Genomic DNA, 56,696 nt, shown 5'->3' with positions numbered 1-56,696 from the left:
TCACCGCCCCGGAGCGCGCCGCGAGCATGCAGCGCACCCCGTCGACCCACCCGTCCTGGCTCTTGGGGGTCCCGAGCTTCGAGCCGGACATCGCCGCGCGGGCGGCCCTCTCCGCGTCCGACTCGTCGCACTTCCCCTGCCCCGGGCGCCTCCTCTGCGTCCTCGCCGGGGAGAGCGCCTCGCGCACGGGCATCCCCAGCGACGCGAGGTGCCTGGTGAGGCCCGCCCCGTAGGACGACGTCCCCTCCATCGCGACGCAGGCCGGCTCCCCGGCCGCCGCGATCGCCCCGGCGAGCGCCTCGTATCCCGCCGCGTCGGCGGGGAACCGGCGGGACAGGACCCTGCGGCCCCTCCAGTCCAGGACGCACAGCCAGTGCGAGTCGGCGTGGGTGTCGACCCCGCAGAAGACCGGCCCGCGGGCGCCGGGTGTCGATTCGGTTCTCATGTCTCGCTCCGTTCTTTCCGTGCTCGCCTGGACCGGGCAGACGGCACACTGACGGGGCGCGATAGAATGCGGTTGTTCGGGTCCGCGGTATCGCTCCATGCTCCTATTAGGTCATGCGGCGGTCTCGGCTCGCCGCGGCCCGCGCGGGACATGTCAGGAAACGAGGGCAGCCCTGTGGGCGCCAGCGGAATGTGGGGTCACCGCGCGGTCCGCATCTGATGGTGTCGACGTCAATGGTATACGGGTGCATCATCGACGTCTTCAATACAGAAGATATCAGTGCGGAATGTTTTAGGAGGTAGCCCAAACAGCCCCGGCTGGGTCCTGTGTAGTCACCCTTTAGGCGGAACTCTCCTAATTATTTGGATGAGTCGTTTACTTACTTGTACTGTTACCGTCATCCCGCTGTTGTTGGGGTATGCTTTGTTCGTATGTAAACGTATGACATGTTGATGGGGGAGGGTGCTATGGCTCGCGAGAGTGCTCGTTCTAAGGATACGGCTAAGCCTGGCATCAAGGAAGTTGCGGCGGTGGCGGGGGTTTCGCCTACTACGGTATCTCGTGTGCTTAATAATCGTGGCTATATTAGCCAAGAGACCCGCGATAAGGTCCATGCCGCGATGAAGCGCATCAACTATACGCCCAACGATATCGCTCGTGCCATGCTCAACGGTCGCCTGAATCTTATCGGTATGATCGTCCCCTATGTCAGCAGTCCGTTTCATGCCCAAGTGGTTCAAGTCATTGAGCATACCCTGGCCGAAAACGGTTTTAAGATGCTGCTGTGCAATAGCGCCAATCGACCCGAGCTTGAGCGCTCTTATATCGACATGCTTCGACGCAATATGGTTGATGGCGTCATCGTCAACTCGCTTAATATCGGTGCCGAGGCGTATGCCGAGATGGGCTTGAGTCTGGTTGGTATCGACTGCGACCTTGGCGAAGCCTCTGTTCAGATTGCGAGCGACAGCTATAGCATCGGCGAACTTGCCACGCGTCGCCTGATCGATGACGGATGTTCACGCATCCTGTGCCTGCGCAGCAATAGCCGCATGCGCATGCCTGCCAATAAGCGTACCGATGCCTACCTCGATGTTGTTGAGCAGGCCGGTTTGCCCGCGCTTGTCCGTGAGGTCGAGTTCGTTAAGCCCGACGACGAAAAGAGTGCGGTCGTTGCGAAGATCCTCGATGAGAACCCCGATATTGACGGCATCTTTGCGGGAGACGACACGATGGCGGCTATCTGTCTTAACGTGATGAAGCAGCGCGGCTTGAGCGCTCCGGGCGATATTAAGGTCGTGGGCGCGGATGGTGCCCGCCGCACTATGACGTTTATGCCTGACTTAACAACCGTTCGCCAAGATATCGATCGCATCGGAGAGCTCGCGGCGCAATCCATCATTGCTCTTATTAACGGCGAAAAGCCCGAATCGAATATCAAGCTCCCCGTTGAACTCATTGAGGGTAAAACCGCGTAGTTCATCCCGTGCCAAAAGAATTCCTCAAACACCTCTGATGACCGTTCGCCGGCATATGTCAACCGTTTGCCGACGACTGGAACTGCGAAAAGACGTATTGGTGTGAAAACGTTTGACATATGAAAACGATTGACATATCTTGCAGTTGTACCGAGTTAGTATCTCGTGAGAAAGGAAGTCTCGGATGCACAAGGTGTATTACCAGCCTGAGGGAATTTGGGTAGGCGACATCATGCCGTACGGCGAGGACGGCACGTTCTATCTCTATCATCAGCGTGACACGCGAAACCCCGGACCTTTCGGAGAGCCGTTTGGCTGGGCACTCGCGACAACCAAGGACTTCGTCAATTACAAAGACTTTGGCGAGAGCCTTGAGCGTGGCGGCGACGAGGAAGTCGACCAGTATGTTTATGCCGGCACGGTGTTTAAGGTGGGCGACAAGTACCATGCGCTCTACACTGGTTGCAATCGCGATAAGGTCAAGGCACGCTTGATGAAGCAGGTTCTTCTTCACGCAACGAGTGACGACGCCGTCAAGTGGGAGAAGAACATCGCCGAGACGCTGCTTCCGCCCCAGGAGGGTTACGATGACCGCAACTGGCGCGATCCCTTTGTGCTTTGGGATGAGGAGAACGAAGAGTACATGCTCATCCTCGGCACGCGTGTGGGCGAGGACAAGCGTCTGATGACCGGTCGTCTGGTCAAGTTCACCTCCAAGGACCTGGATACCTGGGAGTTCCAGGGCGACTGGTGGAATCCGGGCCTGTACACCATGTTCGAGATGCCTGATCTCTTTAAGATGGGCGACTGGTGGTATCTGGTGTTCTCCGAGTACAGTGATGGCAACAAGACCCGTTACCGCATGTCTCGCTCTATCAACGGTCCTTGGATCACTCCTGCGGACGATTCCTTCGATGGCCGCGCGTACTATGCCGCGCGTACCGCATTTGACGGCGAGCGCCGCGTTCTCTTTGGTTGGGTTCCTACGCGTGACGAGGGCGGTGACCCCAGCTCTTACCTGTGGGGTGGCACCTTTATGCCTCTCGAGATCGTTCAGCGTGTTGACGGAACGCTCGGCACCAAGCTTCCTGACAGCATGCTTGGCGCCTTTGGCGAGGCTAAGGCAGTCGAGGCCTTTGAGCTCTCCTGCGAGTCGGGCAAGGTCGAGCAGGTGCTCGCCGCGGATGCCGGTTCCACCTATATGCTCGATGCCGACATCGAGCTCGCCGGTGACGCTGCCGGCTTCTCGGTGAAGCTTGCCGAGGACGCCGAGTCCGGTCTTGCCTATGAGTTCCGCGCCAACCTGCGTGAGGGCAAGCTCGAGTTTACGGCGGCCCCCCAGTATCCGTGGTTCCAGGTCAACAACATGGGCCTCGAGCGTCCGTTGTTCTTTAAGGGCGAGGGCACTCATCATGTGCGCCTGGTCGTTGACGACGATATCGCGACCATCTTTGTCGATGATGTTGCGCTTAACGCTCGATTCTGCAATAAGCAGGGCCAGGGTGTGGCGCTGACGGTCACCGACGGTACGCTTAAGTGCGCAAATGCAACGATCGCGTCTCTGTAATGGCATCAAAACGTCTTATGATTTCGTAAAGGAATGGAGAGGAACATGGACTACAAAGTAGTGTCTCAGCAAGTCGTCGATAACGTCGGCGGTCTGGAGAACATCGAGGGCGCCACGCATTGCGTTACGCGTCTGCGTCTGGTGCTCAAGGATACGAGCAAGTACAACAAGGCCGAGCTCGAGAACATCGATGGCGTCAAGGGCGTGCTGTACAACAGCGGCCAGCTCATGATCATCTTCGGTACCGGTACCGTCAACAAGGTTTACGATGAGTTTATGGCTCTGACGGGCGTTAAGGAGATTAGCGCTTCCGAGGTCAAGGGCGCCGAGGCGGACAAGAAGGGCAAGTTCTTCTCGGTCCTCAAGGTATTCTCGGACATCTTTATCCCCATCATTCCCGCTTTCGTCGGCGCTGCTATCATCATCGGCCTTAAGTCGCTGATTGTTGCCAACGGCCTCTTTGGCATGGAGGGCAGCCTCGCCGATCACAGCGAGTTCCTCAAGAACCTCGCAAGCTTCTTTGCCATTATCGCCACCACCTTCGACTACCTACCTGTCCTGGTTATGTACAGCGCGGTCAAGCGTTTTGGCGGTAACCCGATCCTGGGCATCCTCGTCGGTATCGTCATGGTTCACCCGAGCCTTATGAACCGTAACACGTTCGTTATGGACCCGACGGGTGCTGAGTACTGGAACTTCGGTCCGCTCTCCATTCCCATGGTTGCTTTCCAGGGCGGCGTGTTCCCTGCAATCCTGACTGCCTGGTTTATGGCCAAGGTCGAGAAGATTGCCCAGAAGTACATCCCCGAGGTCGTTTCGTTCGTCTTTGTCCCGACCGTTACCCTGATTCTTGCTAACGTCGCCCTGTTCACCGTGTTCGGCCCGCTCGGCAACCTGATCGGCGACGTCCTCGCCGGCGTAATCGATATCCTGTACAACAGGATGGGCGTCTTCGGTGCCTTTGTCTTTGCCGCATTCCTGCAGCCGCTCGTCGTTACCGGTACGCATCAGTTCATCCAGGGTATCGAGGCAAACCTCGTTGCCACGACTGGCTTCAACTACATCCAGGCAATCTGGTCGGTTTCCATCATCGCCCAGGGCGGCGGCGCCATCGGCATGTACCTCATTCACAAGAAGCATTCCAAAGAGCGCAACATCTGCATGTCGTCCTTTATCCCGACGCTGGTCGGTATCTCCGAGCCCGCAATCTTTGCTGCAAACATGCGCTACTCGATCATCCCGTTCATCTGCGCTTGCATCGGTGCAGGCTGCGGCGGTGCCTTCGTGAAGCTCTTTGAGGTGCGCGCCATCGGTCAGGGTCTGACCGGCGTGCTTGGCCTGCTCATCGTTACGCCCGAGACGCTCGTGTGGTATGTGGCTGGCAATCTCATCGCCTTCATCGTGCCGATCGTCTTGATCTTTGCCTACAACAAGGCAAAGGGCGTGCCGACCACCGATGAAGAGGGCGCTGGCGCTGGCTTCGACGTTAGCTTCTAGTTGAGCCGTTCAGCGTAATGTGCGGATAAGTCCATTTGGGGAAGGGCGTTCGGCTCGTGTGAGTCGAGCGTCCTTTCCCATAGACGAGAAAGTCAACGGCGATGTTTAATCAAAAAAATAAGGTGACATGCGCGGACTATGAGCAGTGGCGTGCCGGACAGGATGAGACGGTGGCTCGCATCGCATCCGACCCCGATAGGCTTTTGTTCCATGTGGAGCCTGAGCTTGGCTGGCTCAACGACCCCAATGGTTTGGTTCAGATTGGTGATACGTATCACATCTATCATCAATACGATCCGTTCGATGCTGCGCATGGCGGTCCAGTGCTTTGGAACCATCTGACGACAAAGGATTTTGTGACGTACGAGAATCACGGCCCCGTGCTGTTCCCCGATTCCGATTTGGATTCGAGTGGAGCGTATTCTGGTTCTGCCTTTGTACGTGATGGCAAGATTCACTACTTCTATACCGGCAACGTTAAACATTTTGACCGTGATGATTACGACTACGTGTTGACGGGCCGTGAGCAAAACCAAATTCATATGGTTGCCGAGAATCCCGACGAATTGGGCGAGAAGCGCATAGCTGTTGGGCCGGTCGATTACCCCGACGATATCGGTACGCACGTGCGCGACCCCAAGATCCTTGAACACGACGGTATCTACTACATGGTTCTCGGCGCTCGTACGAAAGACGATCGCGGGTGCGTGCTTGTCTATACCTCGCGTGATCTAGAGGACTGGGGCTATGCGACGCGCATTGAGCTGGGCGAGAAGTTTGGCTTTATGTGGGAGTGTCCTGATCTGTTTGAGCTCGATGGCGAGCTTATTCTCGTTTGCTGTCCGCAGGGCGTGCCCGCCGATGGCTGGCGTTACCGCAATCCGCATCAGTGCGTGTGGTTCTCCATCGAGGCCGATTGGGGGGCGCCGAGCTTTAAGATCGTCGGCCAGGGCATGCCTCCGATGGTTGATGCCGGTTTTGATTTCTATGCCCCGCAGTCCTTTGAGGACGTTGCGCGTCGGCGTTTGATGATCGGATGGTCGGGTTGCCCCGATGCGAAGGCGGAAAGCCCGACGGTGGCGCGCGGGTGGCAGTGCGCGTTGACGGTGCCGAGAGAGTTGAGCATGCGCGGCGGCAAGCTCTGCCAGCAACCGGCGCACGAGATTGAGAGAATGCGCGGCAATTGCGTTCGTGCTGTAGGCGGTGAAACCGTTGAGGAGCCGGGTCGCCTGTTTGATCTTGTGGTTTCCTGTGAGGGAGCCAAGATGGTCGAGCTCGAAATCCGCAAGGGTGTCTTTGTACGCTATACGGACGGGATGCTTACCCTCGACATGGGTGACGAAGGCTATGGGCGCAACCAGAGGTCGATCGAGCTCAGCGAGCTTCGCGATTTGCGCGTGCTTTCGGACACTACGATGGTCGAGATTTTTGCCAACGGTGGCGAGGCAGCACTTACGAGCCGTACCTATTCGTCGGCGGTTCCGGCGATGGCGCTGCACGCCGAGGGTGCGGCGTCGATGGATTTCTACCGCCTCGCTCATTAACCGTGCATGGAGCACGATTGGACTTGTTGGGCGGAATGTGTCGCAGTTGCCGCGGCCAGCTACCGCTTATCGCGTATAGCGACCGTTTGCGGAATAAGTAACACTCCTTAATAAACCGTGTAGAATCTCAGATAAGCACGGAGTTTTCCAGGGAGACGCTGTCCTTTGTTGTGTGCAAGGGACGGCGTCTCTTTGGCGCTTGGAGGCCGTTCTGCAGCAGGACGGTGGACGTGCGTCATATATTAAAAAACCAACGTCGAGATGGGTCGTGATAAGAATGGGCAAGTACGTAATCGTGGTTGAATCTGGTTCGGATGTGACGCCAGAGCTCTGCGAACGCTACGGCATCGTGCGCGTGCCCATGCATGTCACGATTGGCGACGAGACCGTCGAGGATGGCTCGATTGATCCGCTCGAGATTTACTCGCGCTGTAACGAGTTTGGCGTGATGCCCAAGACCAGTGGCTGTTCGCCAGCGGATTTTGCGCATGTGTACGACCGCATCCATGCCGAGCAACCCGACGCGACTATTTTGCATCTTGCATATTCCGAGGCCACGACCTGTTCGCATCAGTCCTCTAAGATTGCGGCCCAGGGGCGCGACTACGTGTTCTCCATGGACACACGCTTTGTCTCGGTGGGCCAGTCGCTCGTTGTCGTCGAGACCGCCAAATACATCGAGGCTCACCCCGATGTCACCGTCGACGAGATCTTTGCATTTACGAACTCCGTCATGGACCGCGTACTGTTGGGCTTTGTTCCTACCGACCTTGCCTTCCTTAAGGCAGGTGGCCGCTTGTCCAACGTCGCGTTCCTAGGCGCCCATCTGCTCAAGATTAAGCCCTGCATTGAGGTGACGGGCGGCAAGTTCGTGGCGACCAAGAAGTTCCGCGGTTCTATGCTTAAGTGCGCCCGTGCCTTTATTGATCACATGGTAGAGAAGGGCGAGATCGACTACTCGCATATTGGCCTGGCGTATTCGGTGGGTCTTTCCGAGGAGTTGCGCGACGACATGGAAGTCTATGCACACGATCTTGGCTTTAAGGACGTTACCTGGACTCAGGTCGGCGGCGTCATTTCGAGCCACTGCGGCCCGACTGCTTTCGGCGCGGTGCTCACGCTTAAGGCGTAAAGGCCTCAGACGAGCGTTCTTCAGTCTGACATCTCGAAGTAGACCCCAGCCATGGTGATGGGGGATAGATTAAAACGTGCCATTCTAGCCCGAGACGTTTAAATGCAAACGCATAGGCTAGAATGGCTCTGGCATTTTAATTGGTTGCATCCAAGGAGAGGCAAGGTAGCGCGAATGGCAGAAATGACGCTTGAGGGTGTGGACGCTCGTCCCGAGGACTCTGCGTTTGCCCTTGGCCGCGTGCATTCAATCGAGACGATGGGAACGGTCGACGGACCCGGCATTCGCTTTGTGGTGTTTGTCCAGGGCTGTCCCATGCGCTGCGCGTATTGTCACAATCCCGATACCTGGTCTGTTAACGGCGGCACCATGGTGACCGTCGAACACCTGATGGATGAGTTCCAGAGCAACCACGAGTTCTATCGCAGCGGCGGAATTACGGTGTCCGGCGGCGAGCCGCTCCTACAGCCTGAGTTTTTGGCCGACCTGTTCCGTGCAATGCACAACAACCCCGATGGCCGCGTGCATACCTGCTTGGATAGCTGCGGCTATGCGTTCGATCCCGCGCATCCCGAGAAGTTCGATGCCGTACTCAACGAGACCGATATGGTGCTGCTCGATATTAAGCATGCCGACCCGGTCGAGCATAAAAAGCTGACCGGTTGCGATCCCGCACGCATCTTGGCGTTTGGCGATGAGCTCGCGCGTCGCAAGATTAAGGTCGTTATCCGCCACGTGGTGGTACCGGGCATTACCGACACGGTGGAGGAGTGCGAGAAGCTTGGTTGCCTGATCGCTCCATGGCACAACGTGGTGGGCCTGGAAATGCTGCCGTATCACACGATGGGTGTCGTCAAGTACGAGCAACTGGGCATTCCCTATAAGCTCGAGGGCGTGCCCCAGATGGATACCGCGTGCATGCCCGAGCTGCGCAATGCCGTCATGACGGGCATGAAAAAGCGCCGCGCGGAACTCAAAAACGCCATCGGCTAGCGTGCCATTTTCGCTCCCCAAGGGCACTCATTGGGGACAGACTTAAATGAGTGCCCCTGGGCACCTAGTTGATTGCTAAAGAGCCCCCGTCCTTAAAAGACTGCTCTCTGGGTTGCGGTGAGATGCGCAACAGAATCGTGCCATTTGGATAAAAACGCTTGTGGTTTCTTTAAAGACACCTTAAACGCCGCTGAATATCTTTGGAAAGAAATGCCTGCTCGGTATCATACTGCTCGTATATAAACGGTGGCAGTCAGGAGACCACGTGCGAAACATCGCATCGCGGGACGAGTATGTGCCGCAGCATGGCAGCAGATATAAGACGAAGGGCACGTCTTCGCGTGGCCTTGCCGGCGCTCGCATCCGCGTGAGGAAGATTGCCGCCATTGGGATGCTAACGTCGGCGGTTATTATCCTCGGAATTACCGTTAAAACCTACGCCTCGGAGCGAACGGTGCGCCCAGATGCGTCAACGGTACAGCTGCAAAACGAGAAGGTTTCAAAGTCCAAAGCGTCGGCAGATCAAGCTCTGTCGACGGCAGATCTCAAGACGAGACTTTCGAAGGCGGACTTCAACGATATCCCTTCGGGTGATACCGTTCGGACCTTCTCGTTGGTGGATAACAAGACTCCTGCCTTGGAGGATGAGAGCCTTGCCTCGCTCCAGGATGCCCTGTGTCGGGCGCAGGAGCTGGGCGACGTGGGTGTAGTGTTCTACGACCTATCGAGTGGTAGGGGCGTGACGTATAACGCCGATGTCGAGGTGTATGGAGCGAGCAGCTACAAAGCGCTGTATGCGCTCTATATTTGCGAGACGTTGGTCGAATCGGGGCGGGTGTCGCTCGATGGGCCTTTAGCCACGTATGGTGGTTGCAGCATGGGCTGGCAGACGGTGCGCGACCTTATCGAGAATGCCGTCGCCAACTCAGACAACGATTCGTTTATCGCGTTACGCGCGGCGTTTGACCATGATGGCTATGAGGATCGGATTGCCAATCTGGGTGTTGATGACGAAACGGCACTGAATCCGATGAGTGATTTTCCGACCTACTGCCCGCGCACTTCTGCGAGGTTATGGCGCGAGATGAGCGAGTATCTGAGCATGGATACCGAGACTTCACAGTGGTTGTCGGGCCTTCTGGCATCAACATCGCGCTCGTTTATTCGCGATGGCATTGCGGACGAGCAGGTTTTGGTGCGCAACAAGGCAGGCTGGATTAGCGAGGATGGTTACTATTCGACATGCGATGCAGGCCTCATCGACATCGATGGCCGTACCTATGTCATGAGCGTCATGACATCGATGCCATGGAGTGACCGTTCGAGCGAGGTTACGGCCGCGATTGCAAAGGCTCTGTTTGATACGCGAGCTGCACTGGCTTAGCGTGTTCGTTTGGCGAGGTCAAACAAAATGCTGGTACCATACCTTGGTTGAGAATTTCGTATAGGTTTGGGGAATGGTATGGCTACCATCGCGATTATCGGTGCGCTCGAAAAAGAGATCATGCAGATTAAGGAAGAGCTGAGCGACGTTTGCGAGGCACGGGAGGCAGGCTTGACCGTTGTGAGCGGTGAGCTCGACGGCCTGACAGTTGTCGCCACAACGGCGGGCATGGGCACGGTGAACGCCGCCGCTGCAACACAGCACCTCATTAGCAAGTATGCTCCGCAGGCTGTTGTGTTTTCGGGCATTGCGGGCGGTTTGAACCCCAAGCTCCATATCGACGACGTGGTCATTGGCAAACGCCTACGCTATCTGGATACCGATACCGCGCTTATCGCCGAGTCCGCACCGGGGCTCGAGGAGTTTGGCTCGACGCCCGCGCTGGTCGATATTGCCGCCGACGTGCTTGCTGAGCGTGGGTTTGTTGACGCTTCGAAAAATGCAGTCGCTTCGAACGAGGGCACCAAGCAGTTCCTGGTCGGCACGATTGCCACGGGTAACCGCTTTGTGACGGGCGCCACCATGCGCAACGACGCTATCGAGGCGACGCATGCCGATTGTGTCGGCATGGAGGGCGCGGCAATTGCCCATGTCGCAACCAAAAATGGTGTCGATTGCCTGGTGTTGCGCGCTATCAGCGATAATTGTGACGAGGCGTACGATGCAATTTGCGAGCGAGAGTTCGATCTGTTCGAGTACGCGCGTGTCGCAAGTGACATTACGCTCGATATCGTCCGCCGCATTGCCGCTGCGCAATAGCGCGTCTATTTGTAAGAACCTACGACCAAGGAGTGTCCATGGCCGATTCCATTAACTACCAGCTTGCCAAGTTCGTCGCCAGCTATGGCAAGGTTTCGCAGATTCCCGAGTCCACCTGCCCCGAGGTGAGCTTTGTCGGCCGCTCCAACGTGGGCAAGTCGTCGATTATGAACAAGCTATTTGGCCGCAAGAACCTAGTCAAGGTTTCCAGTACGCCGGGCAAGACGAGCAACATCAACTTCTTTGAGGCCGATGACGTGCATTTCGTGGACCTGCCGGGTTACGGTTTCGCCCGTCGCTCCAAGGCCGAGCGCGACCGCTGGGCCGAGCTTATCGGCGACTTTTTCGACTCCGAGCGCAGCTTTAACTTGGTGGTCTCGCTGGTGGACATTCGTCACGACCCCAGCAAGCTCGACCACGACATGATCGACTACCTACAGGGCAACGAGTTCAACTTTATCGTTTGCCTCACCAAAGCCGACAAGCTCAGCCGCACCCAGCAGGCCCGCCAGGCAGCAGCCATCAAAAAGCAGCTCAACGTCCCGGCCGAGAACGTGATCATCACAAGCTCCCAGACCGGCACCGGCATCGATGAGCTTAAGCGCCGCATTGCCGCGGCCTGCCTTTAGTCAGGCCGCGGCCCCTCAAAAGCTCCCATCTAGATCACCTCAGTGATAGTTATTGGTAAACTATCACTGAGGTGATATTTTTGGAGGTCGATATGGAGCTTTGGCACGGGTCGGACGTTGTTGTCGATCATCCATCGTTGGATAAATGCAGGCAATTCAATGACTATGGGCGCGGGTTTTATTGCACACCGCATGAGGAAATGGCAATGGAGTGGGCATGTCGGACCGAGTCTGATGGCATTGCCAATCGATATGAGCTTGATTTAGATGGCCTTGCGATTTTGGATTTGGAATCAGGTGAGTTCTCGATTCTCAACTGGCTTGCAATTCTGGCGAATAACAGAGAGTTTAATGTTTCAACGCCAGTAGCACGCGAGGGGCTTCGTTATCTGCTGGATAACTGCCTGATTGATATTTCTCCCTATGACGTTATTCGAGGCTATCGTGCAGACGATTCCTATTTCTCGTTTGCAAGACAGTTTGTCAACGGCATGATCTCGCTCAGGCAATTGCAGCGCATTATGTTTTTGGGGGATTTGGGCATTCAATATGCGCTTATGAGTGAGCGTGCATTCTCGGCGATTAAGTTCCGCGATTGGAAGCAGGCCTCGGGAGCTGAGTTTTATCCCAAACGATTTGAGCGAGAACAGAACGCTCGACGAAAGTACCTGGATACGGTAAACGGATTTGACTCTGATGGTGTCGACATTAGGGATTTGATGGCAGGAAGGGTTGATTTAAATGATCCAAGAGTTAACGGATTGTGGGCCGAGTAGGACATACCCCGTCTACTACCTTGAGGATGCAATGAACAACCTCGGCGACTGCTTTGACTATGCCGTTAACGATTATGGGGCAGAAGGATCGGAAGTTGCTGAACTCTTTTGCCTGAGCGGCGTAGCTCGCGAGTTCGAACGCGGCAACGCATGGGTAGTGTCGGGAAAATCGGGCGTTGAGCTGTTCGCGCTTATCGCCGAAAGGTCGGGCTATCAATCAAGGCCGATGCCAAATCGAACCTACCGATTCGAAAAGACACCGGAATATTGGACAGGCTGGATATTGGCATACCTTCAGTGGCGCCTAGGAGAGTCTTTCGAAGATTTGCTGCATGTCGTTCCATTCGATGTGCTACGCAGCCTGTACTACCCCTGGCACGAAGCCTCGGAGGAACGCGTGGCTCGTCTCGTCTGCGATATGGCGAAGAAAGCGTCCAGGCAAACCAAACTTGCGTTAGCAAGAAAGAGGCTCAAGAAAACCCAACAAGACCTGGCATACGAATCGGGTGTGTCACTCCGCTCAATCCAAATGTACGAGCAGCGCCAGAGAAACATCAATGAAGCTTCGGTTACAAGCGTAAGAGCCATAGCAAAAGCCCTCCACTGCAACATCGAGGACCTCCTAGAACCAGTCTTCGAATACAAAGAAACCAGCGCCGCCTAAACCAAGCACACAGCCGATGCCCGCCTCTAGGAAGTGCTCCAGCCTAGCAAGAGCCCCTACCAATAAAAAGCCAAACTATCAGCCCGGCGCCTTTCCAGAGCGTAGGTCCCTGTAGCCGCTGCCGGCGAAGTTAACATAGGGGAGGCCAGGGGGCTTTGCCCCCAAATCTTTCCGCAGGACGGCAGGACCCCCGCCGCACGAAGTGCGCAGCGGGGGTCCTGCCATGTCCGAGGACGATTTGGGGGCAAAGCCCCCTGGCCTCCCCGGCGAGTATACGGGACGGCGACTACAGGTATTCGATCTGGGCGCCTTCCGTGTCGCACGTCAGAATGTGCGTGTCACACTTGGGGAACTGCTCACGCAGCTTGACCTGCAGGAACTTTGCCACGATGGTGTCGTCGGTCACAGCCATGAGGGTCGAGCCCGAGCCGCTAATCCAGATGGTCTTAGCGCCGCCGTTAAGGCAGGTGTCGCGCACGGCGTTGTAGTCGGGGATCAGGCGGCGACGATAGGGCTCCTGGATGCGGTCGTCGTTGGCGGCGGCAATCAGGTCCAGGTCACCAGTCTCCAAGCCGCGCGTCATGCCGGCGATGCGGCCCATCTGCCACACGGCGGTGGAGAGTGGAATCTCCTGCGGCACGACCTTGCGTGCCTCGCTCGTGTGCACCTCGTAAGGTGGAATCACGGTAATAAAACGCAAACGATCGCTCACCTCGTAGCGCAGGCACTGGGGGAGCGAATCGGTCGGCGTAAAGGAGCAGACGGCGCCGCCCAGGATAGCGGGGGCGACGTTATCGGGATGGCCCTCGACCTCGGTGGCGATGCGGACGAGCTCGGCGCGGTCGACGGTATGGCCCGTCAACGCGGCGGCAGCCATGATGCCGGCGACGACGCAGGTGGAGCTGGAGCCCAGGCCGCGGGCGACGGGCACGTCGGTCTGGATGTCGATGGCAACGGGAAAAGCCGGCTCGCCCCATGCGGCCAGCGCATCGACAAAGCTCACATAGACCAGGTTGTTCTCGTTTTGGAACTCTTCGGGGCAGCCCGTGATGGTGAGCTTGTCGGCGCGCTCAAAGGTAAAGTGCGAGTAGAGGCTGACGGCCATGCCGAGGGTATCGTAGCCAATGCCCAAGTTGGCGCTTGTTGCTGGGACGGTGATCTTGATCATGTGAGTCCTCCTGGCGTGCCTGGCTGTTTAGTTCGCTGCTCGGGCAGTCCTGCGCAAGACGGAAAGCACATTAAGTGCTTTCCTTTGCGTGCGGAACTCGCGACGAACTAAACAGCCAGGCACGCTATGCACGTTCGTCATCATCCCGGTAGGTATCTGATAAAAGAAGGTGCGCCGGCTTTCGCCGGCGCCTTATAAGGGGTTTAGTTGGTTGCTATCTTTTTTGCAGCCTGCTCTACGTAGCTGGCCATCTCATCGACGTCGCAGACGTCTTCGAAGCGGACGGGCTTGGACTCGAGCTCGGCGAGCTGTGCCGGGGCGACCGTGTTGGTTGCCTGCTCGAGCACGTGCATGGCCTCAAAGTCGTCCTCGGGAACGTCGAGCCCCAGGGCGTCGCAGCAGGCGCGCGGGAACTTGTAGGGGCTGGCGGTCGAAAGCAGCACACGGGCCTTGGCGCCCTCGGCGGGAGCGACCTTTTCAAAGACGTGATAGCCGCAAGCAGTGTGCGGGTCGATTACGTAGCCGTTCGCATCCCAGCAGCTCTTGATGGCAGCGCGGACTTCGTCTTCGCTGGCCCAACCGCAGCCAAAGACGCTCTGAATCTTTGCCAGCAGGTCGGCGGGAACCTCGTAGCGACCAGTCTGTGCCAGCTGCTCCATAAGGCCGGCAACGAGTTCGCAGTCGCCATCGGACAGGAAGTACAGCATGCGCTCCAGGTTAGAGCTGATGAGGATATCCATCGACGGCGAGATGGTGGTGAAGAACGGACGGTTGCGGTCGTAGACGCCGGTGGTCAGGAAGTCGGCGAGCACGTTGTTCTTGTCGCTGGCCACGACGAGTTTGGCGACGGGCAGACCCATGCGCTTGGCGTAGTAGCCGGCCAAGATATCGCCAAAGTTGCCGGTGGGCACACAGAACTCCACGGCGTCGCCGGCCTCGATGGCGCCGGCGCGCAGCAACTGCGCATAGGCGGCAAAGTAGTAGACGACCTGCGGTACCAGACGGCCGACATTGATGGAGTTGGCGCTCGAAAGCACCGTGCCAGCAGCCTCCAGGCGCTCGGCAAGCTCCTTATCGGCAAAGATGCGCTTGACGGCACTCTGGGCATCGTCGAAGTTGCCGCGGATGCCGCAGACGGCGACGTTATCGCCCTCCTGTGTGGACATCTGCAGGTTCTGGACGCGGCTGACCTTGCCCTCGGGATAAAAGACGGTGATGCCCGTGCCCGGAGCGTCGGCAAAACCGGCGAGCGCAGCCTTGCCCGTGTCGCCCGACGTGGCGGTGACGATCATGATGCGCTCGGCGCCGCCGTCCTTGGCGGAAGTGCGGGCCATCAGACGGGGGAGCATCTGCAGGGCGACGTCCTTGAAGGCGCTTGTAGGGCCGCCAAAGAGTTCCATCACATAGGTCTGAGGGGCGTCAACACCCGGCGCAGCGTCGAGTTTGACGAGCGGCGTAACCTCTTCACTCGCGAACGTGCCGCGGTATGCCTCGTCGACACACGCCGAAATTTCTTCGGCCGTGTAATCATTCAGTAACATTCCCAACACATCTTGAGCGATTTCAAAGTACGATTTAGCTGCAAGCGAGCTGATATCGACCTGCTGGGTGCCGAGCTCGTCCGAGACAAACAAACCCCCGTCGGGAGCGATGCCGGTACGGATTGCCACCTTACTTGAGCACGATAAAGTGCGTCCTCGTGTACTATGATAAGTTCCCATATAACACTGCTCCTCGGATGCCTTGGTCCCAATCGGTGAAACCATGGTATCAGAGCACGCAAAATAGGTTCGCAGAGGCTTTTAGAAAGGTAACCTCCACGCCATGATAAAAATTGCCAAGTTTGGCGGCTCGTCGGTCGCCGACGCCGAACACTTCAAGAAGATCAAGGCCATCGTCGATGCCGACCCTGCCCGCCGTTTTGTGGTGGTTTCTGCCTGCGGTCGCCGCTTTAAGGGCGACACCAAGGTGACCGACCTGCTCTACCTGGTTAACGCGCACGTTAAGTATCACGTGTCGTGCGAGGAGTTGCTCGAGGACATTGGCCAGCGCTATTTTGATATTGCTGACGAGCTGGAGCTTACCTATCCCATCCGCGAGGAGTTCGCGGCCTTTGCCGAGCGCGCCCGCTCGGGCGGTTACTCCACCGAGGAGCTCGTGAGCCGCGGTGAGTACTTCACCGCTCGCCTGATGGCCGAGTACCTGGGCCTGCCGTTCCTGGATGCCGCGACGGTCGTTGCGTTCCATCACGACGGTACGCTCAGCATGAACCGCACCTCCGAGCTGGTGCAGGAGTACGGTCAGCAGGGCGGCTTTGTTATGCCCGGTTTCTACGGCGCGACGCGTGAGGGCCAGATCAAGCTGCTCGATCGTGGCGGCGGCGATATCTCGGGCTCGATCTTGGCTAAGTGCCTGGGCGCCGATCTGTACGAGAACTGGACCGACGTCTCGGGCTTCTATTCTGCCGATCCGCGTATCGTTCCCGAGGCTCAGCCCATTGCGCGCGTTACCTATGAGGAGCTGCGCGAGCTTTCGTACATGGGCGCAAGCGTCCTGCACGAGGAGGCCGTGTTCCCCGTGCGCGAGGCGGGTATTCCGCTGGTCATCAAGAACACCAATGCGCCGCAGGACCCCGGCACCATCATTAGCGAGACGGCTGATGAGGGCGAGGCGGAGCCCATCATTACCGGTGTGACCGGCAAGCGCGGTTTTGTCGCCATCAACGTTGCCCGCGACCGCACCAAACCCCGTGTCGGTTTTATGCGCCGCGCGCTTTCGGTCTTCGAGCGCTATGACGTTTCCGTCGAGCACATGCCCACCGGTGTCGACCGCTTTGGCGCCGTGGTGCAGGAGCAGGACGTGCACGATTCGCTGTACTCGCTCGTGGGAGACATTCAGCAGGAGGTCGAGCCGCTCGAGATCGAGGTTGTCGAGGGCCTGGCGCTTATCGCTACCGTTGGCCGCAACCTGCGCGGTCGTGCTGGCATCTCTGGCCACCTGTTTGGCATGCTTGGCCAGGCGGGCGTGAGTGTGCGTATGATTTCGCAGAGCTGTGACGAGATCAATATCATCATCGGTGTGGAGGAGAAGGACTTTGATCTGGCGATTCAGACCATTTACCGCGCCTTCTCCGACGAGAACGGCATTGTGAAGGTCTCCGATCTGGAGGCTCCCGCGCCGGTCGATCCCGCTCTGGTCGCGCTCCACAAGTAGCTGCTATCCCAGTAGATTTTTGGACTTGCCTCAAAAATCTATGGCGGGGCGTTTCGTTTCGGTTTCGTTTCGACGGGGCGGGTTTCGTGCCCGCCCCGTTCTTGTATACACTGGCAACAATAATCGGCCTGCTTGGCGTGCGGGCAAAAGCCACAACCTTTAAAGGGGGAAGCATGAAACAGTACACGGTTGCTATTTTGGGCGCGACGGGAGCCGTGGGCACCCAGATGCTCGAGTGCCTCAACGAGCAGGAGTTCCCGGTTGGCAAGCTCAAGCTGCTGGCGAGCGCGCGTTCTGCGGGCAAGACCGTCGAGTTCCGCGGCGAGCAGATCGTGATCGAAGAGGCTTGTCCCGAGGCCTTTGAGGGCTGTGACATTGTGCTTGGAGCTGCCGGCGACGACATCGCGAAGGAGCTACTGCCCGAGGCCGTCAAGCGCGGCGCCGTCGTGGTCGACAACAGCCATGCCTTCCGCATGGATCCCGAGGTGCCGCTGGTTGTGCCCGAGATCAATGCCGACGACATCAAGTGGCATCACGGCCTTATCGCCAACCCCAACTGCGCGACCATTATCGGCCTGGTTCCCACCTGGCCGCTGCATCAGCTCGCTGGCGTGAAGCGCATGATCGTCTCGACGTACCAGGCGGCTTCGGGTGCTGGCGCCCCCGGTATGGCCGAGCTCGAGGCTCAGCTGGCCGCCCTGGGTCGTGGCGAGGAGATTCCCGAGCCGCGCGCGTTTGCCGCCCAGCTCGCGAGCAACCTGATTCCGCAGATTGGCGGCGTCAAGGAGGAGGGCTTTACCTCCGAGGAGATGAAGTTGCAAAACGAGGGCCGCAAGATCATGCATCTGCCCGAGCTGCGCGTGAACTGCACCTGTGTGCGCGTGCCCGTGCTGCGCTCTCATTCCGAGAGCATTACGCTTGAGTTTGAGCGTGATATTACGGCCGAGGAGGCCCGTGTTGCGCTGGCTGCCGCTCCGGGCGTGAAGCTGGTTGACGACATGGGCGCCGAGGATGCGCACGAGCGCTTCCCCATGCCGATGGATACGTCCGACCAGGACCTGATCTGGGTCGGCCGCGTGCGCCGCGACATCTCGAACCCCGAGGCCGCGCGCGGTATCACCTTCTGGTGCTGCGGCGACCAAATCCGTAAGGGCGCGGCAACCAACGCCGTCCAAATCGCTAAGCTGCTCTGCGAGTAGTGTGACCTGTCCGGCGGGGGCCGGGCTTAGTTTTCAGAACGTCCTCGACCATGTGTGGCGCCTTGTCCTGCTCCTTCGGAGCCGCGGACAAGGCGCCACACTGGTCTGCGGAGTGTTCTGAAAACTAAGCCCGGCCCCCGCCTGCGGTGACGCTGCTGCAAGCGGCCTGCGATGGGGCCGTTGTTGGCTGGGGTCGCTGGGCTGATGGGAGCACGTGGCTGTTGCGGGCCCTGGTCCCAGCGGCGGCCTCGGCGCTTTGCGCCTGCCGCCTTGGGGGACTGTGGGGCGCGGCCGGCAGCTGCGGCGCGTTCGCGCCTGCTGCCTAGGGTGACTTTGGGGTCGATTGGGGTTGTCTGCACAATTCGCGGTATTATGTTGCGGAGTTTTGAAAGGAGCCGCTGGTGGTCACGACGACGTTTGCTTCGCCTTTGGGCGAAATCTTGCTTGCCGCTGATGGCCGCGGTCTGACGGGACTTTGGTTTGAGGGGCAGGAGCATTTTGGCTCCACGCTTCTCCGGGAAGACTCCGAACATGTTGAAGGCGCCGATGCGGTTTCTGGTGCTGGCGGCATGTCGTCGGTAAGTCCCGCAAATGGTGCGGCGTCTTCGGTGCTTGAGCGTTCCTGGGCTTGGCTGAATGCTTATTTTGCGGGGCAGGAGCCTCGGTTTACGCCGCCGTTGCATATGATTGGTACGGCGTTTCAGCGCGAGGTTTGGTTTGAGCTGCTTTCTATCCCGCGTGGCGAGGTCGCTACGTATGGCGAGATCGCCCAGCATGTTGCGGCTCGACATCGTGCACCGGGAAACGAAGCACCCGTTGTGTCTCCCCGTGCCGTGGGGGCCGCGGTCGCGCGTAATCCCATTTCGATCATTGTGCCGTGCCATCGTGTGGTTGCCGCCGACGGCTCGCTTAACGGATATGCCGGCGGACTTGATCGCAAAGAGTGGCTGCTTCGGCTTGAGGGCGCGTACGAAGAGTAGTGCCCGAACACTTTGCATGGCGAAGGCGCCGCGAAGGGACGAGTCGCTGTCCCTTCGCGCCTGGCATGCGTCAAAGCGCTCGACACGTGCGCCTTAAGTTTGGCTAAGCCATATCCTGCGTATTTAAAAACGCGCAGGTTGAGCAGTTAAGGCTGCGCTAAGGCGGTTGACGGTGCGCTATTATCGGCAGTATCGAAACCCGTATAGCCGTGCGCCAAAGGAACAACTATGAAGCTGATGCTTGCCGAGGACGAACCCGGCCTCTCCCGCGCCCTTACCGCGATTCTTCAACATAGCGACTACGAGGTCGACACCGCGCTCGATGGTCTGACGGCGCTCGAATATCTACTCGCCAACGACTATGACGCCGCAATCCTGGACATCATGATGCCTGGCATGGACGGTACGAGGTACTCAAGCGCACGCGTGAGGCCGGCAAACGCCTGCCCATCATCATGCTTACGGTCAAAAGCGAGGTGTCCGATAAGGTCGAGGGTCTGGACGCCGGCGCCAACGATTACCTGACTAAGCCGTTCGCCGCCAAGGAACTGCTCGCTCGCATTCGTGCCATGACGCGTGCTGCGACGGCAATTGACGCCACGACGCTCAGCGTGGGCAACGTGCGCCTCGACACGGCGGCTTGTACGCTTGTGGGTCCCTTGGGCGAGGAACACCTAGCCAATCGTGAGTTTCAGCTTATGGAACTCTTTATGCGCAACGCCGGCACGCGCATGCCCACCGAGCGCCTGATGCTCGATGTTTGGGGCGAGGACGCGCTCGAGGGGGCCAACGTGGTGTGGGTCTACATCTCATACCTGCGAAAAAAGCTGACGGCGCTGGGTGCCGACGTGGCTATCCGCGCGTCGCGCAATCAGGGATATTCGCTCGAGGTTGTCGAGGAAGGCGAATAAGCGTGAGCGCGAGCGCGTGGTGCAAGCGCATGATGGAGCGGTTTCACGCCGCCTCGAGTAGTACGGGGCGGGCAAATTCTGTTGACGCGTTGGGCCGCCGCCTGCGTCGAAAGTTTATCCTCGTTGCCATGGGCGCCGTAACTGTGGTGCTCACGCTCATCATCGCCGGCATCAACATCGTCAATTATTCGCATGTCTGCAAGATGGCCGACACTCGCCTGGACTATATTCTGGCGGGCAAGGACGGTATCGATTGGAGGGACGAGCCTAAAGACGATCCCGCTAATGGCAAGGATGCCGGCGATGGCCAAGCGGGCGTTCGCATCGGGCACTTCGAAGGCATGACGGCGGAGTCTCCCTTCGACACGCGCTACTTTACGGTGACGATTGACGCCGGACAGGTTGTCGATGTCAATACGGCCCGCATTGCCGCGGTGGGTGCCAAGCGCGCCGCCAGTATTGCCGCAAAGTTGCATTCCAAGGGTTGGGTCTCGGGTTTTTCTGGCAATTATCGCTATACGACTGACGTTCAAGACGATGAGACCACCTATGTGTTCGTGGACTGCTCGCGCGAGCTTGCAAGCTTTCATTCGTTTTTGAGCGCGAGCGTGGCCATCAGCTGCATTGGCTGGCTGGCGGTATTGGCGATTGTGACGGTGGCTTCGGGCGCGGTGATTCGACCGATGGTCGAGAGCTACAGCAAGCAAAAGCGCTTTATTACCGACGCGAGCCACGAGATCAAGACGCCGCTGGCCGTGATCGACGCCGCTAACGAGGTGCAGGAAATCGAGAGCGGCGAGAGCGAGTGGACGCAGAGCATTCACGAACAGGTTGCACGGTTGACGGCGCTCACGGAGCGTCTGGTGTTTTTGGCTCGCATGGACGAGGGCTCGGCGGGCTTTACCATGACATCGATCGCTCTTTCGGAGGCGGTGGACAAGGCGGCGGCGCCGTTTGAGTCGGTGGCAGTTTCGCGCGGCAAGCGTCTGTCGACGTCGATTGCGAGCGGCGTGCGGGCCCATGCCGACGCTGCAGCGGTGGCGCAGGTTGTTGAGCTGCTGCTGGACAACGCCACGCGCTATGCGAGCGAGGGCAGCGTGATTGAGCTAAGCCTGCGTGCAGCCTCGCGCGGTCAGGGTAAGGGAGCCGCCGAACTTGTCGTATCGAACGCCGTGGATGAGCTGCCCGAAGGCGACCTGGACCGATTGTTCGACCGCTTCTATCGTGCGGACGTGTCGCGCAGCTCCAAGACGGGCGGCTCGGGCGTGGGCCTATCCGTGGTGCGAGCCATTGCCGAGGCCCATGGCGGGAGCGCTTCTGTCTGCGGCCACGGCAACCAGATCACCTTCACCGTCCGCTTCTAAAACCTGCCAAAAAGGGACAGGTTTATTTTGGCAGGCTCTATCTGGGGAAACGACGGCGGAAGAGAGCGTGGGCAGAGGGTGCGTCCCAGCGTGACGCTGCGGAGTGGGACGCACTTTCCTCTTGGGGCGCCTAGCGGAAACTGCATCCCAGTTTGAGGCTTCAGAACGGGACGCAGTTTCCCCTAGGGGATATAAGATGCGGCGGGCCGCGTCAAGATAATTGCTTGACAGCCTAGGAGGCGGCTGGTTGGCTGGCTTAAAACCTAGCGCGTGAAATGACGCTCCACGCTATTCAGCGCGCTTGATAGGATGACGAACCACAGTCTTAAGTTTCTCCGGTGCGCATTTGCGTGGATCGGAGAGATAGATTTCGTGATGTAAACGGGTGTCTGAGAGGTCGGGGACATAGCCCTGCTCGGTCGTGTATTCATGCATAGCGTCTACGGTCGCCGGCTCGCTGTCATAAGGTCCGGTATGCATACATTGAACGCAGAGACCCTCGTCAACTTTAAGCAGCTCGACGGCAGAAAAGTCCAGTTTCTTTTTGGTCGTGGCTTCCGCGACTGCCCAGCCAAAGTCATCTCGGGTGACGAAATCGGGCAGGCGGATGCACGAGATAAAGTTGAAATCGTCCTTGCGTACATAATCGATGTCGCCGCTCGGGGAGTCTTGCCACCAGAAACCCTCGAGCGGCGGTACCACAAAGTCGAAATAGCCCTCGATACTCCTTGAACCTTTCTTCGACATCTTGACGGTATAGGCGATGCCGTAAAGCAGCGGCAGGGCGTTTTGATACTCGCCACCTTCGGTATTTGGGTCGCCTTTTCCGCGAACGGCAACGTAGCTCATAGGCGGGACAGTTACGATACTCGGCTTGCTTGCAGGTTTGTAGAGCTCCTTGCATTCCTTCTTAAAGTCGAACGCCATGTTGGCCGCCTTTCTGCGTATTGGCCTGCTTAGATAGCGGAATCATATCATAGAAACGAACAGCTGTTCGAATGATTTGGCTGACAGATTGAGATGTGTGCGTTGTGTTTGGCGGTCGGCCTGACCCCGTCGATGATTTCTCTGCCTCCCCGGCGCCTCATCTATAGCTTCCATTTCCCCATATAAAACCCGCCAAAATAAACCTGTCCCTTTTTGGTCGGTGCGAAATGGGTAATACTAAAGAGTTATCCGACCAGATGGGAACCGATCGATGGCCTATATCGAATTTAAAGACGTCATCAAAGCATACGGCGAGGGCGATGCCCGCATTCACGCGCTCGACGGCGCGAGCTTTACCGTTGAGCGTGGCGAGCTTGCCATTATCCTGGGCGCTTCGGGCGCCGGTAAAACCACGGCGCTCAACATTCTGGGTGGCATGGATACGGCGACCTCCGGCACCGTGACGGTGGACGGGCGCGACGTGAGCTCCGCCAACGAGGCTCAGCTCGTGGAATACCGCCGCGCCGATGTCGGCTTTGTCTTCCAGTTCTACAATCTGGTCCCCAACCTGACGGCGCTCGAAAACGTCGAGCTCGCGGCGCAGATCTGCCCCGATTCGCTCGATGCCGAGCAAACGCTTTGCCAGGTTGGCTTGGGTGAGCGCCTCGCCAACTTCCCCGCGCAGCTTTCGGGCGGCGAGCAGCAGCGCGTGTCCATTGCCCGTGCACTGGCAAAGAACCCCAAGCTGCTCCTGTGCGACGAGCCCACGGGCGCGCTCGACTATAAAACCGGTAAGCAGATCTTGCAGCTGCTGCAGGATACCTGCCGCAAGCAGGGCATTACGGTCATCATCATCACCCACAACTCCGCGCTGGCGCCCATGGCCGATCGCCTGATCCGCTTTAAGAACGGTCGCGTGGAGAGCGAGACGGTCCAGCAAAATCCCGTGCCTATCGAGACGATCGAGTGGTAGCGCCCATGGACCAAGACCGCCAAAACAGCCTACGCCGCGACGCGCAGAACACGGAGCGCGAGCAGGATTTTACGACCTACCGCACTGCCCAAAGCTCAAACGATATGGTGCCGACGGTTTTTCGCCGTGGCATCTACCGCACAATCCGAGGCAGTCTTAAGCGCTTCTTGTCAATCGTGGTCATCACCGCGCTTGGCGTGAGCGTGATGTGCGGCCTTAAGGCGGGTTGCGAGGACCTGTGCGATTCGGTTGACGCCTACTTCGACCAGCAAAATGTCTATGACATTAACGTGCAGTCGACCTATGGCCTGACTGACGATGATCTCGCCGCCATCCAAGAGGTCGATGGTGTCGAGACGGCCGAGGGCATCTACACCGAGACCGCCTACACCGCCGTGGGCACAACGCGCGAGCGCGTGGTCGTGCAGAGTCTCTCCAAGGAGAACATCGATCAGCCGGTGCTCGTGAACGGCGATTTGCCCGAGAGCGCCGATGAAGTCGCGGTGACTTCGAAGTTCCTGAAGGCATCGGGCAAGAAAATCGGCGATACGGTGAGTTTTGCCGCCAATGACGCGAGCTCGTCCAATCAAAGCGCCAAGGACCAGTTTGCCGCGGGCGATTACACCATTACGGCTGAGGTCCTCGACCCCACTGATGTAAGTTCTGACTCGACAGTCAACGCCTTTCGCGCTGCTTCGGCGGCGGACTATAAGTTCTATGTGAGCGAGGACGCCGCGACATCTTCTTCCTACTCCGCGGTCCACGTGATCGTCGAGGGAGCCAAGAGCCTCAACTCCTATTCGGATTCCTACGCGGCAAAGATCGATGAGGTCAAGGGCAATATCGAGAAGATCCGCGAGGAGCGTGAGAAGGCGCGCGCTCAGGAACTGACGGTCGACACGCCGGCAAGCTTGGATGCGGCCGAGCGCCAGGCGAATATGCTCTTTGGGATTGAGCAGGACAACATCAATCGCATGACCGAGGGCAGCGACGAGCGTGCGCAGGCGCAAGCCGACCTGGACCAGCGCCGTGCCGCCGCCGACCAGCAGTTTGCCGATGCCCGCGCCGAGCTCTCTGACCTTGGTGAATGCACCTGGTACATCCAGGACCGCGGCAATATCGCAAGCTACTCGAGCGTGGAGAGCGATAGCTCGTCAATTGAGGCTATCGCCACGGTGTTCCCGTTCATCTTCTTTATCGTCGCCGTGCTCATCAGCCTTACCACCGCTACGCGTATGGTCGAGGAGGAGCGCACGCTCATCGGCCTGTATAAGGCGCTCGGTTATTCGCGCGGATGCATCCTGTCCAAATACGTGGACTATGCGCTGTGGGCTTGTCTGATCGGCGGCGTGCTTGGCAACATCATCGGATTTGTGGGCCTGCCGCTGTTCCTGTTTACGGTGTTCGACGACATGTACTCGCTGCCCCAGATGCTGCTTTCGTACGATATCGTGTCGTCGCTCGTGTCGGTAGCGCTGTTTGCCGTGGGCGTGGTGGGCGCCACGATTATCGCCTGCCGCCACGAGATGGCCGAGACGCCGGCTTCGCTCATGCGTCCCAAGGCGCCGCGTGCCGGCTCACGCATTCTGCTCGAGCGTATCGGATTTATCTGGCGCCGCATGGGCTTCTTAAACAAGGTGGCGGCGCGTAACCTGTTCCGCTACAAAAAGCGCGCCTTTATGACCATCTTCGGTATCGCCGGCTGCACAGCGCTCGTGATCTGCGGCATGGGTATTCGCGACACGTCGGTGGCGCTTTCGCCCAAGCAGTACGGCCACATCACACGCTACGATCTGCTGGCGGTCGCCAATCCCGACGATTTTTCGCAGACGTGCGCGGCGCTCGACGAGCGAAGCGCGGTCAAGGATTCCGGTGTGACCGTAACTTCGACGCTGCCGATCATGACTGACAACGTTACCTTTACGTTTGGCGGCAAGAGCGAGACCGTGCAGCTCATCGTGATTCCCGACGACCGCACGGGTGACTTGGGCGATTACGTGCGCCTTGAGGATGAGTCCAAAGAGCCGCTGTCTTTGCGTGACGGAGACGTGTATCTGAGTAAGAGTTCACAGTTGGTGCTGGGGATTCAGCCGGGCGATACGGCACACGTCCAGGATTCGTCGCTCAATGTTGCCAAGGTCAAGGTCAGCGACATTTCGCTTAACTATCTGGGCAACACGCTTTACATGACGCAGAGCACCTATGAGCGCGCGTTCGGTCGAAGTGCGCGCCTCAACGGCATCCTTGCGCTGCTTAAGGGTTCGTCGGCCGATCAGATTGCGTTTAGCAAGAAGATTAAGAGCGACGGTTGGCTCACCATCTCGAGCACGGCCGAGCATTGGGAGAACTATGAGGCGAACTTTGCGATTATCAATTCCGTCGTGGTGCTCGTGACCTTTATGGCGGCGTGCCTGTCGTTTGTGGTGGTGTTTACGCTGTCCAACACGAATATCTCCGAGCGCGAACGCGAGCTGGCGACCATCAAGGTGCTGGGCTTCCGCCGTGGCGAGGTGCACCATTACGTCAACAAGGAGACGTTGATCCTCACGGCAATTGGCGCCGCGCTGGGCGTGCCACTGGGCGGCTTGCTGGCCGAGAGTTTTACGTACATTTTGCAGATGCCGTCGCTGTACTTTGACGTCGAAGTCGAGCCGCTAAGCTACGTGCTCGCCGTGGTGCTTTCCTTTGGCTTTACGTTTATCGTCAACCTCGCCACCAACCGAACGCTCAACAAGATCGACATGGTCGGCGCCCTCAAGAGCGCCGAGTAGCCTGCCAAAAAGGGACAGGTTTATTTTGGCAGGTTTTATCTGGGCAAACGCCGGGCAGCCTATAGGTGGCCCGGCGTTTGCCCCGTTTTGCTGGGGATGTTTGTCGTTCGGTGCTCTTACTGGCCAATCCAGTGTTGCGCATAGCTCTTAATGTCCTCGGTAAAACCGTCAAGGTCGTCAAGGGTGATCACGCTGTCGATAAGCAAATTGGCTATCTCGCGGTGCATTGTGCTGCGGCGAATGTCGTTTGCAATTACGCCTGAGGACAGCTTGTCTCTATTGAGGCTCTCTTCTAGTGCCCAAAATCTACTGGACGCTTCGCTGTCGCCATTCAGTATCTCAACGTACTGGCCGATGAGCTTTTCCATATAACGTTCTTGCCATTGAGGAAGCGTTTTCTTAAACAGCTTCCAGTCGCTTTCGGCTACGTCGCGCATATGTCCTCCGCTCGTCAAACGGGCTTTTCATTTGCCTTTTATTCTATTTGCTTTTCGCTCTCAGGCGTGGATGAGAGGCTCTCTTTAGCCTTCGAGATAGGGCTTGAATGGGTCGTATGCCACAAAATGGGCCTATCTACTATGTTTAATTGGATACCCTCAACCATGCCGGGAAAACAAAAAACAAAACCGCAGGTAGAAGGCCTGTCGATTTTCGAAAAGGCGGTCATGGTTGGCCCCATCGAGTTAAACGTAGTAGATGGCCCCATTTCGTGGCGGACCATCAAACGAACGCCGATGCTTGTGCTGTAGCCGCTCCGATCATACGTAAGTTGCGGTGGAATAGTTCCTAGATTCAGCCATTTGCGGGCTAAGCAGGAACTATTTCACCGCAACTGAATTTCAGGCCAGGCACCCGCAGCAAGAAGACGAATAGCCTCGGCGAGTGTGTAAACGAAGGGCCCTCCGCCCCCGCCCGACGATTTCGATTGGCGACCTTTGACGGAGTCAAGGGAGGAGCCATATCGAAATACGTCGGGCGGGGTCGGAGGGCCCGATGGGATGGATTTCGGCCGAGGCTATTCGTCGCCGAAGCTGATGCCCAACGCCTTGGCCTCGCGCACCAGGTCGCTCTGGGGATCGACATACTTGAGCTTGCCGGCGACCTCCTCGAGCGGCATGTGGCACATCTTGCCGTCGCGCAGGGCAATCATGTAGCCAAACTCGCCGCGCAGGCAGCCGAGCGCCGCCTCGACGCCGCACTGGGTCGCAAAGATGCGGTCCTGGGCATCGGGCTGACCGCCGCGCTGCGTGTGACCGGGGATGGCGACGCGGGTCTCGCGACCGGTCTTGGCCTCGATCTCCTTGGCAATGTCGTACACGATTGACGGGCTCGTGCGCTCGGCGAGCTTCTTCTTGCACTCCTTCTTGGACAGCGCCGCGTCCTCCTTGGAGATGGCGCCCTCGGCGACGGCCACGATGGTAAAGCGGCTGCCGGTTTCCATGCGATGCTCGATGGTCTTGATGACGTTATCCATGTCGTAGGGGATCTCGGGAATCAAGATGACATCCGCGCCGCCCGCGACGCCGGCGTACAGCGGGATCCAGCCAACCTTGTGGCCCATGATCTCGATGACAAACACGCGGCCGTGGCTCGAGGCGGTAGTGTGGATGTCGTCGATGCACTTGGTGGCGACGTCGATGGCGCTCGTAAAGCCAAACGTCAGCTCGGTGCCCCAGGTGTCGTTATCGATGGTCTTGGGCAGGGCGATAACGTTGAGGCCCTCTTCGCGCAGGCGGTTGGCGGTCTTGGTGGAGCCGTTGCCGCCCAGCATAAACAGACAGTCGAGCTGCAGCTTATGATAGGTGTGGACCATCGCCGGCACCTTCTCGACGCCATCGGCCTCGGGAATATCCAGACGCTTGAACGGCGTGCGGCTCGTGCCCAGGATGGTGCCGCCGCGGGTGAGGATGCCGCTAAAATCGGCGGGCGACATGACGCGGAACCTGCTGTAGATAAGGCCCTGGTAGCCGTCCTCAAAACCATAGATCTCGATAGGTTCTTCGCTATTGGTCATAAGCGTTTTGACAATGCCGCGCATGGTGGCGTTGAGCGCCTGGCAGTCGCCGCCACTGGTAAGAAGACCGATCCTGAGCATGATGAATCCTTCCGGGCAAGTTATAACATGCGCATAAGTTTACCCCCGCACACTGTTGATACGGGGGTAAAACGTGTTAGCTCAAGCGTATGGAAATGTAAGCAACGTCAGGGAACGTAAGGTCGACGGGCCTGGCTCCTTACAGTGCGAAGGCGTCGACGTCGCCCCAGTGGCGGCGCAGCGTGATGGCGGCAGCAGGTTCGGTATTGTCAAAGACGACCGACCATTGTGTGTTGCTGGTGATATCTTCCGGATTGGGCTCTTGCGCTGCGGCACGCAGGGCCTTCCAAGCGACTGCCTCGTCTTGGGCACCGACATAGGCGTCGAGGACATCGGCGATTGCGATGGTGCGCTCTTTACCATGGCCCAGCTCGCCATTCTTTTGGTTGGGCAGCACTTCGTCGCCATAGCAGGCGTAGAAGTTCGTAACCTGGCGTACAGGAGTCGCCTTGCATGCACGGTCGGGGTCGCGCGGATCCCACTCCACCACCCGCGCGTCACCGGCGGCGTCGTTGATAAAGAAGTGGTAATCGCGTCCTGCCATGGCGTGCATGTCGTAGGCAGAAAGCAGGTCGACGGCCTCTTGCGTGGTAGCCGCGCGGTCGAGCACCAGACGGATGGCGAGCGAGGTATTGATGACGGGGCGTTGCGTGTCCTGGTCACAGGGCTTGGAATCCAGAGTGAGTACGGCAATGGACACGCCGCATTCGTTAACACCGTCGAGCTGGGCAAACGGGCCCATGAGTGCGGCGGCGCGTCCGCCGACGGAGTCAAGTGGAGTGTTATCGCCCAGGTTGTTAAGGGCAGCAAACCCGATGGAGGCATAGCCGTCGCGTGGGTGATTGCGCACCAGCAGTGCCGAGGTGTCGTCCTTAAAGTCGTAATTGCGACCGGTGCGCACGCGGCCTTCGGCATCTACGGCGACAAAAGCGCTGCAGGCAAACTGGGGCGCCTGGACATGTACCGGCACACCGGGCAGCACCTGCGCCACCACGGCATCGATGTAGGCCTGGTCGTCGCGCACGCCAGCGGCGATGATGCGATCAAGATCGTAGTCGTAGGCGATGTCGATTGCGTACAGGTCATAGCTATCCGCGTAGCCGGTCAAGCGTTTGAGCGACGCGGCGGACTTGATTTGCTTGCGGTAAACGATACCGGTGGCAGCGGCAAGGCCGACGGCGACTCCCGCGACACCGCAGGCGATGGCAATGTTACGTGGCTTCATGACGGCTCCTCTCGTCCTGTTAGCGTAATTGTCGCAAAAGGAGCGCGGGCATGATGGCTCAACTTGGTGAGCGGCGCGGGATTAAACATGGAATGAAGAGTGCGGCGCTGGCGTGGCGGGGTATGCTGGAGGGGACCATCAACCCAGCGAAAGGGGAGAGCATGACGGATCAGGAAACGCCCGAGCGCGCGCATGTGACGGCCGACGATATCGAGGCCGCCAACGACCTCATCGACTTTATCGAGGCATGTCCCAGCATGTTCCATACGGCGGCGACCATTATGGCCGAGCTCGACGAGGCGGGCTTTACCTACCTGCCCGAGAACGCGGCGTGGGACATCGAGCCGGGCGGGCGTTATTACACGCAGCGCAATACCTCGAGCGTTATTGCCTTTAAGGTGGGCGAGGACCTGACCGCGACGTGGGGCGAGGACGGCGTTGCCGGTGACTATCATTTTCAGCTCACGGCGTCGCACAGCGATTCGCCGACGTTTAAGGTCAAGGCCGTGCCCGAGCTCGACGGCGCAGGCGAGACGCTGCGCCTGAACACCGAGGCCTACGGCGGCATGATCGACTACACCTGGTTCGACCGCCCGCTGGCGCTCGCGGGCCGCGTGTTGGTACGCGAAGGCGACCGTATTGAGAGCCGCCTGCTTGCCACCGAGCGCGAAGTCGCGATTATCCCGAGCCTTGCCATCCATATGAACCGCGGCGTTAACGAGGGCTTTGCGCCCAACCGCGCCGTCGACCTGTGCCCGCTCATCAGCGCCGGTGAGCTTAAGCAGGGCGATTTTGATGCCCTGGTTGCCGACGAACTGGACGTTGAGCCCGAGCAGATCCTGAGCCGCGATCTGTTCCTGGTCAACCGCCAGGATGCGCGCATTTGGGGCTGGGCTGACGAGTTCATCTCGACGCCCAAGCTCGACGACCTGGCCTGCGCCTACACCTCACTGCAGGCATTTTTGGGTGCCGAGAACGCGCGCGACGTCTCGGTCTTCTGCTGCTTTGATAACGAGGAGGTTGGTTCCGAGACCAAGCAGGGCGCCATGTCGACGTTCTTGGCCGACGCACTGCGCCGCATCAACGGATCGCTGGGCTTTGACGACGAGTCGTACCATCGTGCACTTGCTGCCTCGATGCTTGTGAGCTGCGACAATGCGCATGCCGTGCACCCCAACCACGCCGAGAAGTGCGACGCCCGCAATCAGGTTGTGCTCAACGGCGGTATCGTTATCAAGGAAGCCGCCAACCAGCATTACTGCACCGATGCCTTTAGCCGCGCAGTGTTCCAGGCTATTTGCGATGACGCCGACGTGCCCACGCAGGCCTTCGCCAACAAGAGCGATATGGCGGGTGGCTCCACGCTCGGCAACCTGTCGAACATGCAGGCGAGCATGCATGCCGTGGACGTGGGCCTGCCGCAGCTGGCCATGCACTCAAGCTACGAGACCGGCGGCGTACGCGACGTGATGTACGCCATTCGCGCCCTCACGGCTTTCTACGAGCGAAACCTAACCATCAACGGCGCCGAAAGCGTGGAGCTCTAAAACCTGCTAAAAGGGACAGGTTTATTATGCAGGTTTTATCTGGGCAAATGCCGCAAAGCCAACAGCTGGACAGAATTGTTATGACACCGCAGGTTGAGCAAGCGTCAGCGAGCGCCGCCCAGAGCGAACAAGTTGGCATGAAAAAGGCAAGGCATAGACCTTCTGGTCATGCCTTGCCTTTTGAATGACAAATTGTCGCTCTGGGCGGCGCGTAGCGTCGACCGGTCCGCCGTTCGTTAGAACGGCGGAACCCTAATGTTCGATCCAGCAACGCAGGGTCTCGCCGGCTTGCAGGTGACGCAGGTTCTCCGCGGCAATGTCGACCACATTGTTGAGCGTGGCTGCCAGGTGGAACCAACCTGAGACGTGCGGCGTGATGAGCATGTTGGGTGCATCCCACAGTGGGCTTGTCTCAGGCAGCGGCTCGGGGTCGGTGACGTCGACCGCGGCGCCGGCGAGATGGCCCGACTCCAGGGCGGCAACCAAGTCGTCGGCGACCACAAGGTCGCCGCGGCCGCCGTTGGCAAAGAAAGCGCCCGGTTTCATCGCGGCGAAGAACTCGGCGTTCGCCAGGCCGCGGGTCTCGGGTGTGCTGGGCATAAAGGATGCGACGATGTCAGCCTCGGCCAGGCGCTCGGATAGGGCGTCCATGCCGTCCATGTCCTCAAACACAATGGGGTAGACGAGCGGATGGCGCTTGATGCCGCGGACGTGCGCACCCATGCCACGGCAGAGCGTGGCAAAGTGGCCGCCGATATCGCCCGCGCCCAGCACCAGCACGTTGGCGTTTTTGAGCGAGGTAACCGGCCCCAAATCCTTCCAGCGATGCTCACGCTGCAGATCGTGATAGCCGGGCAGACGCTTCATCATAGACAGCACCATGGCAAACATGTGCTCGCTCACAGCCTGGCCGTAGGCGCCCACCGAGCAGGAAAGCTTAGCGTCGGCCGGCACGGTGCCGGCGGCAAGGTAGTCGTCATAGCCGGCGGTCTGCAATTGCAACAGCTGGAGATGCTCGCATGCCGTGAGCATGCCAGGGTCGATGTTGCCCAGGATCACGTCGGCATCGGCGACCTGCTCGCGCGTGGCGGCGTCGGGGCTCGTGTAGATAAAGTCCTCGTCCGGAGCGCTCGACTCAAGAATTGCGCGATGGCGGTCGTTGACGGGCAACAAAACCAGGATGTTCACAAGCAGTCCTCTCCGCTCGACCTGCCAAAAAGGGACAGGTTTATTTTGGCAGGTTTTATCAGGCAAAACGTTCAAATAAAAACGCCGGATGCAAGACGAGCGTACCCGTCAGCATCCGGCGCATCCGCAGCTACCAGCTGAGCAGCTCGTAACCGTCCTCGGTCACCACGAGCTGTACCTCGCACTGGGCCGAATCGCTGCCGTCCTTGGTGCGCACGCACCAGCCATCGCCCTTGCTGATCTTGATGTCGGGCGCTCCGGCGTTGACCATGGGCTCGATGGTAAAGACCATACCCGGGGCCATGATGGTGTCCACATCGGGTGCCTCGGTGGTAAAGCCCACAAACGGGTCCTCGTGGAACTCCTTACCGATGCCGTGTCCGCCGTACTCGCGCACCACGCTAAAGCCGGCGTCCTCGACCGTCTTTTGCACGGCCTCGGCCATAACGGACAGCGGCAGCCATGGCTTGACGGCTGCCAAGCCCGCCTCCACGCTGGCGCGGGTGACGTCGACCAGGCGCTGGCGCTCGGCCGAGACCTCGCCGATGCAGAACATACGGCTCGAATCACTAAAGTAACCGTCCAGGATCGTGGAGCAGTCCACGTTGATGATGTCGCCCTCGTGCAGCACATCCGCATCGCAGGGGATACCGTGGCAGACGACGTCGTTGATCGAGGTGCACACGCTTTTGGGGTAGCCCTCGTAGTTGAGGTCGGCCGGCGTGCCACCGTGCTCGACGGTGTAGTCGTAGATCATCTGGTCGATCTGGTTGGTGGTCATGCCCGCGGCGATGTGCTCGCCTACGTAGTCAAGCACGCCCACGTTGATGGCGGCAGAGCGCTTGATGCCCTCGATGTCGGCGGGCGTCTTGTAGAGTGTGCGGGGCAGAACCTCCCAGCCCTCTTCCCACAAGCGCTCGAGGCGCTCATCAAAGGCGCTATGGCATTTCTTGTATTTCTTGCCGCTGCCGCACCAGCAAGCGTCGTTGCGGCCAGGCACGGGTCCTTTGTCATACATGGCTAACTTCCTTTCATCCGCAGCTAGTATAGCCCACCCACGCGTCCATATAAGTTGCGGTGATATAGTTCCGATTTAAGCGGTTTAACAGCATAAATAGGAACTATATCACCGCAACTGATGGAGCGGGATGGCGGGCACTGGCTGCTGCGTGGTTTTGCTAGTAGCTCACCTGGCAGGGAATGCCGAGGGCGCGCACGCGTGCGGCGATCTTGTCGAGCACCTCGGGCGCTGCTTTGGCAAGGCCGGCGACCGGCGTCTCGCGCGCCACCGTGTAGATGGTCGCTTCTTGTGGGCGAATACGCTCAAGCGCCGCGAGCCAGGGGGCAACGTACTCCTCGCCGGTGTTGTCGATGAGCTTGCCCTGATACTCGCCGGTCAAAAAGATCGTCTGGATAATAACGTGACCGTCAAAGCTTGCGAACGTCTCGATCTGGTGCTCGACGTCGTAGGGGCCAACAGGCTGGTCAAGCAGCTGGATAAACGCCGGGTCGACGGTATCGAGCTTAAGAATGTTGTCGTCGACCATCATGAGCGCGTCGTGCACCTCGGGGCGGTCGGCGCGCGTGCCGTTGGAGAGTACGGCGATCTTAGAGTTTGGGGCAAGCTCGTCGCGCAGCGCGACGGCGCCGGCGATGGCCTGCGGAAACTCCGGTGCGGCGGTGGGCTCGCCGTTGCCTGCGAAGGTGATCACATCGGGGAGCTCGCCCTCGGCTGCCATCTCGCGCAGCTTTGCCTCGAGCGCGTCGAGTACCACGGCGGCCGTGTTGTACGACTCATGGCAGGGGCGCTCGGCGTTGAGGCCGTTTTCGCAGTAAATGCAGTCGAACGTGCAGATTTTGCCGCTGGTCGGCATCATGTTGACGCCGAGCGAGAGACCAAGGCGACGGCTGCGAACGGGCCCAAAGATGGGGCTGGCATTCAAAAACGTAGACATAGGCATGTGCTCCTCAAGACAATTGTGCCTAAGCATAGCATCGGCTCCAAAGCAAGGTACGGGCTCTTGCTTTACAAGTTTCGTTTTTTCACGTCGCTCATGATGCCGTGCCATGAAAAGCCTCGGGTCGGGTACAGTTAATCTGTTAACAAGGCGTAAGGCAATACGGGTCCATCCAACCGCACTGACGTGCAACTGGATGAGCATTGATGATGGGGGCACAACATGGATTTTACGGTCGAGAATGCGGGCACCACGATTGCCTGTCGCGAATATGCCGGCCCGGATGTGTCGCCTGATGCTCCTGCCTTGGTGTGCGTGCACGGCGCTTGTGTCGACGGCACATTTTTCGACGGTATCGCTTGTGAGCTCAGCCGCAACTACCGCGTAATTGCCTACGACCGCCGCGGCTGCGGTGGCAGCAGCGATGCGGCAGACGGCAGCTATGATCTTGCCGCTCAGGCCGCCGACCTGCAAGCCGTGATCGAACACGTTGGCGCTCCGGCAAATGTGCTTGCGCATAGCGCCGGTACGTTGGTGGCGCTGGAGCTTCTTCGCACCGAACCCCATCTCGTCGCCCGTGCGATTCTGCATGAGCCGGCTGTGTCGGCCGAAGGCGTCGGTATGGGCGCAGCTCCGGTTTTGCTCGATATGATTGCGGCTGGAAAGGTTTCAAGGGCGCTCCGGCTTTTCTTGGGAGCCCTCGGCGACTTGGACCCCGAGGCTCCCGGGACGACCGAAGCGGAAGCCAAACATGCCCTGCGCAATGGTCGTTGCTTTATGGCGAACGAATATGGAACGAATATGACATATGCTCCCGACTGGGAGCGCGCCCGCGCGTCAAAGGCGGTGTCGGCCGTGTTTTTGGGCGAGCTCTCGGTCGGTACGCCCCGCGAGGCTGGTACGCGAGCGGCTGCCGAATATCTCGATTGCCCCCTCGTGACGATCCCGGGCGCGCATAACGGTCTGCGCGATCGCCCCGTTACGGCGGCAAACGCCGTTCGCGATGTCTTGGAGCGTTAGCACGCTCGATGACCTGCGGGGAGAGGGGCTGTTAGCGTTTCGTCATTGTTAACGAATGCGCCAATAACCACGCGCCCGCGGCTCCATCACCGCCGTTTGCCAGGTCATAAAAATGTAACAGCATTCACGTGCTTACCTGCATCGGCAAGGTGTTACCCTTGTAGCATTTGGAACCCACCGCTACCATGCGAAACTATCGAAAGGGCCCCATATGCTCAATAATCACGAGGTCAATCTAACCGACGAGGAGGCTGCCGCTGAGGTCGCCCGCGTCGCGAAGACCTACCCCGTGGTGCGTTTGCTGTCGGCCGATCAGATTAAGAGCGAGCCTAACTGCCTGCTCGCCGGCGATCGCTGCCCTTGTCTGCGTCAGTCGAGTCTTGAGGCTTTGGCAGACTCCGATGAGGTGTCGGAGCAACTGCTCAACGATGGTGTTGAGTACCGCGCTCGCCTACGCCCTCTAAAGGTCGAGGGTGAGCCTCGTGTCTTGCTGATGGTGCGTCCGATCGATGAACAAGAGGCTGCAGAAGAGGACCTTGTCTACACCGACGTGCTGACGAGTGTGCGCAATCGCCGATATTACGAGGAAAAGCTCCGTAGCGCCCGCATGAATGCCGGCGTTGCGGTGATCGACCTTGATGATTTTAGGGTCTTCAACGATACGTGTGGCCGTCATGCCGGCGACCTTGCGCTCGGTGCCGTGGCGACGGCCATACGCAGCGGAATTCGTTCGACTGACGAGCTTGTACGCTATGGCTGCGACAAATTTGTGGTCGTCATGCCCAATATTCCCTCCGATGACTTCACCCGTCGCCTGCATCAGGTGTCCGATGCCGTTCATGCCACGATTGTTCCGGGCCATGAGTACGTGAGCTTGACGGCATGTGTTGGTGGCGTTCGCATTCATGGCGAGACGGTCGATGAGGGCGTTGGCCGCGCTGTCCAGTTATTGAGCCGCGCTAAGGCAAAAGCCGGTACGGTCGTGACCGATGCCGATTCCATCGAAGCCTTCCAAAGCGAAAAGCCTTCGGTGCTTATTGTCGATGACTCCGAGATGAACCGAGCCATTCTCAACGAGATGCTCAAGGACGAGTATTGCATCCTCGAGGCCGACAACGGTCGTACGGCGCTCGACATGGTCGACCGCTATGGCGATGAGTTGTCGCTCGTGCTGCTGGATATTGTCATGCCGGGCATAAGCGGCTTTGAGGTGTTGGCCGATCTGTCTCGCCGATCGGGTATCGACAATCTGCCTTTCATCATGATTTCGAGCGAAGATTCCGATGATATGGTTCTGCGCGCGTACGAGCTGGGCGCCTCGGACTATATCAACCGCCCGTTTGACTCCCGTGTCGTGCGCCGCCGTGTAAGCAACACCATCCGCCTATACGCCAAACAGCGCCGCCTGACGAGCCTGCTGTCCCAGCAGTACAACGAGCGCGTCAAGAACAGTCGCATGCTCATCGACATCATGGCCGGCGTCATGGAGCTTCGCAACGGCGAGAGCGGCAGGCACGTTACGAACATCGAGAAGCTGACCGAGCTGCTGCTTGACTGCCTGGTCCAGCGTAGCGACACGATCTCCCTCGACAATGAGGAGCGCTCCACGATTGCCCTGGCTTCGGCGCTGCACGATATTGGCAAGATGTCGATTGACGATGCGATCCTCAACAAACCCGGGCGTCTTACGCCCGAGGAGTTCGAGATTATGAAGACGCATACCACGATCGGCGCCGACATGCTGCTCGAGCTGGGCCGCCATCACGTCGGCAATGCGCTTGTGGAATATGCGTACCAGATTGCGCGTTGGCATCACGAGCGCTGGGATGGCAAGGGTTATCCCGATGGCCTTAAGGGCAACCAGATTCCCATCGCCGCACAGGTGGTTTCGGTGGCCGACGTGTACGATGCTCTGACGAGCGTGCGCGTGTACAAGGACGCTATCCCGCACAAGGAGGCTATCCAGATGATCTTGGACGGTAAGTGCGGTGAGTTTAACCCGCTGTTGCTCGACTGCCTGCTCGAGGTGCAAGACCGTATCGCCGAGACGTTGGCGCGCCCCGCCGACGTCGTCGCGTTTCCCACGATTTAGTTTGACCAAAGGAGTTTTAATCCATGATTTCCATGCGTGAGGCGTATGAGAAGATCGGCGCCAATTATGATGACGCATGCGCTCGGCTGATGGGCGAGGAAATGCTTGCCCGCTTTGCCCTCAAGTTTTTGGATGACGAGAGCATGGACAAGCTGGAGGCCGCCATGGCGGCGGGAGACGCCGAAGGTGCGTTTATGGCAGCGCACACGCTCAAGGGCGTGAGCCAGAACCTGGGATTCGATAATCTGTACGAGCCGGCGGTCGTGGTGACCGAGGCGCTGCGCGGCGCCGATACCGTTGACGGCGCTCGCGAGGGAATGCATGCGCTGCAGCAGCAATATGCGGCCACGTTGTCGGCCTTGCGCGAGGCGGCTGAATAAGAGCTTGCGAGCCTTGGGCTGCTTGCCGGCCACATATAGGTGAAAGGGCGCCCCGCCGGACCATGTGGCCGGCGGGGCGCCCTTATCTGTTTTGTGGTTCGCGGGCTAGCGGGCCTGTTTAACCTTGGCCGCTGCCTCGACAAACGACTTCCAGAGGTTAAAGTCGGTCTCGAGCGTCTTCCACGTGTACTCAGGGTGCCATTGCACGCCCAGGCAGAATGGCTGGCCTTCGACCTCGATGCACTCGGGAACGCCGTCGGTTGCCTTGGCGACCAAGCGCGTGCTTTTACCCAGACGGTCGACGCAGCAGTGATGTGCCGAGTTGGTCTGGATCAGCCTGTGACCGCCAACCGCGCGCTCCAGCAGCGAGCCCGGCACGACCTCGACGGGGTGCACGGGATCGTTGAGCACGTGGGTATGGCGCCACTGCGTGCGGCCCTCGCGCGCACCCAGGCTCGGCACGTCCATGCACAGGGTGCCGCCGGTGGCGACATTGAGCAGCTGCGTGCCTCGGCAGGTGGTAAAGAGCGGCTTCTTGGCGCGAAGTACCTCGTTAACCAGCTTAAACTCAAAACGGTCGCGAATCTCGCAGCACAGCGTGGGGTCGTAAGGACGCTCGTCGCCCCAGCGTTTGGGGTTGACGTCCGGACCGCCGGGAATGGCGATGCCGTCGGCGATTTCCACGTAATAACGGATAACGTCGACGTCTTCGGTAATGGACATCTGCAGCGGCAGACCGCCGGCGGTAAGAATGGCGTCGACAAAGACACTTGCGATTTCCTCGTTGGGGGAGAGCATCTCGGTTAAAAACGGCTCTGCCTCTTCCCAGCGCGGTGCGACGAGGATGAGTGGGCGGTCGGCGGGGGCGACGTCGACGTGCGGGGAGTAGGACGATGAAGTACGAGTTCCGATCATAGGTGTTGCTTTCGAGTTTGGATGGGCATGGCTGGCGGGTGGGCGGTCTGGTTAGTGGCCCTTGATGGAGTTGAGGAAGTCCTGGGCGCGCTTGGTCTGGGGGTGGTCGAAGAACTCGTCGGGCGTGCCGGTTTCCACGATCTGGCCGTCGGCCATAAACACGACGCGGTCGGCCACGCGGCGGGCGAAGTTCATCTCGTGCGTGATGACGATCATCGTCATGCCCTGCTGGGCCAGACGGACCATGACCTCGAGCACCTCGTTGATCATCTCGGGGTCAAGGGCGCTTGTGGGCTCGTCAAAGAGCATGGCCTTGGGTTGCATGGCAAGCGAGCGGGCGATGGCTACGCGCTGTTGCTGGCCGCCCGAGAGCTGTGCGGGTACTTTATCGGCCTGCTCGGCCACGCCCACGCGCCTCAGCAGGTCCATGGCGCGCTCGCGGGCCTCGTCCTTGGAGACACCCAGCACATCGACCGGTCCCAGCATGACGTTCTGCAGCACCGTCATATGTGCAAACAGGTTGAACTGCTGAAACACCATGCCCAGCTCGGCACGCATGCGGGCAAGGTCCTTGCCTTCCTGCGGCAGGGGCTCGCCCTCGATGAGGATCTCGCCCGAGTCGATGGTTTCCAGGCGGTTGATGGTGCGGCACATGGTTGACTTGCCCGAGCCCGAGGGGCCGATCACAACGACGACCTCGCCGCGGTCGACCGAGAGATTGATGTCGTTGAGGACGTGTAGATCGCCGTAGTGCTTATCGACGTGTCTGAGCTCGATCAGCGGCTGATTGCCGGTGGAAGAGGTGCTCTGTGCCATGGTGCTCGGCTCCTTATGCTTTGAGAACGTGGGTACTTAGCGGATGATGGTCGCGCCGGTCTTGTGCGAAACATAGACAGCGGCCTTGTTAATCGCGACGTTGATGAGGATGTAGATGACCGCGATCACCAAGTAGACCGATACGAGTGCATCATAGTTGGTAATGAGCACGCGGGCATTTTGCATGAGGTCGGGGTAGCTCACCACATAGGCGACGGTGGTGTCTTTGACTACGACCACGAGCTGCGAAATCAACGACGGAATGATAAATCGAATCGCCTGCGGCAACACGATTTTAAAGGTGATTTTAGCTTTGGAGAGACCGAGCGCCTGGGCCGCCTCGACCTGGCCGCGCGGCACGGCATTGACGCCGGCGCGGAAGATCTCGGCAAGTACGCCGGCTGCAGCGAGCGCGACGGGGAGCGTGAGCATCCAAAACGACGGCAGCGCGATCTTGTACTGGGGCAGCACCAAAAAGAAGAAGTAGATGAACAGCAGGCTCGGCACGCCGCGGAAGAAATCGGTGAGCACGCGGCAGACCAGCTGCAGCGGCTTGATGTCGCTCGTGCGGCCGAGCATGAGAGCGAGGCCCAGCACCAGCGCGATGGCGCCAGCGGTGAGTGCGACTTTAACGGTGCCCTCAAAGCCGGCAAGCAAGAACTTCCAGGTGGTGAGGTGCGTAAAGAAATACCAATAGTGGACCGAAAGCTGGCCGGTCACATAAAAGCGCTGCAGTACCAGGGCGACGAGCGCGGCGACGGCGACGAGTGAGATGGCGGTGCCGATGCGAATCTTGGCGCGCATCTTGGGGCCGGGAGCCTCGTAGAGCGCATCACGCATGGTAAGCGCAGGGGAGGAATGCTTGCTCATCGGAGGATCCTCACCTTCTTATCGATATAGTTGCCAATGTGGCTTACCACAAAGGCCGTGCCCAGGTAGCCGAGCGCCGAGATAAAGAACGCGGCGACGCCGCCAAGTGAGCGCGTGTTGATGTAGCTCACCACGCCGGTGAGCTCCTGCGGCTTAAGCGGCACCTGGCTGCCGAGCGCGGTGGTGAGCATGACGGCGATAAAGAGGTTGGTCATGGGCAGCACGCTCGAGCGCAGTGCCTGCGGAATCACGATCTTGGCGAGGATGCGATTGAAGCTCATGCCGAGTGAACGTGCGGCTTCCACCTGGCCGACGCCGACGGTGTTGATGCCGCTCATAAAGTTCTCGGAGCCAAAGGCCGAGCCCAAAAGGACCGTGGCGACGATAACGCAGGTGCGGTAGGGCAGGACGACCTTGAGCGGCGGCAGCGCATAGACGACGATGATGAGCAGTGCGATGCCTGGGATGTTACGGAAGACCTGGACATACAGGTCGCCAAAGACGCGCAGCGGCTTGAGCGGCGACACGCGCATCACGGTGACGGCGACGGCCAGCACCATGGCGATGGCAAACGACTCAAGCGTCATGCCCCAGGTTGCTAGCAGCGCGTCGATATAGTTCTGGCCATAGAGCGACCAGAGCTCGGAGAGACTCATGCGGACCTCCCGCCGATAAGGAAAGGGGCTCCCGTGTGTACGGAAGCCCCGACAACTCAGTGAGGAAACAGTTTACCGCAATAAAGCGCACCATGCGTTTCCGTATGGTTTCGTTGCGGTCGTTACCAGGCTCGCTGCCTAGGCGCCGATCTCGGGCAGCTCGGGAACATTGGTGTCGCCCGTACGGTCGCCGATGCAGATCTGCCACAGCTCGGTCCAGGTGCCATCATCCTCGATCTTCTTAAGGAAGTCGTTGACAAAGGCGACGCCGTCGGAATCGAGCGGCAGACCGATGCCATAGGGCTCCTTGCTGCCGAAGGGCTTGCCGGCGATCTTGTATTTACCGGGCTCGCGGACCAGGGCACTCTGCTGCATGTTGTTATCGATGACGTAGGCGTCAACGCGGCTCTGCTGGAGTGCCTGGCGGGCCTCCTCGTCGGTCTTGAACTCCTGTTGGCTGGCCTTGGGGGCGAACTCCTCCAGGATGGCGGGGCCGTTGGAGCCGGACTGGACGGCGACGTTCTTATCGGCCAGGTCGTCGACGCTCTTGATGTCGTCGTTGTCGGCGAGCACCAGGATGGCCTGCTGCGTGTAGTAGTAGGGGCCGGCGAAGGAGACGAGCTTCTTGCGTTCGTCAGTGATGGTGTAGGTGGCAAAGACAGCGTCGACCTGGCCGTTCTGCAGGACGGACTCGCGCGTATCCGAGGTCACCTGGGTGATCTCGACCTTGTTCTCGCCCAGAATGTAGTTGGACAGGAGCTGTGCGATACCGGCATCGAAGCCGCGGGTCTGATCGTCTTTCTCGTTGAGGAGGGAGAAGAGCGTGGAGGTCTGAACGCCACCGATCTTAAAGACGCCGGCGTCCTTGACGGCGGTCGCCCAGGCGCTGGCGGCGATGGCGTCGTCATCGGCCTTGGGGCCGTTGTCGACGAGCTTGTCGAATGCCTTGGCATCGAGCGTGGCGGAAACCTCGGTATCCTCGGAGCTCTTGGAAGAGCCGGCGGCGGAACCCTTGTCGGCCTCGGCGCTGGTGTCGGAGCAGCCGGCAAGACCAAGGCCGGCGACGGTTGCGAAGGTGGCGGCAACGAAGCCGCGGCGGTCGAGAACGACCTGCTGGGAGAGGTTCTTGCTCATGGTAGAACACCTTTCTCAATAAAATCCCTAGCGGTTGAGTAGAGTTATACCCTATCGCGCTCAAATGGGTCAACACGAAATAACTCAGAAACATACTTACCTTATGGGTTATTCTGCCTACCAAAAAGGGACAGGTCTATTTTGGCAGGTTTTATCTGGGCAAACGTCGATTATTACAGCTGAGATAGCGTTTTGAAAACCACCACAAAGGGGACAGGCACCTTTGTGGTGGATCTTGCAGATGTGGCGGCCTGCCTCGCTGTTTTGTCTCAATCTGTAACAGTTAGACGGGAATTCAGGCCCTAGATGTTACAGATCGAGATAATTGAGTTGGGAAAATAAAAACCTCCGCAGGGGTGCTTCCCTTGCGGAGGTTTTCTTACTCGTTGAGTAGCCTTACGGCTTCGGCGGCCATGTTCTCGATCGTCATGCCGTTCTGTGCGAGCAGCTCGTTGGGGTCGTAGCGGTCGGGGAAGCCCTTGGCGATGCCGAAGGTGCGCGTGCGCAACGGCGTGCATGCCAGATAGCATGCCACGCGCTCGCCCCAGCCGCCGTCCAAGATGCCGTCCTCGAGGGTGACGACAACGCGATGCTCGGCGGCAAGACTGTCGAGGAACTCGCGGTCGAGCTCGGTTGCAAAGCGCGGGTTGACGAGCGTGGCCTCGATGCCGTACTCGGCAGTCAGACGGTTTGCCACGCGCTCACCCAGCTCAAAGAAATCGCCAAGCGCGAGCACGGCAACGTCGCGGCCCTGACGCACCACGTTGTAGCGAACGGCGCTGTAGTCGGTGTCTTCGGCGGGCGCAAGGTCGGGGCGGCTTACCAGGCCGATGCCCGGTACGCGGATTGCCACGGGATGCTCGCGGTGGTCGAGCGACCAGCTCAGCATGGACAGATATTCCTCCATGCAGGCCGGCGCCAAGTAGTGCATGTTGGGAAGACCGCCCAGCATGGAAATATCAAAGAACGAAAGATGCGTCTCGGACGTGGTGCCAAAGATTGACGCACCAAACACCAAAATGGTTGCGGGGACGTCGTTGAGGCACAGGTCGTGCCACAGCTCGTCGTAGGCGCGCTGCAAAAACGTACCGTACACACCAAAGACTGGCTTGGCGCCCGAGCGCGCAAGCGCGGTGGCAAAGGTCACGGCGTGCTCCTCGGCAATGCCCACATCGACGAACTGTTTGCCGGCGGCAGCGCGAAGCTCGGGTGTAAAGCCCATGATGTAGGGCGTGGCGGCCGTGATGCCAACGACCTGTGGATCGCGCTCGATGGCGGCGCTGAGCGCCTCGCCCGTAATGTCAGCATAGGTGCGCGGCGCGGGCTCGCTCGGATGGCCCGGGCAAAGCTTGCGCCCAGTCGCCATGTCAAACGGACCCACGTGGTGCCAGCGTTCGGGGTCGCTCTGGGCCGGCTCAAAGCCCTTGCCCTTGGCGGTGGAGACGTGCAGCACGATGGGATGATCGATATTGCGCAGTTCCTGCAGCGCGTCGACCAGGGCCAACACGTCGTTGCCGGCGTCCAAATAACGGTAGTCGAGTCCCATCGCGCGGAAAACGTTGCGCTCACAGGTGCCGTTGCTGGTGCGCAGCTCGGCCAGATTGCGATAGAGGCCACCGTGGTTCTCGGCGATGGACTGGTCGTTATCGTTGACGATGATGATCAGGTTGCTGTCGAGTTCGGCGGCATTGTTGAAGCCCTCAAACGCCAAGCCGCCCGAAAGCGAGCCGTCGCCAATGATGGTGATGACGTTGTAGCTGTCGCCCGCCAGATCGCGGGCGTGTGCCAAGCCGCAGCCCAGGCTCACCGATGTGGAGGTGTGGCCCATGGCGAACAGGTCGTGCTCGGACTCGTCGGGATTGGCAAAGCCAGAAGCCTCGCCAAAACGTTCCGGATCGATATAGGTATACGCGCGCCCGGTCAGCGCCTTGTGGGCGTAGGTCTGGTGCGAAACGTCAAAGACAATCTTGTCGATAGGGGAGTTAAACACGCGATGAAGCGCAACCGTAAGCTCAACGACGCCCAGGTTGGGGGCAACGTGTCCGCCGACAGCGGCGGAGCTTTCGAGGATGGCGTGGCGAATCTCGCCGCAGAGCAGCGGAAGCTCGGCGCGGTCGAGAGCCTTGACGTCCTCGGGCGTTGTCGTTTGCGTAAGCAGCATCGTTGTGGGTTACTCCATGCGAATCGAGCGCCGGCGCTCCCTCGGCCGACACAATTGCACAAGACAGTCTCGCACATTTTGGCGTTTGATATGTGACGGCGGCGCGGTAATTCGACAACTGGTGGGGCAAAACGTTTTGTCCGATGCCATACTGATAGATTCGATGATGATTTTTTCAATACGTGCAGGCTGTGGCTTGCCGCCGTGAGCCGCTGGAGGGAGGCAGCATGTCCGATGCCGTTCGTGCCGAGAAAATCGCGCGCGAAGTAGACCATGCTGCCCGTCAACTGGCACAGGCGGGCCGTCTGGACCTGACGCGCGAGTTTATCCAACATGGCGATGTGACGGTCTATGCGCACGTGACTTCGGTAGCGCGGGCGAGCCTGTCCTTTGCCGAGCGCCTGGGCCGCGTCGGTGTTTCGGTCGACCGCGCCTCGTTGCTGCGCGGAGCCTTGTTACACGATTACTTTCTCTACGATTGGCACGACCCCGACCCGAGCCATCGACTGCACGGATTCCGGCATCCATTTTTTGCTCTGGCGCGTGCCGAGGAAGATTTTGAGCTGACGCCGCGCGAGCGGAATATTATCGTGCGGCATATGTTTCCGCTGGTGCCGGTGCCGCCGACGTGTCGCGAGGCGTGGATTGTGTGCCTGGCGGATAAATGGTGTGCTCTGCGTGAGACGGTCGCCGGCCGCCTGCCGCGCAAGGATGAGACGGACGATAGCGTGAGCAAAGCATCGAGTGAAAAGAGGAGAGGGTAGACGGTGGAAACCGCGATTGATATGGCGTTTGGCGGCGCGACGCTTGCCGCCTGCCCACTCTCGGCACTGGTGCTCTCGTTTGCCTTTTACGGGTTTTGCGGTTGGGTATGGGAGTCGACAGTATGCGCCATGCTCAATCACGGACGATTTGCCAACAGTGGCTTTTTGCTGGGGCCGTGTTGTCCTATCTATGGTGTGGGCGGCATTGCCTGCTGGCTGCTGTTGCGCGGGATTCCGGATGCCTCGAGCCAGTTTGTCGCTGCAGCGCTCGTTTGCAGCGTGATTGAGTACAGCGTAGGCGTGCTGTTGGAAAAAACAACGGGCGCTCGCTTTTGGGACTATTCGCACCTGCCGTTTAACCTGCACGGACGTATCTGCCTGTACTGGGCATGCGCGTTTGGCCTGGGTGCGCTGTGCATTTGCCGTTTAGTGGAGCCGGCATTGCTGGGGCTGCTTGGTCATCTGCCGGTGCTGATTGTGCGGCTGTCCTCCTTTATCGTCGCGGTCGCGATGATGGTCGACGCGGCGTGCTCGTTGGCCAGCTGGCGCCGCCTGTCGGATCAGCTGGAGCGTGTGCGCGCCGACCTTGCCGACCGCATCAACGAGTCGCTTGCTGATGCGTCCGACTCCATGCTCGAACGTATTCCCGATTCGGCGATCGACTCGGTGACACAGACGCATATCCGCAGTCGTGCCGTTAACGCGTGGCTGGCCGAGCTGGGCGACGCGACGCTCGATGCCCTGCGCGAGAAGGCTTCGATGCCGACGTTTATCGCGGACGGTGCTCGCGGCCTGGCGCTCGCTGCCCGTCGCGTGGCCGATGCCGCGCCGAGCATGCCGCGTCCGTCGCTCAGCCGTCGCCTTGCCGGTAAGCGCATGAGCCGTCCGGTGCCGAGCGTGTCACTCAGTCGTCGTGACCTGCGCTTCTTTAACGCCTTCCCGCGTCTGCGCATCAACCACTACGAAGGTGTCATCCGAGCAACTAATCTCCGCGACCGCGCCCACGAGCTGTTTCGGCGCTAGCCGGGACGGGGCGCTCGCGGCTCCCTTGCTCGCGTATTTCCCGTTCGTTTCTCGTCCGTTGCCGCGCCGTTTCCAAGATTGCGGTGCCGTTTCCATTCGACAACGCAGCGTTTAACAACGCCGTACCTGGTCTACACCAGTTGCCCCTCGGTCGCATCATGGGCGCCGACAACGTTCATGCGACCAAGGGGGAGCGAATGTACGATACGGGATCGACAACGTTTATGCTCATCTGTACCATGCTCGTGTTTTTAATGACACCGGGTCTGGCGTTTTTCTATGGCGGCCTGTCCAGGCGCAAAAATGTCATCAACACCATGCTTATGTGCTTTGGCGCCATTGGCCTGGTTGGTGTGCTGTGGATTGTTGCCGGCTGGTCGCTGGCCTACGGCGGCAACGGCTCTAGTCCGTTTATTGGGGGCTTTGACCAACTGCTGTGCCTGCCGGTGCTCAACCAGGTGCTTCAGGCGGCCGAGAGCAATGCTGCGGACGGTGCCGTCTACCCTCAGATCATCAACATCGCCTTCCAGATGGCATTTGCCATGATCACGGCCGCTATCGTCACGGGCAGTCTGGCCGGGCGCGTTAAGTTTGGTGCCATGACGGCATTCCTGGGCATTTGGCTGCTCGTGGTCTACGCGCCGCTCGCCCACATGGTGTGGGGCGGCGAGGGCTCCTTTATCGGTGACATCATCGGCGCGCTCGACTTTGCCGGCGGCGACGTGGTGCACATCTCGTCCGGTCTGACGGGCTTGATTCTCTGCCTGATGCTCGGCCGTCGTCGCGGTTTTGGCATGGTGAGCTATCGCCCGCATAACGTACCGTTTGTAGCGTTGGGCGCCGGCCTGCTTTGGTTTGGCTGGTTTGGCTTTAACGGCGGCAGCGAGTTCAAGGCCGACGCCGTGGCGGCGCTTGCCATCCTCAACACCGTGACGGCCAGCGCGGCGGGCATGGTCTCGTGGCTTGCCGTCGAGCGCGTACACACCGGTCGTCCCACGCTGGTGGGTGCCAGCACCGGTCTGGTCGCGGGCCTTGTGGTTGTCACGCCGGGCGCGGGCTTTGTCGAACCGTGGGCGGCGCTGGTCATGGGCCTGATCGTCTCGCCCGTCTGCTACCTGGCCATCAGCCATCTCAAGACCAAGTTTGGCTACGACGATGCACTCGACGCGTTTGGCTGCCACGGCATCGGCGGCATCTTGGGCGGCGTGCTCACGGGGCTGTTCTGCGTGCCGGAGCTCTCATGGACCGGTAAGGGCGGCCTGTTCTACACGGGCGACGTGTCGCTGCTCATCTCGCAGATTTTGGGCATTGTGGTGACGGTTGCTATTGTGCTGGTGCTCGATTTGGTGATCGCCGCAGTGGTCAAGGCGCTGTTCTACGGCAGCCTGCGTGTGGACGAGGCCGACGAGGCGCTGGGCCTGGATGCGAGTCAGCACGGCGAGAGCGCATATCCCTCCTTCTCGGGACTTGACTAGCGGCTTCCCCAGGCACCGCATCTTGGGTTTCAAACCGTCGCTTGCGTACAAAAGTACGCGGCGTTCCTCTTTCAATCCAATCTGCGGCATCTGGGAAACCCGCGTCTCATGTAAAGGGATACGTTGATTATTGAGAGGAATTCATTATGAAAAAGATCACGGCTATCGTGCGCCAGGAAAAGCTTGAGGTTCTTAAAGATGCGCTGTTTGCTGCTGATGTTCGCGGTATGACTATCAACCAGGTGCAGGGCTGCGGCGCGCAGCATGGCTGGAAGGAATACGTGCGCGGCAACGAGTTGCTTGTCAACACGATCCCTAAGGTGCAGTTCACGCTCATTTGCGCCGATGAGCATGTCGACGGAATTGTCGAGATTATCTGCAATGCTGCTCGCACCGGTGCCGTTGGAGACGGCAAGATCTGGGTCGAGCCGGTCGAGGAAGTTATCCGCATCCGCACCGGCGAACACGGCCCCGCCGCGGTGTAGAACAATCTTTCGCCTGACGGGCGTGCCTCTCTTGGGGTGCGCCCGTTCTCGTCTACAATATCGTGCAGACGAAGGAGAGGCATGCCCATGATCAAGATGTTTGCGAGTGACTTAGACGGAACGCTGCTGAATGCCCTACACGAGGCCGACGGAACCATCCGCCGCGCCATTCGCGAGCTGACCGAAGCCGGGCTGCATGTGGTTCCCGCGACCGGACGCTCGACGCTGCCGATCGGCGAGCATGGCTTCACAGGTCTGGCACTCGACGCCTGCTGCTCCAACGGATCCATCGTGCGCGACAGCCATGGTGAGGTGCTCAAGACCTGGACCATCGACCCGCAGGTTACCGAGGAGCTGCTCAAAGCGTTCCCGGACATTTGCTTCGACTGCTCCACGCCCGACGGCATGTTCTCGAGCGGTTCGTTCGAGATGCACCAGGCGGGCTTTAAAAAGGACAGTCCTATCAAGCGCATCGTGATGCGCGGCATGCGTGCACGTGGCGGGTATCACGAGGAACAGTATTTCGACCAGTCGATCGGTGACATCCTGCGTCATGACGTGTGCAAAATCAACTGCCGCGTGACCTCGCCCGAGCTGGAGCGCGACCTTAAGGCATATTTGGCTGAGCGATCGGACCGCGTGGTCAACGCGCCGTTCGATCCGGTGATGTTCGAGATCACGGACGTGGCGTGCAACAAGGGCGAGAGCGTGGCGTGGCTGGCGGGCTACTACGGTATTGCCGAGGACGAGGTCGCGGTCTACGGCGACGGCGGCAACGACATTGCCATGCTCAAACGCTTCCGCCACAGCTACGCGACCAAAAACGCAAGCGATGCCGCCAAGGCCGCCGCGAGCGCGACCATCGGCAGCTGCATGGTCCACGCCGTCCCCAAACACATGCTCGCCACCATGCACAAGCAAAATTCCCGCACCGTCATCGAATAATGTGACAAAGGGACAGCCCCTTTTTCACGAGAACCCTGCACCTTTGGCATGCGAACATATATTCGTATATATAACTAAGTTTTGATAGAATCGGTATCGTTGACGGCAGCTCCATGTGTCGGGCAGCGCCCTCCATCTGATGGGAGGTGATGCCCATGACCGATTTGATTGATTTCGTGAGACTTCTGACCGCTTTGGTCTCGTTCTTCACGGCACTTGTCGGCCTTTCCGAGGCACTCAAGCAGCGTTCGAAGCGCAACAGAAGGGGTCGCCGCCGCTAAGGCGTTGACCCCCTAATGCAAACAACGGCGCTGCCCAGCTTTCCAGAACTTGGGCTGCCGTCGACACTATTCTACCCACGAATGACATTTTGAACAATCGGCAATGCCGCTTCAAAAGCCAGGCACAACTGGCACAACCTAGGCGGTCGCTGAATGTGACAAAGGGACCGTCCCTTTGTCACAGCCCAAATATTGCCTTTACGTGTTGATGCACACGGTGTGCAATAATACTCGCACTGTGCAATAGCGCACAGGCTGAGTAACAAGGAGGACGCTTGTCCCAGCTCGAGAAATGCGATCGCCGGTCCCTTCGCTCGCAGCGTGCCCTTCGCCAGGCACTTGCTAGCGAGCTTGCCGAAAGCGGCGACCTTTCGCGCATTAATGTCGCGTCGCTCACCGAGCGCGCTGGCCTTACGCGTCGCACGTTCTATTCGCATTACCGCGATATCCCCGACTTTATCAATCAAATCGAGGACGGCTTGCTGGCCGAGATCCGTGAGCGCATTGAGCTCATCACCGCAGCTCAGCTGCCCGACCTCTATCACAACATCGATGATCTTGAGCCGGCACCCGGTTCGGTTGAGCTGCTGCGCTATCTTGCGGCCAATCGCGACCTTATCGGGGCCCTGCTGGGCCCGGGCGGCGACCCCGCCTTTATTAAAAAGATTATCGACACCGCGCGTGAGGCCGTGGTGCCTCGTGCGCAGACGGGCATTTTGGGCCTGGCGCTGGGTACATTCTTTGACTACTACGTTACCTACGTCGTGAGTGCCGAGGTCGGCCTGATTCAGCGCTGGTTTGAGCGTGGGCTCACCGAATCGCCCGAAGCCATGGCGCGCATTATGACGGTTATCGCCTTTGTGCGTCCCGGCGACCTATATGGCCAACCCATCGATATCAACGTGCCGGAATACGGCATGAAGCTATTGAACTTGCAGCTCGAGGACGCGGTCGACACCGCCGCAACCATCGAGTCCAACAACTAAGAGGAGAGACAGATGAGCAAACTCGTCGAGGGCATTAAGGACCGTATGGTCGCTGCCGCGCGTGAGGCCGCGCCCGCCGTGATGGACGCCGCGCAGAAGGCCGCGACCGCGGCTGCCGAGAAAGTTGCTGAGGCAGTTGCCGATGCCAAGAACGCGGCAGGGGGGACGTCCGTCGCTAACGAGCCCGCCACCGCCGCTGAGCCCGTAGCCGCCACTGCCGCCCACGCTCCCGAAGGCGCGGTCTTCAACCCCGAGGCCGCCCACGGCAACCTGCACTTGGGCATCGACGTGGGCTCCACCACCGTTAAGCTCGCCGTGCTCAACGACGATAACCAGATCGTCTACGCCAAGTACCAGCGCCACCACACCGACGTCCGTGCCTGCGCCCGTGATCTGTTCGAGGGCGCTGCGACCGTGCTGCCGACGGCCCAGATGACCTGCGCCATTACCGGCTCGGGTGGCCTGCTGCTGTCCCAGTGGCTCGACCTGGAGTTTGTCCAGGAGGTCATCGCCAGCAAGCGCGCCGTCGAGACCCTCATCCCGGCCACCGATGTCGCTATCGAGTTGGGCGGCGAGGACGCCAAGATCATCTACTTCGACAACGGCATCGAGCAGCGCATGAACGGCACCTGCGCCGGCGGCACGGGCGCCTTCATCGACCAGATGGCCACTCTGCTGCACACCGACGCCAGCGGCCTTAACGAACTCGCGGCCAACGCCACCACCATCTATCCCATCGCCAGCCGCTGCGGCGTTTTTGCCAAGACCGACGTGCAGCCGCTGCTCAACGAAGGCGCCCGTCCCGAGGACGTCGCCGCTTCCATCTTCCAGGCCGTCGTGACCCAGACCATCTCGGGTCTGGCGTGCGGCCGTCCCATCCGCGGTAACGTCGCCTTCTTGGGCGGCCCGCTGCAGTATCTCTCCGAGCTGCGCCATCGCTTCTACCTCACGCTCAACCTGGACGAGGAGCACCGCATTGTGCCCCAAAACGCCCACCTGTTTGTGGCGAGCGGCGCCGCCATGGCGCATGAGTCCAACAAGCTCAGCACGTTCCCGCAGCTCATCGAGGCTATCGATGCCCTGGGTGACACACAGGGTGCCGAGGTCGAGCGCCTGGATCCGCTCTTTGCCACCGACGAGGACTTCGCCGAGTTCAAAACCCGCCACGACACCGAGGTCGTCCCCAAGGGCAAGCTCGACGGCTACACCGGCCGCGTGTTCATCGGCATCGACGCCGGCTCCACCACCATGAAGGCCGCGCTCGTGGGCGAGGACGGCCAGCTGCTGCACACCTGGTACGGCAACAACAACGGTGACATCCTGGGCACGGCCAAGGTCATCATGGCCGATTTCTACAATCACATCCCTGCCGGCTGCACCATCGGCCACGTGACCACCACGGGCTACGGCGAGGCGCTGCTCATCGAGGCCCTCAAGGCCGACTCCGGCGAGATTGAGACCGTCGCGCACCTGCGCGGCGCCAAGGCATTCCTGCCCGGCGTCGAGTTCATTCTGGACATTGGCGGCCAGGACATGAAGTGCCTGCGCGTCAAGGACGGCGTTATTGAGCACATCATGCTCAACGAGGCCTGCTCGTCGGGTTGCGGTAGCTTTATCGAGAGCTTCGCCGTCTCTATGAACATGGACGTGCGCGCGTTCGCCAACGCCGCCATCCATGCCAAGGCCCCGGTCGACCTGGGCAGTCGCTGCACGGTCTTTATGAACTCGCGCGTCAAGCAGGCGCAAAAGGAAGGCGCCACGGTGGGCGACATTGCGGCCGGCCTGTCCTATTCCGTCATCAAGAATGCCCTGTTCAAAGTCATTAAGTTGCGCGATCCCAAGGAGATCGGCAGCCAGGTGATCGTCCAAGGCGGCACCTTTATGTCCGATGCCACGCTGCGCGCGTTTGAGCAGCTCACCGGCGTTCATGCCGTGCGTCCCGACATCGCCGGCTGCATGGGCGCCTACGGCGCGGCCCTGCTCGCTCGCGATCGCGCTGGCGCCGACGGCACCTCGACCATCCTCTCGGCTGAGGACATCGCGCACCTCACCGTGACGCAAAAGCATGTCCGCTGCGGCCGTTGCTCCAACAACTGCCAGCTTACCGTCAACGACTTTGGCGGTGGCAGGCGCTTCATTACCGGCAACCGCTGCGAGAAGGGCGCCGGCCACAAAAAGCAGAAGACCGAGGCCCCCAACCTCTTCAAAAAGAAAAACGAGCTGCTCTTTAACCGCGAGGTCCTGAGCCCCGACGAGGCCCCGCGCGGCACCGTCGGCATCCCGCGCGCGCTCAACATGTACGAGAACTACCCCTTCTGGCACGCGTTCTTTACGCGCCTGGGCTTTAGCGTGCAGCTGTCCGACCAGTCGAGCAAGAAGACCTACCAGGCGGGCATCGAGTCCATGCCGTCCGAGAGCGTGTGCTACCCGGCAAAGATGAGCCACGGCCACGTGATGAACCTTATCGACCGTGACGTCGACTTCATCTGGATGCCGTGCGTGCGTTGGGAGCGCAAGGAGGATCCGACGGCTGGCAACTGCTATAACTGCCCCATCGTCATGAGCTACCCCACGGCGCTGGCGCTCAATATCGACGAGATTCGCGAGCAGAACATCGAGTTCCTGTACCCGTTTGTGCCCTATCACGACAAGACCGAGCTCAAGCGCCGTCTGTACCAGGTGCTCGCCGTCGACCGCGTGGCCGATGCTGAGGCCGGTCGCGGTCGCGTGCGCGGTCCTAAAATCACGCGCTCCGAGGTCGATGCCGCCGTCAACGCTGCCTTTGAGGCCGATGCGCGCTTCCACGAGGACATCCAGACCATGGGCGAGGAGGCTCTTAAGTGGGTCGAGGACCACGGCGGCCACGGCATTGTGCTCGCCGGCCGTCCTTACCACAATGACCCCGAGATCAACCACGCCCTGCCTGAGCTTATCTCGAGCTTTGGCTTTGCGGTCTTTACCGAGGATTCGCTTGCGCATCTGATAAAGCCCGAGCGTCCGATTCGCGTCGTTGACCAGTGGATGTACCACAGCCGCCTGTACGCCGTCGCCCGCTTTGTGACGATGCGCAACGACCTGGACCTAATCCAGCTCAACTCCTTCGGCTGCGGTCTGGATGCTCTGACCACCGATCAGGTGCAGGAGATTCTGGAAGCCAGTGGCAAGATCTACACCGTGCTCAAGATCGACGAGGTGTCCAACCTGGGCGCCGCGCGCATCCGCATCCGCTCGCTCATGGCTGCGCTCAAGGACCAGGAGGCCGAGCGCCTGGCCGATGCCACGGCCGCGGGCGAGGCCTACGAGCAAGGCGATGCCGCGCCGGTGGCGCCCTCCACGGATGCCCCCGCGTTCGCGAGCCGCAAGTACACGTTCGAGGCGCAGCGTGAGAGCGCATCGACCGCGTGGCCCAAGGTGCCCTTTACCGAGCAGATGCGCGAGGAGGGCTATACCATCCTGTGCCCGCAGATGGCGCCGATCCACTTTGACCTGGTCAAAGAGGTGTTCCGTGGTGCTGGCTACAACTTGGAGCTGCTGCCCTCGACTGACCACGATGCCGTCGAGGCTGGCCTGCGCTACGTGAACAACGACATTTGCTATCCGTCGATCCTGGTGACGGGCCAGATTATGGAGGCCATCGAGAGCGGTCGGTACGACCTGTCCAAGACGGCTGTGGTCATCAGCCAGACCGGCGGCGGCTGCCGTGCCACCAACTACATCGCGCTCATCCGCAAGGCCCTGCGCGAGAGCGGCCACCCCGAGATCCCGGTGATCTCGCTTTCGGCCGTGGCGCTCGGCGAGGACAACCCCGGCTTTAAGATTACGCCGGCACTGCTTAAGCAGGCAGTCTACGCGGTGCTCTTTGGCGATGTGATGATGCAGATGCTCTACCGCTGCCGCCCGTACGAGGCAGCGCCCGGTGCCGCCAATGCGCTTTACGAGGAGTACATGGCGCGCGCCCGCAAGCTGGCGCCCAAGTTCAACCGCCACAACTACACCAAGCTGTGCCGCGAGGCCATCCGCGCGTTCGACACCATGCCGCTCGTGGGCGAGGGCACCAAGCCGCGCGTGGGCGTGGTCGGCGAGATCCTGGTCAAGTTCCATCCCACGGCTAACAACCATGTGGTCGACGTGATCGAGCGCGAGGGCTGCGAGGCCGTAGTACCGGGTCTGCTCGACTTCTTCCTGTACTCCATGAGCAACGCCGAGCTGCAGAAGGATGAGCTGGGTAGCTCTGCTACCACGCGCGCTGGTATGCAGGCGCTCATCAAACTCGTGGACTGGATGCGTACGCCGGTGGAGGAGATGCTCGAGAAGTCCCGCCGCTTCGAGGCGCCCGAGCGCATCGGCACCATGGCCGACAAGGCCCGCACGGTGCTTTCGGTGTGCAACAACATGGGCGAGGGCTGGCTGCTCACGGCCGAGATGCTCGACCTGATCGACCACGGCGCACCCAACATCATCTGCACGCAGCCCTTCGCGTGCCTGCCCAACCACGTGGTGGGCAAGGCCGTGATTAAGGAGCTGCGCCGCCAGCATCCCGAGAGCAACATCGTTGCGGTGGACTACGACCCCGGTGCATCCGAGGTCAACCAGCTCAACCGTATTAAGCTCATGATCAGTGTGGCAAAGGAGAATATGCGCGCCGGCAAGGGCTTTAAGCTTGAGAAGGTGGCGCCGCTCGCGATGGACGAGGTCACCGGCCAGATGCGTGCCCATGACGGCTGCGTGAGCTGCGGCTCGGTCGATGAGAGTGCCGTGGCGTCGGTCGCTGAGCGCCTGAGACGCGGTGTGAAGTAGCTAAATTATTCCGACGCTAACAGCGGCTTGCCGAAATAATGTGTGAGGCGCGGTGGCGGCCATCTGGCTGTCGCCGCGCCATCTTTCTCTGGCTTGGTCTGGGGCGGTGCTGACAATGAATGGTGCGGTCAGTGCTCGGCTCAACCCGCTGAGAAGGTGGGGCTGAGCCATTTATTTCGGAAGTGGGGCACAGGCTTGCGGGTGGTGAGTGGGTCACTGATTTGGCAAGAGTCTGTCAGGCCCTCGTTGTTTTCTCTCGGAATACTTCAAAAAACATGGGCTGACCCACGCTTCTGTTCTGGCGGAATACGTTGCTGTTTTGCATGGAATTAGCATGCCCGTCACATTCAGCTGGAAAGGTCTCCTCTTTCAGCGCTTTTTAAACATCGAGAGAGCTGGCGTGCCTCAAGTTGAATGCAGCTTATCGCGTGATGAGTTTGCGCTTGGGTATCGTTTGAATTTGAAACGCAGTAAAAAGGGATTGATATTCTGTCTTGTTCGTCTAGGCAAACGATTTTTGCTGGATAGCCTATCCTGAATTGAGACGCTTGCGAGGCTATGGTCAGAATAATCCCATGCTTATGAATCAGAAAATCGGACAAATTTTGCTGGTCTGCTAAGTTAATATTCTCGTAGGAAGGGGAAAGGCCCAGATGGTTAAATACTGAGTTTATTCTCTTTCGACAATATCGAATGTCACAGGTGTTTGCAATTGGATATCGAGCCACCGCGTTTAGATTTACCGTTGCGCGACTAGCTAATGGGTGACTGCTTTCAACTAAGAGGTTGACTTCGGCATTCAATAAAAAATGTGATTCAAAAAGATTGGTGTCTACTTGTCCAGCGACAATTGCAATGTCGATTTGTCTGTCAAGTAGAAGGGATAAACACGTTCCGCGGTAATGTCGAGAAAGTTGGTGTAGCGCCCGATCCGAAGTGAGTCGGCCCGGCGTCCTGGAATCTGGAATACGGTTGATATCCTATGCCGCCTCGACCCTGTCCGCAAGCTCGAGGCCGGACTCGAGCATCTTCCTGGCCTCCGCCTCGAGCCGCGCCCACTCGACGGGACCGTCGATTCCCCGAGTGCGACCGTCATCGTAGAGCTCGTTCATCCTCACCTCCGAGAAGTACCTGGACTCCTGCCATATCTCGTCCTGCTCGCACATGACCGCGCCCGCGAGCCGCACCAGCGAGCCCGTGGAGGGGAACACCTGCACGACGCGCGACCTGCGCTTTATCTCCCGGTTGGTCCTCTCCTGCACGTTGTTGGTGCGCAGGCGCTTCCAGTGGGTCGGCGGGAAGTCGAGGTAGGCCAGCGCGTCGGGCTCGGCCTCCTCCAGCACCGCCGCCGCCCTGGGGCAGCACCCCTCCAGCTGTTTTCGTCAAGACCGTAGTTTCATGGGTGGCACGCAAAACTTTCAGGCCTGGCACTGCAAGATTTTATGTTCG

General features: G+C 59.6%; 47 protein-coding genes and 2 pseudogenes. 31 read left to right on the top strand and 18 right to left on the bottom strand.

Annotated elements, in window-relative coordinates:
• The coding region (locus AB5Z54_RS06600) for an IS110 family transposase (RefSeq protein WP_368160882.1) at nt 1-445 on the bottom strand (445 nt) is incomplete at its 3' end.
• 467 nt (nt 446-912) lie between these two features.
• Between AB5Z54_RS06600 and AB5Z54_RS06595 the strand changes: the two genes are divergently transcribed.
• The 11 genes from AB5Z54_RS06595 (at nt 913) to AB5Z54_RS06545 (ending at nt 12,928) form a co-directional block, all read left to right on the top strand.
• Nucleotides 913-1,923: a LacI family DNA-binding transcriptional regulator gene (locus tag AB5Z54_RS06595; protein WP_225093894.1), complete on the top strand. Its 1,011-nt coding sequence runs from the start codon at nt 913-915 to the stop codon at nt 1,921-1,923.
• 184 nt (nt 1,924-2,107) lie between these two features.
• Nucleotides 2,108-3,490 carry a family 43 glycosylhydrolase gene (locus AB5Z54_RS06590; protein ID WP_195625337.1) on the top strand — a complete coding sequence of 461 codons (1,383 nt, stop codon included), beginning with the start codon at nt 2,108-2,110 and terminating at the stop codon, nt 3,488-3,490.
• A 45-nt stretch (nt 3,491-3,535) separates the two neighbouring features.
• Nucleotides 3,536-4,987 carry a PTS transporter subunit EIIC gene (locus AB5Z54_RS06585; RefSeq protein ID WP_040358954.1) on the top strand — a complete coding sequence of 484 codons (1,452 nt, stop codon included), beginning with the start codon at nt 3,536-3,538 and terminating at the stop codon, nt 4,985-4,987.
• A 101-nt stretch (nt 4,988-5,088) separates the two neighbouring features.
• On the top strand, nt 5,089-6,531 hold the full coding sequence (locus tag AB5Z54_RS06580) for a glycoside hydrolase family 32 protein (RefSeq protein WP_368160879.1): 1,443 nt from the start codon (nt 5,089-5,091) through the stop codon (nt 6,529-6,531).
• 277 nt (nt 6,532-6,808) lie between these two features.
• Nucleotides 6,809-7,663, top strand: coding sequence for a DegV family protein (locus AB5Z54_RS06575; RefSeq protein WP_040358955.1), 855 nt, complete (start codon nt 6,809-6,811; stop codon nt 7,661-7,663).
• Between the two features lie 174 nt (nt 7,664-7,837).
• Entirely contained in the window at nt 7,838-8,656 is an 819-nt protein-coding gene (pflA, locus tag AB5Z54_RS06570) for a pyruvate formate-lyase-activating protein (protein WP_368160877.1), read from the top strand.
• Between the two features lie 265 nt (nt 8,657-8,921).
• The gene (locus AB5Z54_RS06565) at nt 8,922-10,040 is read left to right on the top strand and encodes a serine hydrolase (protein WP_368160876.1); all 1,119 of its coding nucleotides are present in this window, start codon (nt 8,922-8,924) and stop codon (nt 10,038-10,040) included.
• Nucleotides 10,041-10,118: 78 nt separating this feature from the next.
• Complete coding sequence (gene mtnN / locus AB5Z54_RS06560; RefSeq protein ID WP_006234870.1) at nt 10,119-10,859, top strand: 5'-methylthioadenosine/S-adenosylhomocysteine nucleosidase; 741 nt, start codon at nt 10,119-10,121, stop codon at nt 10,857-10,859.
• A gap of 38 nt (nt 10,860-10,897) precedes the next feature.
• Nucleotides 10,898-11,488, top strand: coding sequence for a ribosome biogenesis GTP-binding protein YihA/YsxC (gene yihA / locus AB5Z54_RS06555; protein WP_368160874.1), 591 nt, complete (start codon nt 10,898-10,900; stop codon nt 11,486-11,488).
• 92 nt (nt 11,489-11,580) lie between these two features.
• Nucleotides 11,581-12,264, top strand: a complete 684-nt coding sequence (locus tag AB5Z54_RS06550) for a DUF3990 domain-containing protein (RefSeq protein WP_368160872.1) — start codon at nt 11,581-11,583, stop codon at nt 12,262-12,264.
• Between the two features lie 31 nt (nt 12,265-12,295).
• Entirely contained in the window at nt 12,296-12,928 is a 633-nt protein-coding gene (locus AB5Z54_RS06545; protein WP_117821084.1) for a helix-turn-helix transcriptional regulator, read from the top strand.
• Nucleotides 12,929-13,214: 286 nt separating this feature from the next.
• On the opposite strand, the gene thrB is transcribed toward AB5Z54_RS06545, so the two are convergent.
• Together thrB and thrC are read right to left on the bottom strand one after the other, a co-directional pair.
• Entirely contained in the window at nt 13,215-14,096 is an 882-nt protein-coding gene (gene thrB / locus AB5Z54_RS06540; RefSeq protein ID WP_006234874.1) for a homoserine kinase, read from the bottom strand.
• Between the two features lie 203 nt (nt 14,097-14,299).
• Nucleotides 14,300-15,817: a threonine synthase gene (gene thrC / locus AB5Z54_RS06535; RefSeq protein WP_368160869.1), complete on the bottom strand. Its 1,518-nt coding sequence runs from the start codon at nt 15,815-15,817 to the stop codon at nt 14,300-14,302.
• Nucleotides 15,818-15,920: 103 nt separating this feature from the next.
• On the opposite strand from thrC, the gene AB5Z54_RS06530 reads away from it, so the two are divergent.
• The 6 genes and pseudogenes from AB5Z54_RS06530 to AB5Z54_RS06505 all read left to right on the top strand — a co-directional run bounded on the left by AB5Z54_RS06530 (nt 15,921) and on the right by AB5Z54_RS06505 (nt 21,763).
• The gene (locus tag AB5Z54_RS06530) at nt 15,921-17,309 is read left to right on the top strand and encodes an aspartate kinase (RefSeq protein WP_117766542.1); all 1,389 of its coding nucleotides are present in this window, start codon (nt 15,921-15,923) and stop codon (nt 17,307-17,309) included.
• A 173-nt stretch (nt 17,310-17,482) separates the two neighbouring features.
• Nucleotides 17,483-18,508, top strand: coding sequence for an aspartate-semialdehyde dehydrogenase (locus AB5Z54_RS06525; protein ID WP_346978654.1), 1,026 nt, complete (start codon nt 17,483-17,485; stop codon nt 18,506-18,508).
• Between the two features lie 401 nt (nt 18,509-18,909).
• Nucleotides 18,910-19,488 (top strand): methylated-DNA--[protein]-cysteine S-methyltransferase, encoded by a 579-nt coding sequence (locus AB5Z54_RS06520; protein WP_346978652.1) that lies wholly within the window; start codon nt 18,910-18,912, stop codon nt 19,486-19,488.
• Between the two features lie 228 nt (nt 19,489-19,716).
• Nucleotides 19,717-19,994: pseudogene (locus AB5Z54_RS06515) on the top strand (response regulator); the annotation flags it as partial.
• Nucleotides 19,995-20,057: 63 nt separating this feature from the next.
• A complete protein-coding gene (locus tag AB5Z54_RS06510) occupies nt 20,058-20,399 on the top strand; it encodes a winged helix-turn-helix domain-containing protein (RefSeq protein ID WP_368160887.1) in 342 nt (113 codons plus the stop codon).
• A 2-nt stretch (nt 20,400-20,401) separates the two neighbouring features.
• On the top strand, nt 20,402-21,763 hold the full coding sequence (locus AB5Z54_RS06505) for a sensor histidine kinase (protein WP_368160867.1): 1,362 nt from the start codon (nt 20,402-20,404) through the stop codon (nt 21,761-21,763).
• A 288-nt stretch (nt 21,764-22,051) separates the two neighbouring features.
• Here AB5Z54_RS06505 and AB5Z54_RS06500 read toward each other — a convergent pair whose 3' ends face one another.
• Nucleotides 22,052-22,690 (bottom strand): GyrI-like domain-containing protein, encoded by a 639-nt coding sequence (locus AB5Z54_RS06500; protein ID WP_138339533.1) that lies wholly within the window; start codon nt 22,688-22,690, stop codon nt 22,052-22,054.
• 271 nt (nt 22,691-22,961) lie between these two features.
• Between AB5Z54_RS06500 and AB5Z54_RS06495 the strand changes: the two genes are divergently transcribed.
• Nucleotides 22,962-23,663 carry an ABC transporter ATP-binding protein gene (locus tag AB5Z54_RS06495; RefSeq protein ID WP_138339534.1) on the top strand — a complete coding sequence of 234 codons (702 nt, stop codon included), beginning with the start codon at nt 22,962-22,964 and terminating at the stop codon, nt 23,661-23,663.
• Nucleotides 23,664-23,668: 5 nt separating this feature from the next.
• Entirely contained in the window at nt 23,669-26,434 is a 2,766-nt protein-coding gene (locus AB5Z54_RS06490) for an FtsX-like permease family protein (protein ID WP_368160864.1), read from the top strand.
• 116 nt (nt 26,435-26,550) lie between these two features.
• Here AB5Z54_RS06490 and AB5Z54_RS06485 read toward each other — a convergent pair whose 3' ends face one another.
• The 3 genes from AB5Z54_RS06485 to AB5Z54_RS06475 form a co-directional block, all read right to left on the bottom strand.
• Complete coding sequence (locus AB5Z54_RS06485; protein ID WP_117847970.1) at nt 26,551-26,871, bottom strand: multidrug transporter; 321 nt, start codon at nt 26,869-26,871, stop codon at nt 26,551-26,553.
• 578 nt (nt 26,872-27,449) lie between these two features.
• Entirely contained in the window at nt 27,450-28,529 is a 1,080-nt protein-coding gene (locus tag AB5Z54_RS06480) for a 6-phosphofructokinase (RefSeq protein ID WP_368160862.1), read from the bottom strand.
• Between the two features lie 139 nt (nt 28,530-28,668).
• Nucleotides 28,669-29,754, bottom strand: a complete 1,086-nt coding sequence (locus AB5Z54_RS06475) for a carcinine hydrolase/isopenicillin-N N-acyltransferase family protein (protein WP_368160860.1) — start codon at nt 29,752-29,754, stop codon at nt 28,669-28,671.
• A gap of 161 nt (nt 29,755-29,915) precedes the next feature.
• On the opposite strand from AB5Z54_RS06475, the gene AB5Z54_RS06470 reads away from it, so the two are divergent.
• Nucleotides 29,916-31,301 carry a M18 family aminopeptidase gene (locus AB5Z54_RS06470; protein ID WP_172674636.1) on the top strand — a complete coding sequence of 462 codons (1,386 nt, stop codon included), beginning with the start codon at nt 29,916-29,918 and terminating at the stop codon, nt 31,299-31,301.
• Between the two features lie 252 nt (nt 31,302-31,553).
• On the opposite strand, the gene AB5Z54_RS06465 is transcribed toward AB5Z54_RS06470, so the two are convergent.
• The 3 genes from AB5Z54_RS06465 to AB5Z54_RS06455 form a co-directional block, all read right to left on the bottom strand.
• Complete coding sequence (locus AB5Z54_RS06465) at nt 31,554-32,489, bottom strand: D-2-hydroxyacid dehydrogenase (RefSeq protein WP_368160858.1); 936 nt, start codon at nt 32,487-32,489, stop codon at nt 31,554-31,556.
• 130 nt (nt 32,490-32,619) lie between these two features.
• Complete coding sequence (gene map, locus AB5Z54_RS06460; RefSeq protein WP_035137617.1) at nt 32,620-33,507, bottom strand: type I methionyl aminopeptidase; 888 nt, start codon at nt 33,505-33,507, stop codon at nt 32,620-32,622.
• 160 nt (nt 33,508-33,667) lie between these two features.
• Entirely contained in the window at nt 33,668-34,444 is a 777-nt protein-coding gene (locus AB5Z54_RS06455) for a radical SAM protein (protein ID WP_368160856.1), read from the bottom strand.
• 225 nt (nt 34,445-34,669) lie between these two features.
• Between AB5Z54_RS06455 and AB5Z54_RS06450 the strand changes: the two genes are divergently transcribed.
• The 3 genes from AB5Z54_RS06450 to AB5Z54_RS06440 all read left to right on the top strand — a co-directional run bounded on the left by AB5Z54_RS06450 (nt 34,670) and on the right by AB5Z54_RS06440 (nt 37,939).
• A complete protein-coding gene (locus tag AB5Z54_RS06450) occupies nt 34,670-35,467 on the top strand; it encodes an alpha/beta fold hydrolase (RefSeq protein WP_347479049.1) in 798 nt (265 codons plus the stop codon).
• Nucleotides 35,468-35,678: 211 nt separating this feature from the next.
• Nucleotides 35,679-37,559: a diguanylate cyclase gene (locus tag AB5Z54_RS06445; protein ID WP_368160854.1), complete on the top strand. Its 1,881-nt coding sequence runs from the start codon at nt 35,679-35,681 to the stop codon at nt 37,557-37,559.
• Between the two features lie 23 nt (nt 37,560-37,582).
• Nucleotides 37,583-37,939, top strand: a complete 357-nt coding sequence (locus tag AB5Z54_RS06440) for an Hpt domain-containing protein (RefSeq protein ID WP_229089719.1) — start codon at nt 37,583-37,585, stop codon at nt 37,937-37,939.
• A 105-nt stretch (nt 37,940-38,044) separates the two neighbouring features.
• On the opposite strand, the gene AB5Z54_RS06435 is transcribed toward AB5Z54_RS06440, so the two are convergent.
• The 6 genes from AB5Z54_RS06435 to AB5Z54_RS06410 form a co-directional block, all read right to left on the bottom strand.
• Entirely contained in the window at nt 38,045-38,854 is an 810-nt protein-coding gene (locus AB5Z54_RS06435) for a gamma-glutamyl-gamma-aminobutyrate hydrolase family protein (RefSeq protein WP_368160852.1), read from the bottom strand.
• A 51-nt stretch (nt 38,855-38,905) separates the two neighbouring features.
• Nucleotides 38,906-39,670: an amino acid ABC transporter ATP-binding protein gene (locus AB5Z54_RS06430; RefSeq protein WP_368160850.1), complete on the bottom strand. Its 765-nt coding sequence runs from the start codon at nt 39,668-39,670 to the stop codon at nt 38,906-38,908.
• A 36-nt stretch (nt 39,671-39,706) separates the two neighbouring features.
• On the bottom strand, nt 39,707-40,540 hold the full coding sequence (locus AB5Z54_RS06425) for an amino acid ABC transporter permease (RefSeq protein WP_368160849.1): 834 nt from the start codon (nt 40,538-40,540) through the stop codon (nt 39,707-39,709).
• Complete coding sequence (locus AB5Z54_RS06420) at nt 40,537-41,196, bottom strand: amino acid ABC transporter permease (protein ID WP_006234894.1); 660 nt, start codon at nt 41,194-41,196, stop codon at nt 40,537-40,539. Before AB5Z54_RS06420 ends, AB5Z54_RS06425 begins: the two co-directional genes overlap by 4 nt.
• 138 nt (nt 41,197-41,334) lie before the next feature.
• A complete protein-coding gene (locus tag AB5Z54_RS06415; protein WP_368134947.1) occupies nt 41,335-42,330 on the bottom strand; it encodes a glutamate ABC transporter substrate-binding protein in 996 nt (331 codons plus the stop codon).
• A 379-nt stretch (nt 42,331-42,709) separates the two neighbouring features.
• A complete protein-coding gene (locus tag AB5Z54_RS06410) occupies nt 42,710-44,491 on the bottom strand; it encodes a 1-deoxy-D-xylulose-5-phosphate synthase (RefSeq protein WP_368134948.1) in 1,782 nt (593 codons plus the stop codon).
• A gap of 227 nt (nt 44,492-44,718) precedes the next feature.
• Between AB5Z54_RS06410 and AB5Z54_RS06405 the strand changes: the two genes are divergently transcribed.
• The 8 genes from AB5Z54_RS06405 (at nt 44,719) to AB5Z54_RS06370 (ending at nt 55,247) form a co-directional block, all read left to right on the top strand.
• Nucleotides 44,719-45,255, top strand: a complete 537-nt coding sequence (locus AB5Z54_RS06405; protein ID WP_055286820.1) for an HD domain-containing protein — start codon at nt 44,719-44,721, stop codon at nt 45,253-45,255.
• A 3-nt stretch (nt 45,256-45,258) separates the two neighbouring features.
• Nucleotides 45,259-46,278, top strand: a complete 1,020-nt coding sequence (locus AB5Z54_RS06400; RefSeq protein ID WP_368134949.1) for a putative ABC transporter permease — start codon at nt 45,259-45,261, stop codon at nt 46,276-46,278.
• A gap of 197 nt (nt 46,279-46,475) precedes the next feature.
• Nucleotides 46,476-47,753, top strand: a complete 1,278-nt coding sequence (locus tag AB5Z54_RS06395) for an ammonium transporter (protein WP_368134950.1) — start codon at nt 46,476-46,478, stop codon at nt 47,751-47,753.
• A gap of 146 nt (nt 47,754-47,899) precedes the next feature.
• Nucleotides 47,900-48,238 carry a P-II family nitrogen regulator gene (locus AB5Z54_RS06390; RefSeq protein ID WP_089572298.1) on the top strand — a complete coding sequence of 113 codons (339 nt, stop codon included), beginning with the start codon at nt 47,900-47,902 and terminating at the stop codon, nt 48,236-48,238.
• 87 nt (nt 48,239-48,325) lie between these two features.
• Entirely contained in the window at nt 48,326-49,183 is an 858-nt protein-coding gene (locus tag AB5Z54_RS06385; protein WP_349074667.1) for an HAD-IIB family hydrolase, read from the top strand.
• A gap of 155 nt (nt 49,184-49,338) precedes the next feature.
• A complete protein-coding gene (locus AB5Z54_RS06380; protein ID WP_022094649.1) occupies nt 49,339-49,464 on the top strand; it encodes a hypothetical protein in 126 nt (41 codons plus the stop codon).
• A gap of 275 nt (nt 49,465-49,739) precedes the next feature.
• A complete protein-coding gene (locus AB5Z54_RS06375; protein ID WP_368134951.1) occupies nt 49,740-50,450 on the top strand; it encodes a TetR/AcrR family transcriptional regulator in 711 nt (236 codons plus the stop codon).
• A 12-nt stretch (nt 50,451-50,462) separates the two neighbouring features.
• Nucleotides 50,463-55,247 (top strand): acyl-CoA dehydratase activase-related protein, encoded by a 4,785-nt coding sequence (locus AB5Z54_RS06370; RefSeq protein WP_368160847.1) that lies wholly within the window; start codon nt 50,463-50,465, stop codon nt 55,245-55,247.
• 347 nt (nt 55,248-55,594) lie between these two features.
• On the opposite strand, the gene AB5Z54_RS06365 is transcribed toward AB5Z54_RS06370, so the two are convergent.
• Together AB5Z54_RS06365 and AB5Z54_RS06360 are read right to left on the bottom strand one after the other, a co-directional pair.
• The gene (locus AB5Z54_RS06365; RefSeq protein WP_368160885.1) at nt 55,595-56,215 is read right to left on the bottom strand and encodes a LysR substrate-binding domain-containing protein; all 621 of its coding nucleotides are present in this window, start codon (nt 56,213-56,215) and stop codon (nt 55,595-55,597) included.
• Nucleotides 56,216-56,227: 12 nt separating this feature from the next.
• A pseudogene (locus AB5Z54_RS06360) lies at nt 56,228-56,602 on the bottom strand (transposase); the annotation flags it as partial.
• Nucleotides 56,603-56,696: the final 94 nt, after the last annotated feature.

This window comes from Collinsella aerofaciens (genome assembly GCF_040910185.1).
GTDB lineage: Bacteria > Actinomycetota > Coriobacteriia > Coriobacteriales > Coriobacteriaceae > Collinsella > Collinsella aerofaciens_BF.
Note: the sequence above shows the minus strand (reverse complement) of the source record. Positions and strands in the feature narration are given on the sequence as shown.

Excerpts from the sequence above, each read along its gene's own strand:
- AB5Z54_RS06595 (WP_225093894.1), top strand. The coding sequence starts at position 913 with ATGGCTCGCGAGAGTGCTCGTTCTAAGGATACGGCTAAGCCTGGCATC.
- AB5Z54_RS06590 (WP_195625337.1), top strand. The coding sequence starts at position 2,108 with ATGCACAAGGTGTATTACCAGCCTGAGGGAATTTGGGTAGGCGACATC.
- AB5Z54_RS06585 (WP_040358954.1), top strand. The coding sequence starts at position 3,536 with ATGGACTACAAAGTAGTGTCTCAGCAAGTCGTCGATAACGTCGGCGGT.
- AB5Z54_RS06580 (WP_368160879.1), top strand. The coding sequence starts at position 5,089 with ATGTTTAATCAAAAAAATAAGGTGACATGCGCGGACTATGAGCAGTGG.
- AB5Z54_RS06575 (WP_040358955.1), top strand. The coding sequence starts at position 6,809 with ATGGGCAAGTACGTAATCGTGGTTGAATCTGGTTCGGATGTGACGCCA.
- pflA (WP_368160877.1), top strand. The coding sequence starts at position 7,838 with ATGGCAGAAATGACGCTTGAGGGTGTGGACGCTCGTCCCGAGGACTCT.
- mtnN (WP_006234870.1), top strand. The coding sequence starts at position 10,119 with ATGGCTACCATCGCGATTATCGGTGCGCTCGAAAAAGAGATCATGCAG.
- yihA (WP_368160874.1), top strand. The coding sequence starts at position 10,898 with ATGGCCGATTCCATTAACTACCAGCTTGCCAAGTTCGTCGCCAGCTAT.
- AB5Z54_RS06550 (WP_368160872.1), top strand. The coding sequence starts at position 11,581 with ATGGAGCTTTGGCACGGGTCGGACGTTGTTGTCGATCATCCATCGTTG.
- AB5Z54_RS06545 (WP_117821084.1), top strand. The coding sequence starts at position 12,296 with ATGAACAACCTCGGCGACTGCTTTGACTATGCCGTTAACGATTATGGG.
- thrB (WP_006234874.1), bottom strand. The coding sequence starts at position 14,096 with ATGATCAAGATCACCGTCCCAGCAACAAGCGCCAACTTGGGCATTGGC.
- thrC (WP_368160869.1), bottom strand. The coding sequence starts at position 15,817 with ATGGGAACTTATCATAGTACACGAGGACGCACTTTATCGTGCTCAAGT.
- AB5Z54_RS06530 (WP_117766542.1), top strand. The coding sequence starts at position 15,921 with ATGATAAAAATTGCCAAGTTTGGCGGCTCGTCGGTCGCCGACGCCGAA.
- AB5Z54_RS06525 (WP_346978654.1), top strand. The coding sequence starts at position 17,483 with ATGAAACAGTACACGGTTGCTATTTTGGGCGCGACGGGAGCCGTGGGC.
- AB5Z54_RS06510 (WP_368160887.1), top strand. The coding sequence starts at position 20,058 with ATGACGCGTGCTGCGACGGCAATTGACGCCACGACGCTCAGCGTGGGC.
- AB5Z54_RS06500 (WP_138339533.1), bottom strand. The coding sequence starts at position 22,690 with ATGGCGTTCGACTTTAAGAAGGAATGCAAGGAGCTCTACAAACCTGCA.
- AB5Z54_RS06495 (WP_138339534.1), top strand. The coding sequence starts at position 22,962 with ATGGCCTATATCGAATTTAAAGACGTCATCAAAGCATACGGCGAGGGC.
- AB5Z54_RS06490 (WP_368160864.1), top strand. The coding sequence starts at position 23,669 with ATGGACCAAGACCGCCAAAACAGCCTACGCCGCGACGCGCAGAACACG.
- AB5Z54_RS06485 (WP_117847970.1), bottom strand. The coding sequence starts at position 26,871 with ATGCGCGACGTAGCCGAAAGCGACTGGAAGCTGTTTAAGAAAACGCTT.
- AB5Z54_RS06480 (WP_368160862.1), bottom strand. The coding sequence starts at position 28,529 with ATGCTCAGGATCGGTCTTCTTACCAGTGGCGGCGACTGCCAGGCGCTC.
- AB5Z54_RS06475 (WP_368160860.1), bottom strand. The coding sequence starts at position 29,754 with ATGAAGCCACGTAACATTGCCATCGCCTGCGGTGTCGCGGGAGTCGCC.
- AB5Z54_RS06470 (WP_172674636.1), top strand. The coding sequence starts at position 29,916 with ATGACGGATCAGGAAACGCCCGAGCGCGCGCATGTGACGGCCGACGAT.
- map (WP_035137617.1), bottom strand. The coding sequence starts at position 33,507 with ATGTATGACAAAGGACCCGTGCCTGGCCGCAACGACGCTTGCTGGTGC.
- AB5Z54_RS06455 (WP_368160856.1), bottom strand. The coding sequence starts at position 34,444 with ATGTCTACGTTTTTGAATGCCAGCCCCATCTTTGGGCCCGTTCGCAGC.
- AB5Z54_RS06450 (WP_347479049.1), top strand. The coding sequence starts at position 34,670 with ATGGATTTTACGGTCGAGAATGCGGGCACCACGATTGCCTGTCGCGAA.
- AB5Z54_RS06445 (WP_368160854.1), top strand. The coding sequence starts at position 35,679 with ATGCTCAATAATCACGAGGTCAATCTAACCGACGAGGAGGCTGCCGCT.
- AB5Z54_RS06440 (WP_229089719.1), top strand. The coding sequence starts at position 37,583 with ATGATTTCCATGCGTGAGGCGTATGAGAAGATCGGCGCCAATTATGAT.
- AB5Z54_RS06435 (WP_368160852.1), bottom strand. The coding sequence starts at position 38,854 with ATGATCGGAACTCGTACTTCATCGTCCTACTCCCCGCACGTCGACGTC.
- AB5Z54_RS06430 (WP_368160850.1), bottom strand. The coding sequence starts at position 39,670 with ATGGCACAGAGCACCTCTTCCACCGGCAATCAGCCGCTGATCGAGCTC.
- AB5Z54_RS06425 (WP_368160849.1), bottom strand. The coding sequence starts at position 40,540 with ATGAGCAAGCATTCCTCCCCTGCGCTTACCATGCGTGATGCGCTCTAC.
- AB5Z54_RS06420 (WP_006234894.1), bottom strand. The coding sequence starts at position 41,196 with ATGAGTCTCTCCGAGCTCTGGTCGCTCTATGGCCAGAACTATATCGAC.
- AB5Z54_RS06415 (WP_368134947.1), bottom strand. The coding sequence starts at position 42,330 with ATGAGCAAGAACCTCTCCCAGCAGGTCGTTCTCGACCGCCGCGGCTTC.
- AB5Z54_RS06410 (WP_368134948.1), bottom strand. The coding sequence starts at position 44,491 with ATGCTGCTTACGCAAACGACAACGCCCGAGGACGTCAAGGCTCTCGAC.
- AB5Z54_RS06405 (WP_055286820.1), top strand. The coding sequence starts at position 44,719 with ATGTCCGATGCCGTTCGTGCCGAGAAAATCGCGCGCGAAGTAGACCAT.
- AB5Z54_RS06395 (WP_368134950.1), top strand. The coding sequence starts at position 46,476 with ATGTACGATACGGGATCGACAACGTTTATGCTCATCTGTACCATGCTC.
- AB5Z54_RS06390 (WP_089572298.1), top strand. The coding sequence starts at position 47,900 with ATGAAAAAGATCACGGCTATCGTGCGCCAGGAAAAGCTTGAGGTTCTT.
- AB5Z54_RS06385 (WP_349074667.1), top strand. The coding sequence starts at position 48,326 with ATGATCAAGATGTTTGCGAGTGACTTAGACGGAACGCTGCTGAATGCC.
- AB5Z54_RS06380 (WP_022094649.1), top strand. The coding sequence starts at position 49,339 with ATGACCGATTTGATTGATTTCGTGAGACTTCTGACCGCTTTGGTCTCG.
- AB5Z54_RS06370 (WP_368160847.1), top strand. The coding sequence starts at position 50,463 with ATGAGCAAACTCGTCGAGGGCATTAAGGACCGTATGGTCGCTGCCGCG.